At 41.6% G+C, this 42856-nt stretch carries 58 protein-coding genes, 1 tRNA gene and 1 riboswitch; of the genes, 43 read left to right on the top strand and 16 right to left on the bottom strand.

The genetic code is table 11. The features are described 5' to 3' along the window. Positions 1–160 precede the first annotated feature (160 nt). Both GGR02_RS14345 and GGR02_RS14350 read right to left on the bottom strand, forming a co-directional pair. Positions 161–763, bottom strand: coding sequence for a lytic transglycosylase domain-containing protein (locus tag GGR02_RS14345; RefSeq protein WP_229706234.1), 603 nt, complete (start codon positions 761–763; stop codon positions 161–163). Next, positions 760–1350: a CYTH domain-containing protein gene (locus GGR02_RS14350; RefSeq protein WP_183185668.1), complete on the bottom strand. Its 591-nt coding sequence runs from the start codon at positions 1348–1350 to the stop codon at positions 760–762. The genes GGR02_RS14345 and GGR02_RS14350 overlap by 4 nt, the downstream gene beginning before the upstream one ends. Positions 1351–1473: 123 nt before the next feature. On the opposite strand from GGR02_RS14350, the gene GGR02_RS14355 reads away from it, so the two are divergent. Genes GGR02_RS14355 through GGR02_RS14370 form a run of 4 tightly spaced genes read left to right on the top strand, consistent with a single transcriptional unit; the run spans position 1474 to position 4240 of the window. Then, positions 1474–1848 carry a UPF0738 family protein gene (locus GGR02_RS14355; protein WP_183185669.1) on the top strand — a complete coding sequence of 125 codons (375 nt, stop codon included), beginning with the start codon at positions 1474–1476 and terminating at the stop codon, positions 1846–1848. A gap of 17 nt (positions 1849–1865) precedes the next feature. Beyond that, the gene (locus GGR02_RS14360) at positions 1866–2504 is read left to right on the top strand and encodes a GTP pyrophosphokinase (protein ID WP_183185670.1); all 639 of its coding nucleotides are present in this window, start codon (positions 1866–1868) and stop codon (positions 2502–2504) included. After that, positions 2501–3316 (top strand): NAD kinase, encoded by an 816-nt coding sequence (locus tag GGR02_RS14365; RefSeq protein ID WP_066323298.1) that lies wholly within the window; start codon positions 2501–2503, stop codon positions 3314–3316. Before GGR02_RS14360 ends, GGR02_RS14365 begins: the two co-directional genes overlap by 4 nt. 18 nt (positions 3317–3334) lie before the next feature. Next, positions 3335–4240 carry an RluA family pseudouridine synthase gene (locus tag GGR02_RS14370; RefSeq protein ID WP_373286637.1) on the top strand — a complete coding sequence of 302 codons (906 nt, stop codon included), beginning with the start codon at positions 3335–3337 and terminating at the stop codon, positions 4238–4240. On the opposite strand, the gene prpE is transcribed toward GGR02_RS14370, so the two are convergent. Together prpE and GGR02_RS14380 are read right to left on the bottom strand one after the other, a co-directional pair. Then, the gene (prpE, locus tag GGR02_RS14375) at positions 4231–4986 is read right to left on the bottom strand and encodes a bis(5'-nucleosyl)-tetraphosphatase PrpE (RefSeq protein ID WP_183185671.1); all 756 of its coding nucleotides are present in this window, start codon (positions 4984–4986) and stop codon (positions 4231–4233) included. The genes GGR02_RS14370 and prpE overlap by 10 nt on opposite strands. 46 nt (positions 4987–5032) lie before the next feature. Further along, on the bottom strand, positions 5033–6208 hold the full coding sequence (locus tag GGR02_RS14380) for an FtsW/RodA/SpoVE family cell cycle protein (protein WP_183185672.1): 1176 nt from the start codon (positions 6206–6208) through the stop codon (positions 5033–5035). A gap of 208 nt (positions 6209–6416) precedes the next feature. On the opposite strand from GGR02_RS14380, the gene fabI reads away from it, so the two are divergent. From fabI to GGR02_RS14400, 4 genes are all read left to right on the top strand, one after another. Then, the gene (fabI, locus tag GGR02_RS14385) at positions 6417–7193 is read left to right on the top strand and encodes an enoyl-ACP reductase FabI (protein ID WP_183185673.1); all 777 of its coding nucleotides are present in this window, start codon (positions 6417–6419) and stop codon (positions 7191–7193) included. 253 nt (positions 7194–7446) lie between these two features. Beyond that, positions 7447–7797: a CotO family spore coat protein gene (locus GGR02_RS14390; RefSeq protein ID WP_183185674.1), complete on the top strand. Its 351-nt coding sequence runs from the start codon at positions 7447–7449 to the stop codon at positions 7795–7797. 307 nt (positions 7798–8104) lie between these two features. Beyond that, positions 8105–9199 carry a CotS family spore coat protein gene (locus GGR02_RS14395; protein ID WP_183185675.1) on the top strand — a complete coding sequence of 365 codons (1095 nt, stop codon included), beginning with the start codon at positions 8105–8107 and terminating at the stop codon, positions 9197–9199. A gap of 2 nt (positions 9200–9201) precedes the next feature. Then, positions 9202–10671 (top strand): glycosyltransferase family 4 protein, encoded by a 1470-nt coding sequence (locus GGR02_RS14400; RefSeq protein ID WP_183185676.1) that lies wholly within the window; start codon positions 9202–9204, stop codon positions 10669–10671. 9 nt (positions 10672–10680) lie between these two features. Here the strand turns inward: GGR02_RS14400 and GGR02_RS14405 are convergent, their stop codons facing one another. Genes GGR02_RS14405 through GGR02_RS14420 form a run of 4 tightly spaced genes read right to left on the bottom strand, consistent with a single transcriptional unit; the run spans position 10681 to position 14431 of the window. Then, positions 10681–11832: a glycosyltransferase family 4 protein gene (locus GGR02_RS14405; protein ID WP_183185677.1), complete on the bottom strand. Its 1152-nt coding sequence runs from the start codon at positions 11830–11832 to the stop codon at positions 10681–10683. Beyond that, complete coding sequence (locus tag GGR02_RS14410) at positions 11829–12785, bottom strand: NAD-dependent epimerase/dehydratase family protein (protein WP_183185678.1); 957 nt, start codon at positions 12783–12785, stop codon at positions 11829–11831. The genes GGR02_RS14405 and GGR02_RS14410 overlap by 4 nt, the downstream gene beginning before the upstream one ends. Beyond that, positions 12782–14065: a UDP-glucose dehydrogenase family protein gene (locus GGR02_RS14415; protein ID WP_183185679.1), complete on the bottom strand. Its 1284-nt coding sequence runs from the start codon at positions 14063–14065 to the stop codon at positions 12782–12784. The genes GGR02_RS14410 and GGR02_RS14415 overlap by 4 nt, the downstream gene beginning before the upstream one ends. Before the next feature lie 54 nt (positions 14066–14119). Next, positions 14120–14431, bottom strand: coding sequence for a hypothetical protein (locus GGR02_RS14420; protein ID WP_183185680.1), 312 nt, complete (start codon positions 14429–14431; stop codon positions 14120–14122). Between the two features lie 132 nt (positions 14432–14563). Between GGR02_RS14420 and GGR02_RS14425 the strand changes: the two genes are divergently transcribed. Then, positions 14564–14911, top strand: a complete 348-nt coding sequence (locus tag GGR02_RS14425; RefSeq protein ID WP_183185681.1) for a DUF1360 domain-containing protein — start codon at positions 14564–14566, stop codon at positions 14909–14911. Between the two features lie 32 nt (positions 14912–14943). On the opposite strand, the gene GGR02_RS14430 is transcribed toward GGR02_RS14425, so the two are convergent. Both GGR02_RS14430 and GGR02_RS14435 read right to left on the bottom strand, forming a co-directional pair. Continuing rightward, the gene (locus tag GGR02_RS14430; RefSeq protein WP_183185682.1) at positions 14944–15687 is read right to left on the bottom strand and encodes a hypothetical protein; all 744 of its coding nucleotides are present in this window, start codon (positions 15685–15687) and stop codon (positions 14944–14946) included. A gap of 101 nt (positions 15688–15788) precedes the next feature. Continuing rightward, positions 15789–16505 (bottom strand): BMQ_0737 family morphogenetic spore coat protein, encoded by a 717-nt coding sequence (locus GGR02_RS14435; protein ID WP_183185683.1) that lies wholly within the window; start codon positions 16503–16505, stop codon positions 15789–15791. 178 nt (positions 16506–16683) lie between these two features. Here GGR02_RS14435 and GGR02_RS14440 point away from each other — a divergent pair, with 178 nt between their 5' ends. The 11 genes from GGR02_RS14440 to GGR02_RS14490 all read left to right on the top strand — a co-directional run bounded on the left by GGR02_RS14440 (position 16684) and on the right by GGR02_RS14490 (position 21866). Further along, positions 16684–17127, top strand: coding sequence for a hypothetical protein (locus GGR02_RS14440; protein ID WP_183185684.1), 444 nt, complete (start codon positions 16684–16686; stop codon positions 17125–17127). 332 nt (positions 17128–17459) lie between these two features. Continuing rightward, positions 17460–17660: a hypothetical protein gene (locus tag GGR02_RS14445; protein ID WP_183185685.1), complete on the top strand. Its 201-nt coding sequence runs from the start codon at positions 17460–17462 to the stop codon at positions 17658–17660. A gap of 13 nt (positions 17661–17673) precedes the next feature. After that, the gene (locus GGR02_RS14450; protein ID WP_066323313.1) at positions 17674–17877 is read left to right on the top strand and encodes a holin; all 204 of its coding nucleotides are present in this window, start codon (positions 17674–17676) and stop codon (positions 17875–17877) included. A gap of 113 nt (positions 17878–17990) precedes the next feature. Next, positions 17991–18194: a DUF1657 domain-containing protein gene (locus GGR02_RS14455; protein WP_183185686.1), complete on the top strand. Its 204-nt coding sequence runs from the start codon at positions 17991–17993 to the stop codon at positions 18192–18194. Between the two features lie 67 nt (positions 18195–18261). Continuing rightward, positions 18262–18729: a YhcN/YlaJ family sporulation lipoprotein gene (locus tag GGR02_RS14460; RefSeq protein ID WP_221210879.1), complete on the top strand. Its 468-nt coding sequence runs from the start codon at positions 18262–18264 to the stop codon at positions 18727–18729. Positions 18730–18741: 12 nt separating this feature from the next. Beyond that, positions 18742–19224 (top strand): stage V sporulation protein AC, encoded by a 483-nt coding sequence (gene spoVAC, locus GGR02_RS14465; protein ID WP_183185687.1) that lies wholly within the window; start codon positions 18742–18744, stop codon positions 19222–19224. Then, positions 19221–20237, top strand: coding sequence for a stage V sporulation protein AD (gene spoVAD, locus GGR02_RS14470; protein ID WP_183185688.1), 1017 nt, complete (start codon positions 19221–19223; stop codon positions 20235–20237). The genes spoVAC and spoVAD overlap by 4 nt, the downstream gene beginning before the upstream one ends. After that, positions 20234–20590, top strand: a complete 357-nt coding sequence (gene spoVAE, locus GGR02_RS14475) for a stage V sporulation protein AE (protein ID WP_183185689.1) — start codon at positions 20234–20236, stop codon at positions 20588–20590. Before spoVAD ends, spoVAE begins: the two co-directional genes overlap by 4 nt. An 11-nt stretch (positions 20591–20601) precedes the next feature. After that, positions 20602–20808 carry a DUF1657 domain-containing protein gene (locus tag GGR02_RS14480; RefSeq protein WP_183185690.1) on the top strand — a complete coding sequence of 69 codons (207 nt, stop codon included), beginning with the start codon at positions 20602–20604 and terminating at the stop codon, positions 20806–20808. Positions 20809–20820: 12 nt separating this feature from the next. Continuing rightward, complete coding sequence (locus tag GGR02_RS14485; protein ID WP_183185691.1) at positions 20821–21681, top strand: DUF421 domain-containing protein; 861 nt, start codon at positions 20821–20823, stop codon at positions 21679–21681. A 14-nt stretch (positions 21682–21695) separates the two neighbouring features. After that, positions 21696–21866 carry a hypothetical protein gene (locus tag GGR02_RS14490; protein WP_183185692.1) on the top strand — a complete coding sequence of 57 codons (171 nt, stop codon included), beginning with the start codon at positions 21696–21698 and terminating at the stop codon, positions 21864–21866. Between the two features lie 35 nt (positions 21867–21901). Here the strand turns inward: GGR02_RS14490 and GGR02_RS14495 are convergent, their stop codons facing one another. Continuing rightward, positions 21902–22219, bottom strand: a complete 318-nt coding sequence (locus tag GGR02_RS14495; protein ID WP_183185693.1) for a thioredoxin family protein — start codon at positions 22217–22219, stop codon at positions 21902–21904. Positions 22220–22328: 109 nt separating this feature from the next. Between GGR02_RS14495 and GGR02_RS14500 the strand changes: the two genes are divergently transcribed. From GGR02_RS14500 to GGR02_RS14510, 3 genes are all read left to right on the top strand, one after another. Further along, a complete protein-coding gene (locus GGR02_RS14500) occupies positions 22329–22565 on the top strand; it encodes a hypothetical protein (RefSeq protein WP_183185694.1) in 237 nt (78 codons plus the stop codon). Positions 22566–22635: 70 nt separating this feature from the next. Further along, a complete protein-coding gene (locus GGR02_RS14505; protein WP_084256213.1) occupies positions 22636–22761 on the top strand; it encodes a YjcZ family sporulation protein in 126 nt (41 codons plus the stop codon). 110 nt (positions 22762–22871) lie between these two features. Further along, positions 22872–23126, top strand: a complete 255-nt coding sequence (locus tag GGR02_RS14510) for a stage VI sporulation protein F (protein ID WP_066323323.1) — start codon at positions 22872–22874, stop codon at positions 23124–23126. A 10-nt stretch (positions 23127–23136) separates the two neighbouring features. Here GGR02_RS14510 and GGR02_RS14515 read toward each other — a convergent pair whose 3' ends face one another. The 4 genes from GGR02_RS14515 to GGR02_RS14530 all read right to left on the bottom strand — a co-directional run bounded on the left by GGR02_RS14515 (position 23137) and on the right by GGR02_RS14530 (position 27296). Beyond that, complete coding sequence (locus tag GGR02_RS14515) at positions 23137–25329, bottom strand: ATP-dependent helicase (protein ID WP_183185695.1); 2193 nt, start codon at positions 25327–25329, stop codon at positions 23137–23139. 217 nt (positions 25330–25546) lie between these two features. Beyond that, on the bottom strand, positions 25547–25975 hold the full coding sequence (locus GGR02_RS14520) for a GNAT family N-acetyltransferase (RefSeq protein ID WP_183185696.1): 429 nt from the start codon (positions 25973–25975) through the stop codon (positions 25547–25549). After that, positions 25975–26496 (bottom strand): YjcG family protein, encoded by a 522-nt coding sequence (locus GGR02_RS14525; protein WP_183185697.1) that lies wholly within the window; start codon positions 26494–26496, stop codon positions 25975–25977. Before GGR02_RS14525 ends, GGR02_RS14520 begins: the two co-directional genes overlap by 1 nt. Before the next feature lie 71 nt (positions 26497–26567). Next, positions 26568–27296, bottom strand: a complete 729-nt coding sequence (locus tag GGR02_RS14530; RefSeq protein WP_183185698.1) for an alpha/beta hydrolase — start codon at positions 27294–27296, stop codon at positions 26568–26570. A 151-nt stretch (positions 27297–27447) separates the two neighbouring features. Continuing rightward, a riboswitch (SAM riboswitch) is annotated at positions 27448–27554 on the top strand. A 72-nt stretch (positions 27555–27626) separates the two neighbouring features. Here GGR02_RS14530 and GGR02_RS14535 point away from each other — a divergent pair. Next, positions 27627–28730, top strand: coding sequence for a methionine biosynthesis PLP-dependent protein (locus GGR02_RS14535; protein WP_183185699.1), 1104 nt, complete (start codon positions 27627–27629; stop codon positions 28728–28730). Positions 28731–28734: 4 nt separating this feature from the next. Continuing rightward, a complete protein-coding gene (metC, locus tag GGR02_RS14540; protein ID WP_183185700.1) occupies positions 28735–29907 on the top strand; it encodes a cystathionine beta-lyase in 1173 nt (390 codons plus the stop codon). A 23-nt stretch (positions 29908–29930) separates the two neighbouring features. Here the strand turns inward: metC and GGR02_RS14545 are convergent, their stop codons facing one another. Further along, positions 29931–30467: an HD domain-containing protein gene (locus GGR02_RS14545; RefSeq protein ID WP_183185701.1), complete on the bottom strand. Its 537-nt coding sequence runs from the start codon at positions 30465–30467 to the stop codon at positions 29931–29933. Between the two features lie 299 nt (positions 30468–30766). Between GGR02_RS14545 and GGR02_RS14550 the strand changes: the two genes are divergently transcribed. The 18 genes from GGR02_RS14550 (at position 30767) to GGR02_RS14635 (ending at position 42792) form a co-directional block, all read left to right on the top strand. Next, positions 30767–30839 (top strand) — tRNA-Val (locus tag GGR02_RS14550). Positions 30840–30957: 118 nt separating this feature from the next. Then, on the top strand, positions 30958–31875 hold the full coding sequence (locus tag GGR02_RS14555) for a tyrosine-type recombinase/integrase (RefSeq protein WP_221210880.1): 918 nt from the start codon (positions 30958–30960) through the stop codon (positions 31873–31875). A 15-nt stretch (positions 31876–31890) separates the two neighbouring features. Beyond that, positions 31891–32052, top strand: a complete 162-nt coding sequence (locus tag GGR02_RS14560; RefSeq protein WP_183185703.1) for a hypothetical protein — start codon at positions 31891–31893, stop codon at positions 32050–32052. A 158-nt stretch (positions 32053–32210) separates the two neighbouring features. Then, positions 32211–32996 carry a hypothetical protein gene (locus GGR02_RS14565; protein ID WP_183185704.1) on the top strand — a complete coding sequence of 262 codons (786 nt, stop codon included), beginning with the start codon at positions 32211–32213 and terminating at the stop codon, positions 32994–32996. A gap of 878 nt (positions 32997–33874) precedes the next feature. After that, complete coding sequence (locus GGR02_RS14570; protein WP_183185705.1) at positions 33875–34096, top strand: BhlA/UviB family holin-like peptide; 222 nt, start codon at positions 33875–33877, stop codon at positions 34094–34096. Continuing rightward, complete coding sequence (locus GGR02_RS14575) at positions 34089–34490, top strand: hypothetical protein (protein ID WP_183185706.1); 402 nt, start codon at positions 34089–34091, stop codon at positions 34488–34490. The genes GGR02_RS14570 and GGR02_RS14575 overlap by 8 nt, the downstream gene beginning before the upstream one ends. 12 nt (positions 34491–34502) lie before the next feature. Continuing rightward, positions 34503–34910, top strand: a complete 408-nt coding sequence (locus GGR02_RS14580; protein WP_183185707.1) for a hypothetical protein — start codon at positions 34503–34505, stop codon at positions 34908–34910. After that, positions 34910–35188 carry a hypothetical protein gene (locus GGR02_RS14585; RefSeq protein WP_183185708.1) on the top strand — a complete coding sequence of 93 codons (279 nt, stop codon included), beginning with the start codon at positions 34910–34912 and terminating at the stop codon, positions 35186–35188. The genes GGR02_RS14580 and GGR02_RS14585 overlap by 1 nt, the downstream gene beginning before the upstream one ends. Before the next feature lie 20 nt (positions 35189–35208). Next, a complete protein-coding gene (locus GGR02_RS14590) occupies positions 35209–35652 on the top strand; it encodes a hypothetical protein (RefSeq protein ID WP_183185709.1) in 444 nt (147 codons plus the stop codon). Positions 35653–35676: 24 nt separating this feature from the next. Continuing rightward, the gene (locus GGR02_RS14595; RefSeq protein ID WP_183185710.1) at positions 35677–36540 is read left to right on the top strand and encodes a DUF5309 domain-containing protein; all 864 of its coding nucleotides are present in this window, start codon (positions 35677–35679) and stop codon (positions 36538–36540) included. Positions 36541–36636: 96 nt separating this feature from the next. Next, positions 36637–36816 carry a helix-turn-helix domain-containing protein gene (locus GGR02_RS14600; RefSeq protein WP_183185711.1) on the top strand — a complete coding sequence of 60 codons (180 nt, stop codon included), beginning with the start codon at positions 36637–36639 and terminating at the stop codon, positions 36814–36816. Positions 36817–37072: 256 nt separating this feature from the next. Then, entirely contained in the window at positions 37073–37879 is an 807-nt protein-coding gene (locus GGR02_RS14605) for a hypothetical protein (RefSeq protein ID WP_183185712.1), read from the top strand. A 15-nt stretch (positions 37880–37894) separates the two neighbouring features. Then, positions 37895–38077 carry a hypothetical protein gene (locus GGR02_RS14610; protein ID WP_183185713.1) on the top strand — a complete coding sequence of 61 codons (183 nt, stop codon included), beginning with the start codon at positions 37895–37897 and terminating at the stop codon, positions 38075–38077. A 245-nt stretch (positions 38078–38322) separates the two neighbouring features. Then, positions 38323–39678 carry a hypothetical protein gene (locus tag GGR02_RS14615; RefSeq protein WP_183185714.1) on the top strand — a complete coding sequence of 452 codons (1356 nt, stop codon included), beginning with the start codon at positions 38323–38325 and terminating at the stop codon, positions 39676–39678. 57 nt (positions 39679–39735) lie between these two features. Beyond that, the gene (locus GGR02_RS14620) at positions 39736–39873 is read left to right on the top strand and encodes a hypothetical protein (protein WP_183185715.1); all 138 of its coding nucleotides are present in this window, start codon (positions 39736–39738) and stop codon (positions 39871–39873) included. 1 nt (position 39874) lies between these two features. After that, complete coding sequence (locus GGR02_RS14625) at positions 39875–40294, top strand: hypothetical protein (RefSeq protein ID WP_183185716.1); 420 nt, start codon at positions 39875–39877, stop codon at positions 40292–40294. A 74-nt stretch (positions 40295–40368) separates the two neighbouring features. After that, positions 40369–41967: a terminase large subunit domain-containing protein gene (locus GGR02_RS14630; RefSeq protein WP_183185717.1), complete on the top strand. Its 1599-nt coding sequence runs from the start codon at positions 40369–40371 to the stop codon at positions 41965–41967. A gap of 54 nt (positions 41968–42021) precedes the next feature. Further along, the gene (locus GGR02_RS14635; RefSeq protein ID WP_229706235.1) at positions 42022–42792 is read left to right on the top strand and encodes a phage portal protein; all 771 of its coding nucleotides are present in this window, start codon (positions 42022–42024) and stop codon (positions 42790–42792) included. The last annotated feature ends 64 nt before the right edge of the window (positions 42793–42856 follow it).

Raw genomic sequence — 42856 nt, forward strand, 5'->3', positions numbered from 1 at the left:
TTTTGCTCATCCCCCTTCTGTTCAAGGAATCCTCCCCTTGAAACATATGGAAGAGGATTTAGCTTCCTCCCACAAACATTTTACTCATACGAATTAATAAGAAAAGCGGAGGCGACTGGTTAGCTGCGAAAATACAACACCTCCCTTGTCATGGGAGGTGTTAGGAATAATAGGTGTTTAATATTTTCTCGACATACGCTTTTGTTTCGCGAAACGGTGGAATTCCTCCGTAACGGTCGACATTTCCTGGTCCGGCGTTGTAGGCAGCGAGCGCAAGTTCAAGATCGCCATCGTATCGATCGAGCAACTGGCGTAAATATTTCGTTCCGCCTTCAATATTTTGCGCTGGGTCAAATACATTCGTGACACCAAGCATTTTCGCCGTACTTGGCATGAGTTGCATTAAGCCCGCAGCACCTACACGGCTCACGGCATTTGTACGGAAATTCGACTCATGGCGAATAACGGCTTTAATAAGCTGTGGATCGATATTATATTTTTCCGCTGTTTTTTCAATGATGTCATCGAGCGATTTTGTGGCTAGCGGCGCTACTTTTAGTTCGTTTGAGCTATAGGTTGCTTCAAACGGCATTGGCGAAATGCTCGGTTGTTCTTGTTTGTCTATGGAAGGGAGTGAAAATTTTGTTAACAGCTCTTGGAAAGACGTTCCCTCCTCGAACAATTGGCTTGGCGGTGACGGCTGATTAGAAAAAGACCGCAGCGCCTGAAGTTCCATCCACATTTTTACTTGTTGAATGTTCACCGTTGTTCCTCCGCTTCATATTTTTTCGCATAAAATCGCTTTATTTTGTTTTTCGTTGGACGAATAGGAATATTCATTGTAGTAAGTAACTGCTCAAATATCGCTTTTCCGCGCACACGATCAGTCGCCTCGTATTCGATTTCATAGTCTTCCGTTTGCAAATAAAGGCTGTGGTCAAGCACAAGCAGACCGCCTTCATACGGCAATTCGGCGCGATAAGTAGCTAATGTGCCAAAATAGCGAATGGTATTAGAAACGACACCAAGCGACTGCAATAGTGCTGCCATTTCGCTTGGAAAAGCGCTTGCTCCTTTCAATAGCATTTCCGCTTCTTCTGTCGTCAATGGCTCATGTGTTTCTAGTAGCCCTTCCTCTATTGTTTGTTTTAATGTTAACGTGTAGGTGTGTTGTTTCATGCGAATGCGCAGCGCCGCTCCTTTTTCTTTGAGCGAAAACGTTGGTGTGTCAAAATAATGGTTTTCTTGATACGAAAAAGCGTCGTCATCGATGTGAAACGCTTGCTTCATACGTAAAAACTCATCTTTCGTCAACATATTTTTAAATTCAATCTCTACTTCTTGCCTCATCACTCTAACCCCTTCCTTACATTTATTATGAAATGTTTCCGTTGGAATAGCAATGGTTTATTATGCATAGGTTGAGTATGGTAAAATAGAAGCTGGATTGTTTGATGGGAAGGAGATTATGCGATGCGAAAAACGATACGAATTACTAGAGCAGAAAAACGAGGCAATGAGCTTTGGTTAGTGAGTGATACGCCATCATTTTCGATAGAAGGAGCTGTCCCGAAATGCTACATGCTTGTCAATTCGGATGAACAAGCGTTTGTTTATATCATAGAGAAGGACGATGAATTTGTGTACGTGTCCATTCCACAACCGTGCTGGAAAGAAATAAAAGAAGTGCTTACAGAGCCGTTGACGGTCTGGCTACAAGATGGAACGAACCAGCTTGAACTCATTGGATTTTCCGAAGAGCTTGCGTATTTAATTGAAAATATTGCAGGAAATGCGAACTACGGTGAAGAAATGGAGAAAGCGGTAAAAGAGACGTTTCTTACATAATCGGTGGTGGTGGAAATATGGTGAAGCATTGGGATTTATTTTTAGCTCCGTATAAACAAGCAGTGGAAGAGTTAAAAGTAAAATTAAAGGGGATGCGGACTCAATTTGAAATGCAAGGTCTTCATTCCCCAATTGAATTTGTGACGGGAAGAGTCAAGCCAATTGCAAGCATTCTTGATAAAGCGCAAAAGAAAAATATTCCGCTTGATCAGCTAGAAGAAAAAATGCAAGATATCGCCGGCATTCGTATGATGTGCCAATTTGTTGATGATATAAAAACGGTTGTCGAACTATTGCGCCGGCGCAAAGACTTCGAAATCGTGGAAGAGCGGGATTATATTACGCAAAAAAAAGAGAGCGGCTATCGCTCGTACCATGTCGTCATTCGTTATCCGGTGCAAACGATTGATGGAGAGAAAAACATTTTAGCGGAAATTCAAATTCGTACGCTAGCGATGAATTTTTGGGCAACAATTGAACATTCTTTAAATTATAAATATAGCGGCCGCTTTCCAGAAGATATTAAAGCTCGTCTGCAACGAGCAGCGGAGGCAGCGTATTTGTTAGATGAAGAAATGTCGAAAATCCGTTTCGAAATTCAAGAGGCGCAAGCAGTTTTTTCACGAAAACAAGAAGCAAAAGGGGACGAACGATGAGGGAGAAACAACAACCATTAAAATTTGCCGTTACTTCCAAAGGGGACGCCACGTCCAATTCACTCATGCAAAAAATAAAAAACTACTTAATCGATTTTGGACTTATTTACGATGAAGACGGACCGGACATTGTCATTTCTGTTGGCGGAGATGGAACGCTATTGTATGCGTTCCACCGCTATTGCCGCCGGTTGGACAAGACGGCGTTTGTCGGGGTGCATACTGGGCACTTAGGATTTTACGCCGATTGGGTGCCAGAAGAAATTGAAAAGTTAGTCATTGCGATTGCCAAAACCCCATATCAAATCGTCGAATACCCGTTGCTTGAAGTGATTATTCGTTACGTAAGCGGCGGAAAAGAAGCGCGCTATCTAGCGCTGAACGAATGTACGGTTAAGAGTGTGAGCGGCACATTAGTGATGGACGTAGAAATTAAAGGGGAATTGTTTGAAACGTTTCGTGGCGATGGTCTTTGTGTATCCACTCCTTCCGGGAGCACCGCTTATAATAAAGCATTGGGAGGAGCGATTTTACATCCGTCGCTAGAGGCGATTCAAGTAGCGGAGATGGCGTCCATCAATAATCGCGTGTTCCGGACGATTGGTTCCCCGCTCATTCTTCCGGCGCACCATACGTGCATGTTAAAGCCGGTAAATCAAGTCGATTTTCACGTTTCTGTTGACCATTTATCGCTGCTTCATAAAGACGTGAAATCGATTCAATTTCGCGTCGCAGACGAAAAAATCCGCTTCGCCCGCTTCCGCCCGTTCCCGTTTTGGAAACGAGTGCGCGATTCGTTTATTGCGGACTAATAAAGAAGGATGGCAGACATGTTGAAGCGGTTTACATTGCAATGGACGATAGGGGAAAAAGAAGGCGGAAAGCTCGTTCGTGATTTTTTAAAAGAGCAACAAATTTCTCGGACGGCATTGACCGATATTAAGTTTCGTGGTGGGGCGCTAGAAGTAGATGGGAAAGAAGTTACCGTCCGCCATCTTTTGCGGCGTGGCGAGACGTTGACTGTGTTTTTTCCGCCGGAAGAACGAAGCGAAGATATGAAGCCAGAGCCGCTCCCGTTAGAAATCATATATGAAGATGAGTACGTATTAGTGGTGAATAAACCTCCTCATATGGCGACGATTCCGTCGCGTGAACATCGAAATGGGACGTTAGCTAACGCATTGTTACATCATTTTGATGCCCAGCAACTACCATCCACTGTTCATATTGTCACACGGCTTGACCGCGACACGTCAGGTCTTGTGCTTGTTGCGAAACATCGTCATGTGCATCATTTATTGACCGAATGGCAAAAGCGCGGACACGTGAAACGGCAGTACGAAGCGATTTGTCACGGCATCATTCATGAAGAAAATGGAACAATCGACGCGCCAATCGGGAGAAAAGAGGATAGCATTATGGAACGGGAAGTTCGCGCAGATGGACAACGGGCGGTGACGCATTTTCGCGTAGTAGCTCGCTTCGAGGCGTATACGCATGTCGCGCTGGAATTAGAAACTGGGCGAACGCATCAAATTCGCGTCCATCTTGCGCATTTAGGTCACCCATTACTTGGGGACGATTTGTATGGAGGAAGCCGCGCGCTAATTGCTCGACAAGCGCTCCATAGTAAAGTGCTCACCTTTTACCATCCGTTCCATCACCAAACATATCGCTTCGAAAGCTCGCTTCCTGAAGATATGCAATTATTAATAAACGGGCCACGTCATTCGTGAGCCCGTTTTTCAGCAAACGATCGAAATTTTTCTGGTACGTATGGCATCGAGGAAGGGATTGAAACCGTCTCCATTTCCGGATAGCGAAGCGCAGTTAGCGCGCCACCGAAGACACAACCTGTATCGATATTAACGGTTCGGTTCACAAACCGCGGCGCTTGGACAGGGGTATGACCGTATACGATCCATGCCACCCCATGGTAATGTTTCGCCCAGTCGCGACGGACTGGCGTACCGTCCGGATTCGTTTCCCCAGTAATATCTCCGTACAAGACGAACGTCTGCACTTTTTTGTCACGCCTGCCGATATACTCTTGACGAATGCCGGCATGAGCGATAATGACCTTTCCGTCGTCTAGGCGGGCATATAATGGTGCCTGCTCATAAAGCGTCATAAATTTCTTTTTGATGGTCTCCTGCTCTGTTAGTGATAGTGCTTTATATTCCGCGACGGTTGTTTCAAGCCCGTGCGTAATTTGCACGTTGCGCCCAAGAAAAAAACGGTACAACTTATTACAATGATTTCCTGGTACGTAGTAAGCTAACTCGTTTTCGACAAGCGAATAAACGGTCTCGATCGTTTGCAACGACTGTGGGCCGCGGTCGGTTAAGTCGCCGACAAATCCGAGTTTCCGACCTTTTGGGTGAATCGGAATGCCGCTTTCCCATTTGTAGCCTAGCGTTTTCGTTAATGCGACAAACTCGGCATAACAGCCGTGAATATCACCGATGATGTCGATGTTCATTTTCTCACCTGCTTCTACTTTTTACGATGTCACCATAACACGCGGTTTATTCGTCTGAAGAAAACATAAATTTTTTCGTGCGGGAACGGACGTTTAAGACGAGACCAATCGCCAACATATACGTCGCCAATGAACTTCCTCCGTAGCTGACAAACGGAAGTGGTAAACCAGTTATTGGAAGTAACCCGATCGTCATTCCAACGTTTTGGAACACTTGAAACGTAATCATGCCGATAACGCCGGCGCATAAGTAGCTGCCATATACGTCGTGGCTTTCGAGCGCAATATGAATCATTCGGTAGACAAGCAAGAAAAAGAGTGAAACGACGATGCTAGCACCAACAAACCCAAACTGTTCGGCGATAATGCCAAAAATAAAGTCGGTATGCGCTTCTGGCAAATAGACATCTAAGTTTTTATATCCTTTGCCATACATCTCTCCTGATCCGATCGCTAAAAGGGAGCGAATAAGCTGAAACCCTTGCTCGTTCGAATATTCGTACGGCGCTAGCCAACCGTAAAATCGGTCAAGTTGATACTCTTTCAAAATATATTTATGAAAAAAGTCAGGGAATTGAAAGAAAACAAATACGAGCACAGAAACCGCAAATACTCCACTGAATAAAATTCCTAAAATAATGCGCCAACGAATGCCCGATACAAGTACGAGCGAAGCGGCAATCGCCATATACACCATCGACATTCCCATGTCCGGCTGACGAATTAAGAGAAATAGCGGTGGAGCTAGCGCAAGTGCAATTTTCCCTAATAGTTTAAAATCGTCTTCAACCGTCGGCTCCGGATATGTTTCCCGATGGTTGACGATCATTCGGCTAATGACAATAATCATAAAAATTTTCATTAATTCGGATGGCTGGAAATTTCCCGCTCCTGGGATGGAATACCAGCTCGTTGCCCCTTTAATCGTCACCGTTCCAGGAACGTTTAGCTCAAGCCCGAGCAGTAGCACCATGCCAAAGCCGTATAAATACCACGCCACGTGGAAAAGCCGGTCGTAATCCACTAACATGGTAATGGCGATAACGAAGGCGCCAATAACATACCATTGTAGTTGCTTAGCCGCAAAGTTAATGTGTTGCAATTTTTCCGGTAAAGACGGTTGAGCGCTATGAATCGCAATCGCGCTGACGATCGCGATTAAAAATAATAGAAATAGCAAATGGTAGTCTAGCTTTTGTTGCGGCAATTTATCTTGTTCCATTGTTCAATTCACTCCATTATAAAAAACTCGTCATATCCATATTAGCCAATTCCATCATTTTTGCAAAGGAAACGGCGAAAATCAAGCGGAAAAATTTTGGCGGCAGTCGAGAAATGTTATTTTGCCATTTGCATTTTTTTGTTATAATAAAATTAATACTTGGTACTAATAACAAATAATAAATGCGGACGATATAGGAGGAAGGCGAATGACATTATCATTAAAAGGACGAACGTATGTCGTCATGGGAGTAGCAAATAAACGAAGCATTGCATGGGGGATTGCTCGCTCGCTTCATGCGGCTGGGGCACGGCTTATTTTTACATATGCGGGAGAGCGATTTGCAGATGAAGTACGAAAATTAGTGGAAACGCTTGAAGATGATACGGCGCTCGTTTTGCCGTGCGATGTGACGAGCGATGAAGAAATCGTTCGTTGTTTTGCGGAAATCAAAGAAAGAGTTGGCGTCATTCACGGGATTGCACACTGCATCGCGTTTGCCAACAAAGATGATTTAAGCGGCGAGTACATGAACGTCAGCCGTGATGGCTTTTTATTAGCACACAATATTAGCTCGTATTCGCTAACGGCGGTAGCGCGGGCGGCGAAAGAGTTAATGACAGAAGGTGGAAGCATCGTCACGTTAACATACCTTGGCGGCGAGCGGGTCGTACAAAACTATAACGTCATGGGAGTTGCAAAAGCATCTTTAGATGCGAGCGTGAAATATTTAGCGAACGATCTAGGGAAATATGGTATTCGTGTCAACGCAATTTCTGCTGGACCAATCCGGACGTTATCTGCGAAAGGGGTTAGCGACTTTAATTCTATATTAAAAGAAATTGAAGAGCGCGCCCCACTTCGTCGGACAACGACACAAGAAGAGGTCGGGGATGCAGCGTTGTTCTTGTTCAGTGACTTATCACGCGGCATCACTGGCGAAATTATTCACGTCGATTCTGGGTACCACATTTTAGCACGTTAAGAAAAGCGCAAAGTGCCCGCCTATCGGCGAAGATCGCACAAGCCCCACCGAGGAGGGAACGCCTCGAGCCGATGGCGCTTGGAGCTAGATAGCGCTCTACCTAATCGTAAAATTTTATACTTTCTTACCTTTTAATAAAAATCACCTAACGGCAAGTCCGTTAGGTGATTTTTTTGCCAAATGACGTAAACGAGTCGCTTTTGCCCAGTCAACGCATACATTATGGTATAGACTACCGCAAGGAGGAGTAAAGATGAAACAAAGCGTTCCGAACGAACCGCTTCTTTATATTGTCCAGCCGAAATTAGAGCCGAAAACGTCATATATGCAACAGCTATTTCAAACGAAAAAAACAGCAAGCCGCACAAGAGGGATGAAACAATTTCAAGAAATGACGCTAGAAGAACAGGTGCAATTTTTAGTGAAACTTCCGCAGCAGCTCGCTACAAAATGCAAAGTTGTTACGAAAAAAGGAGTGTATGAAGGCTTTATCGCCGAATACCGAAACGGACATATCCAATTTCAAATCGAAAAAGGGGAGAAAATTACGATTCCGTTTAAACAAGTAGAATCGGTCTCACTGATTGGACTAAAAGGGAATTAACCAGTCCCTACTCGTTGCTTCTGCCAGTGGTTAAGCTGGCAGAGTTTTTTTATACATATTATTCAAGGCGAGAGTAATAGAAAAAATGCCTTTCTTAGGATAGGCGTCTATGCATCATAAAAAACCAATCATATGTTATTAGTAGTATTTCAGCACACGAGTGTTGATTATCCATTGTTTTACGAAAAAACACAAAATCATACGGCAGAAACGCTAGGAATCGAACGGTAGCAACTGAATGGTTAACCAACACGCCTAATTTCAGCAAATGGAAAACGCACGTGCTATTTCATAAGGAGGGGATTGTGTGGAACGAACGACCATCGAACCATGGATTGTCGATGAAACGACCGATGATTTTTTTGTACCTGATTATATTGAAGAAATTGCCGAGGACGTGTTAACACACTACAATTTATCGGTAAAAAATCGGCAAGTGGTTACTACGAAGCCAGACAAAGGCGGAGCTATTTGGAAAATGGAAACAAACGAAGGACCGAAAAGCTTAAAACTATTGCATCGCCGGCCAACAAGGAGCTTATTTAGCTTAGGAGCGCAAGCGTATTTAGTCGAAGAGAAAGAAGCAAGAGTGCCGCCAATTATTAAAACAAAAGCGGGAGAGAACTATGTAGAAGCAGGGGGGAAATTATGGTTCGTTGCCGAATGGATTGAGCCATTGACGCCGGTCACGAAAGATTTAGAAGGAGCAAAACAGCTTTGTTACGCACTTGGCGAATTTCATCGCTTAAGCAAAGGCTACACGCCACCAAAGCAGGCGGAAGTTGCTTCTAGGGTGCGAAAGTGGCCAAAAAGCTACCAAAAAATGATGACGAAAATGGCATGGTTTCGCAATATTGCTAATGCGTATCGCGAACTGCCAGCAAGCCCTTCTTTATTGGAAGTCGTCGATGAATTTGCCGAACAAGCAAAACGAGGGCTTGAACGGCTACATCAATCAAGCTACGACGAATTAAGTAAACTCGGCAATGCATATTGGGGACTTGTGCACCAAGACTACGGATGGTCAAACGGACAGATGGGGAAAGATGGGATGTGGATTATTGATTTAGATGGGGTTGCATTTGATTTGCCGATTCGTGACTTACGTAAGCTCATTAGTGGAACGATGGCTGACTTATACCGCTGGGACGCTACATGGGTGCGAGAAATGATTCAGGCATATGATGAAGCGAATCCCCTTACGAAAGAGCTATATGAAATTTTGCTCATTGATTTAGCGATGCCGAACGAATTTTACAAAAATATAAAAGAAATCGTCTATGAGCCGGAAGCATTTCTTGGAGAAGAAACGAAGCTGCTCATTCAAACGATTGTTGACACCGATCAGTCGAAATGGCCGGTATTAGAAGACATTCAAAATGACTGGAAAGGGAGGGGATAGCGGTGAAAATTTTAATGGTTTGTACAGAAAAACTCCCGGTTCCTCCGATATTGGGCGGGGCGATTCAAACATATATTGCTAGCATTCTTCCCCATTTGCGGCCATTTCACGACATAACGGTATTAGGAGTGAACGACCCGGCGTTGCCAGACGAAGAAACGGTCGATGGCATTCATTACGTGCGCATCCCTAGAAAAGTATTTGAAATTTATCGGGATAATGTCGTCCGTTACATTGAATCCCATCCATTTGATTTCATCCATATTTTTAATCGTCCACGCCTTGTGTTGCCAATTCGCCAAGTGGCTCCCCATGCTAAACTAATAATAAGCATGCATAACGATATGTTCGATGCAGAAAAAATTGAACCGGAAGAAGCAAATGCGGTCATCGCTACTGTATCAGGCATTGTTACGATAAGCAACTATGTCGGAAATGTCATTCGCGAACTATATCCGCAAGCAGCCCCTAAACTTCGTACGATTTACTCTGGGGTAGATGCCGAACGGTTTTTGCCTGGGACGCACCAAAAGATGCAAAAAATTCGCAACGAACTTCGCAAAGCGCACGGGCTAGAGAATAAAACGGTTATTTTATTTGCTGGCAGGCTTTCGCGCAATAAAGGAGTCGATAAACTGCTAGAAGCGTTGCCAGCGCTTGCGAAAAAACATAAAGAGTTAGCGCTAGTCATCATCGGCAGTAAATGGTTTAGCGAAAATAAAGTCAATGATTACGTTGCCTACGTCCGCGCCCTAGCAGGAACCCTTTCGATTCCTGTCGTGACAACGGGGTTTGTAGCACCTGATGAAATTCAAAATTGGTTTGCAGCGGCTGATCTATTCGTATGCACGTCACAATGGCAAGAGCCGTTAGCCCGCGTACATTACGAAGCAATGGCAGCAGGGCTTCCGATTGTTACGACGGCAAGGGGAGGCAATCCAGAAGTAATTTTTGCGAACGAGAACGGATTAGTTGTGGAAAATCCAGAAGACCCGAACGGTTTTGTTGCTGCGATTTCTCAGCTATTATCGGATAAGGCGAAGATGAAGAAAATGGGGGAAAAAGGAAGGGAATTAGCGCTTTCGCTGTATACGTGGGAGCGGGTTGCTTCCGAGCTATTAGAAGTGTGGGAACAGGCAGACGAACTAACAGACACGGAAATGACGATCGCTGCCGTTGAACTAACGGAGGCTACACAAACAGAAGCGATAACAGAGCAAGAGGAAAAACAAGTAGACGAGAAACAAGCGAAGAAAGAAAAGAAAAAGGAAAAGAAAGAAGAGAAAAAAGCAAAAAAAGCGGCCAAAGAAAAAGACAAGGAATCGACGCAACCAAACGAAGAAAAAACAACAAAACAGAAGCGGCAACCGTTTATTTTATCTTCTTCTTATACAGACACTTCCGATTCGAAAAAGAAAAAGAAGGGCGGTTCGAGTGATAGAAAGACGGGAAGCGGATTTATCATCAGCTAAAAAAGACGCCTAATAAAGGCATCTTTTTTTTGCCGCTTCTTCGTAGACAGCCATGAGTCGTTCAGCGACGTGGGAAAAGAAAAATTTTTCTTCTACTTCTGTGCGCGCGCGGCGAGCCATCGCTTGCGCTTCGCTCTCATGAACGAGCATGTAATGAATCGCCTCGGCAAAGGCAGCAGGATTGGCATAGTCATCGATGACGAATCCAGTTTTTTTATGTTGAATGATTTCAGCATTGCCGCCGCGGTTGGTCGTAATCATTGGAATGCCGGCAGCCATCGCTTCATAATGAACGCGCGCGAGCGGTTCATGCCATTGCGAGCTGCAAACGAAGACGTCAGCGCTAAGCAATAGATGTGGGATTTGCTGGGCAGGGACGTAGTTCGTAAAAAGAACTCGATTTCCAAATGGCATAGCGAGACGATGCAGTTCGCGAACATAATCGTCCCAACTATTTTCGCTAAACCAGCGACCGCCAGCGATAACAAGCACCGCGTTTCGATAGCGGGAAAGAACAGTACGCATCGCGCGAAGGAGGACGTGTGGCCCTTTCGTTTTACTTAACCTCCCGATAAATAAAATGACTTTTTCGTCTTTTATTCCGAGTATTTTCCGTATTTCGTTTCTTTTTTGCTGTCCTTCTTCTGTCCAAACCGGAACGAATATTTTTTCATCGACTCCTGAATAAATGACGCGTATTTTTTCTTCTGGCACGTCGTACCGTTTTCGTACCGTTTGTTTAATATAGTTACTGACAGTAGTAAGCATTGTGCTATCTTTCAGCGCTTGTTCAGCTTTTTCTTTTGTTATCTTCAACGGGGAAAACATATCGTTGTGCAAGCTTAATACAATGGCGCTTTGCGGCGCTGCTTCTTTATATTGGCTGACGCGAGCGGGGCGGTTAAACACATGGATGACATCAAACGTCCGCTTCGTTAACGCATTGGCAACGTCTTGTTCGTACGTTTCTTTCGGAAAGCGTATATATTCAATTCCGTTCGTCACCTCGTTCATCGGCAATGATGGATCGGTAATCGAAAAAATCGTTAAATGATGTGCTTTTGCAATAAAAGGAGCGATCCCGTCAATCATTAGCTGGATCGCTCCGCCTTTCACGGCGGGGGAAGGCAACTTTTCTGTGCAAATATACGCAATATTCACTCGTATTCCTCCCGATAAAGGTTGCGAATATATTCGATTTCCCTTAGTAGTCCTTCTTTTAATGTCACTTTTGGACAGTATTGTAAATAGTGCTCGGCGCGGGAAAGATCGGCCCATGTGTGTTTCGGTTCTCCGATCGCAGACGCTACATATTTTCGAATCGCTTTTTTTCCCGTCAACTCTTCTAGCAATGCGATGACGTCATTGACGGAAGCTCTTTCTTTGCCGCCGATGTTCATCGTTTGGCCGATCGTTGCTTCATTGCCTAATACTGAAGCGGTGCCATCGACGCAATCGGAAATATATGTGAAGTCGCGGGATTGCGTGCCATCGCCAAAAATCGTGAGCGGTTCATTGTTTAATAGCTGTTTAATAAAGCGATGAAACGACATATCCGTCCGCTGCCGCGGACCATATACGGTAAAATAGCGAAGAACGACTGTTGGGATGCCGAACGTCGTATAATATACGCGACATAAATGTTCCCCTGTTAGTTTCGTAATGCCGTATGGCGAGAGGGGAGCTGGCTCCATCGTTTCAGATAATTTTCCGTCTTTTTCGCCATACACGGAAGAAGTGGAGGCGTAAATAAATTGCTGAATCTGTGTATGTTTGCACGCTTCTAACAATTGTTGGGTGACGGAAATGTTATGAAGTGCGTACGCGGCGAACTCGCTTCCCCAACTTGTGCGCACGCCTGGCATTCCTGCTAAATGGTAGACGACATCGGCATCTTTTAGCAGTTCATGTAACGGTGCGGTTAGTAAATTTTCTGAAATAAACGTAAAGCGAGGATGGGCAAGTAATGATTGAAGGTTGAATGCTTTTAGGTGGGCAGGTGTCGGACCAACCCACCCATCAATGCCAACGACGGTATGTTGTTCGTCTTCGAGCAATTTTTCACATAAATGTGAACCGATAAAGCCTGCTGCTCCAGTAACGATAATTTTCACCCGACACCAACTCCTATATAATGTAATCCCACTTCCTCAAGTTTTGTGCGGTTCAAACAATTGCGCGCATCTAGCACGACGATCCCGTTCATTCGTTGTTTCACTTTTTCCCAGTCTAATTGCTGAAACTCCGGCCAATCGGTCGCGATGACGAGTACATCCGCTTCGTGTAACGCTTCCATAATAGTGGATGTTTGCACGACGTTTGGCATGTCGCTACTTAATGTTGCTTTTGGATCATAGGCACGGATGGCGCAGCCAACCTCGCTAAGTTTACGGATAAATCGTTCCGCTGGCGATTCACGTGTATCGTCGGTATTTGGTTTAAAGGCGATGCCAAGCACAGCAATCGTTTGTCGCGGCAAATCATGGACGGTTTCATGTAGCTTGCGGAGATATACGTCGATTTGTGATTCGTTGACACGCTGAGTGGCTTGCAATAGGAGCGGTTCAATGTTTTTCCTCCGGGCTGTTTGCTCAAGGGAGCGAACGTCTTTCGGAAAACACGACCCTCCGTAGCCGAGCCCTGCTTGTAAAAAATGCGGACCGATGCGCGGGTCACAACCGATTCCTTTCGCGACATCGTTGACGTTAACGGAGAACGCATCGCAAATGCGGGCGATTTCGTTAATAAAAGAAATTTTCATCGCTAAAAATGCATTCGATGCATATTTAATCATTTCCGCTCCTGTAAGGCTTGTGACGATATACGGTGCCGAAATGCCTGTATACATCGTTTTCATTACTTCGAGCGATTGGTCGTCGTCATTGCGAAGACCGACGACAATTTTGTCAGCGTTCAACATATCGGAAATGGCTGAGCCTTCCCGCAAAAATTCTGGATTAGAAACAATATGGAATAAATGTGGAGGAACTCCTTTTTCGATAAGCGTTTCATAGACCCATTCGTTTGTCCCCGGCGGCACGGTGCTTTTTATAATAATCGTTTTATGCGAATGAATGTGTGGGGCTAATTGGTCGAGAGCCGATTGAAGGAAGCGTAAATCGGTGCTCCCATCCGGCAAGGACGGCGTTCCGACACAAATGATAATAACAGGAAATGTCGCCCCTTCTGCCAAGGACGTCGTAAAGAAAAGCGATGATTGATTTTTTTCGATTAGTTCATGCAATCCTGGTTCATAAATGGGCACATGCCCACTAGTTAGTTGCTTGATTTTATGCGCATCTCGATCGACGCAGCAAACCGTGTGGCCAAGTTCTGCTAAAACGGCTGCGGTCGTCAGTCCGACGTATCCTGCTCCGATAATAGTGATTTTCATGGAAACACTCCTTTCATTAGACGGAAAAAACCAGGCGTATACCTGGTTCTTCCGTTATTCCTCTTCTTCATCTGATTGAGCGGAAGATGGTGTATCAAGCGAGGTAATTGTTCCGACGGGAACGGTAATCCGTTTTTCTCCATCTGGATAAAACGAGTCGGTTACTAAAGTAACCAACCATTTTTTAGGATGAAACGATTGGAAAATAGCGTTATAATACGTCTGTTTTTTTGTATGGACGTTGATTTCTGTCCCAGGCTGCAGCGTTTGTAGCTGGGCAATAATCGCTTCGTCTGCTGCGGTTAATGTTTTCTTCAGCGGTTTCGTATGCACAAATACGCTATACATGACAGTCACTCCTTTCATCGTGCAACACCTACTGTATCATATGAAACGTTGGGAAAATGGCTTAGACAGACGCCTAACGTGGTGTAGAAAACGGGAAACTAGTCGTTGTTGCTGACATATAATGGGGAAAAAAGCGGTGGAGGAGAAGACATGGGGAATCCGTTTTTCTTTTTCGTGTTTTCACTAGCAAGTTTCCGTTTAACGAGATTGATTGTGTACGATACGATTACATCGTTTCTTCGTAAGCCGTTTCATGAAATAGTGGAGGAAACGATGCCGGACGGAACGACAGAAACGTTTCTTGTTGTAAAGGGAGAAGGGGGGAGAAAGTGGATTGGGGAGTTGCTAAGTTGCTATTGGTGCACAGGAATATGGTGTGCGGGGGGATTGTACGTCGGCTATACGATATGGCCGGACGTATTTGAACCGTTGATTATTGTGTTAGCGATAGCTGGATGCGCTTCGTTTTTCGAAACAATTGTCCAAAAGCTTTCATAACAAAAATCTCTCCTCATATCGATGAGGAGAGGTTATTTGTTAAGAACGATGCGGTTTAGCGAAGCGACGCCGTTAGGAAGCTCATTTCCATAAACAAACCCGTCAATAACGGTCGAAGGGGCGTTTTTTATCCGAATTTGCAGATTAGTAAGCCGGAGTTGCTCGTTTGGGAGCAGTGGTTTTTGCTGAAATGGCTTAATCCAGTATTCCCCATCGTTTTTAATTCGTTCGCGCCAATTTTCATACGCAAAAATCCACTCGGCATCGTCCACTTCTTTCGTTGAATATGTAGCGATTTTTCCGCTTAACTCGGCTGCTGTATTTGGGCGGATGTGAAGGCAGACGATGATGTTTTGCAGCGGTTCTGTTCCGATGTTTTGCACGAAAAAATCGCTAATAACGAGCGTTTCTTCTTCAGAAGTTTCAGGAAGAACAACGGAATAGGCAAAAAATGCTTGCACGTTCATTACCGTTTGCTTTTTCTCTTCGGGCACTTTCCATTTTTTTAATTGCTGAATTTGCCGCTCTGCTTCTTCTAAAGCAACTTCATACGATAGTAGCTGCTGTTCAAGCTGGGCGATTTGTTTTTCGTACGTTTCTACATGCATAGACTGTGTCTCATACAGTTTATCAAGTAACAACTCGTTGCGCAGTTTTTCTTTTTGCAATTCTGTCTCTAACGTCTTTATTTGTTGCTCGTATTTAGCGATTTCCGCGCGGTAATAAATTAATTTTTGCTGCAGCTGAATATGCTCGTTTGGGGGTTTTTTTCCCATCTGCACCCCTCCTTTACAGCTATATATATGTGCTTATCATTCATCCGATGAGAAAAAACAAAAAAGGCTGTTGAATGTGGCAACAGCCTAACTCGTAAAGTTTAGCGGCTCGGGAATACTTCAGGGCATTGCGGTGGGAATTTGTCTGTTGGGCAAAGCGTTGCTTCTAAAATTTCTTCGCGCGGTTTGCAGAAGCGAGCTTCGACTTCGATTTTTACTTCTGCTTCCATTTGCACTTCTAAGCAAAGGGTAATCGAAACGTCTAGTTGCGAGAAGTTGTTTGTGCAAATAAGGCTCGCGTCGCATTCGAAGAAGGAGATGTGGCAGTCGAGCGTTGTTCCTTCTGGTGCGCATAAAATAAATGTTTGTGCGGTAGCGAATGGAATAGCATTTGATTCGCAAACGACTTGCCCGTTAGCGTTTAAAATTTGCACGACGACATGCCCTTTGACAAGCACTTTTACTTTTTGCAACGTGACTTCATCGCCTGACGGAAGTGTAACGGTAACTGGTTGGCGACCGTTTGGTTGGATAATTTCTTGGCAAATGAGCGCATCGTTGTCGACGACTGGATCAATTCGATTGCCGTCTTCATCAGATAAGAAGCAGCGGATTGTAAAATCGTGTGGGTTCATTCCGTTCGATGTGAAGAAGTCACAAATGCTTTCGTGGTTTCGCGGACATTTGTCGCTTGGGAAGATTGTTTCTAGTTCATTGTTCGAAAAGCTTCTGAGCGGCACATCGACTTGGCGTGTAACCCAGTCGTACACTTTACGAGTCTTAATACATACTTTTTCTTTATGATGAGAGTGACCCATAACTTTTTCCTCCTGTTTAAAATTTTTCCCACAGAAATATGTGGGTGTTAGGACTACTGTATAGTATGAAAAAGTTAGGTAAATGTGCCGTGACAAAAGCGGAAATTTCATTTTTTTGGTCTAAACAGCTGGGCAGGTGAATTTGTTGTAAGTAGAACGATGGAAAGGGGGACTGTGTGTGAAAGCGAAGCAGGCAGACGATATTGTTCTTTTAAAACAACGGATTATTTATTTACAATCTGAGCTAGCACGCTACAAGGCGAAAGCATACGAGGAAGGAGATATTGTCTTAGAGAATGAGCGATTAAAAGAAGCGCTCGAAAAGGCGGAGGCAAAAATAAAAGAGCTAACGAAACAAGTCGAAGCTGTGATAGCGGAAAACGTTGTGTTGAAGGAGCTTGCTTTATTAAGCGAACAGCGTTATGAACAATTAGAAAAGGTAAAGCGAGAAAAAGCAGAGTTGGAGCAGCAGTTGGGGCAATCTCGATCGAACAGAAGTGCAGAAGAAAGCGAAAGCTGGTTTTTGCATACGCTGAGACAGCAAAACGCAATCGCCAAGCATGAAAAAAGGGAACCATCATCGCTTTCAAGCCCGTTTTCGTTTAGCGGAGAAGAGGATTAGCCATCCCATGCAGCAAAATGGGAACTTGACCGTTACCAATCGCTTTTTTCCTTCATACAATAACGATAACTTTACACATGGAGGGGAAAAAATGAGCGGGAAAAAGCCGATTGTGATTAGCGGGACGAAGGCGTATCCTTTATATTCATCGTCTATGGAGAAAGGGAAAAAAGGCGGCTGTGGGTGTGGGAAGCCAATTAAGAAAAAGTAACGAATCGTGAGGATTATCGGAAAGGATAATCCTTTTTTTATGGAAAATGCCTATACCATATTCGTGACAAGTGCATAGTCTAATGGTGCAAACCTTTCTATAGATGAAGGAGGAAGTGAACATGTCAGAACATAAAAAAGCGCGTGTCATTCATGTCGATAAATTAATCGTGCATGCGGACGAGGTCGTGATTATCCCGAAAAGACGCTTGCACGACCCATGGTTTTCTCCACGGCGCGATCGTGACGAAGACGTCGAGGAAATACAAGAAAACGTAGCCGACGATAATGACGGAGAGCGACGTCCGTTTTCTTGGATTTAAGTGAGGTGAGAGCATGGAGCGATTTAAAAATTACGGCCTTTGGTTAGCGATCGGTTCGTTTGGTTTGCTTGCGTTGCAAACGTTTGGTGTCGATATTGACTTAGGAAAGTATGAACGGCTGTACGATGCGTTTTTAAGCATTTTAGTCATGGCGGGCATTTTAAATAATCCGTCGCTCGGTCGCGGCTATTTAGATAAAGTGGAGAAGAAAGAATAAATCGCTGCCTCGAATAAGAGGCAGTTTTTTTTTAGTTAAAAATGGAATTCATATTTTGGAGGCAAACGATTCATGCTAACGATTGTAATCCACTTTATTAGGAGGTTTTGACAATGACCGTTGCAGCACAAGTAAAACAAACGTTAGCGGGATTAAAATCAGCACAAGCAAGTTTTGAAACGTTCGCTTTGCAGACAGAAAACAAAGCAGCAAAGCAAATCTATCAACAAGCAGCGCAACAAACGCAAGCAATCGTTGATTTAATTAACTCCCGCGTGCAAGAAATTGAAAACGAAGAACCACAATATAAACAATAAGCTCAAGGTTGGTTTATGACCAACCTTTCCGCCTTTACAGAAACTACATAAGAATGGGTTGATAGCAATGAAACGATGGATTGGAATCATACTAATCGGATGTTTAATGGTCGGTTGTGCGCGTGAACCTGGGGTGAAAAAACAATCATTGCAAGGGAAAAATATGATTCAGCTAAGCACGGACGGAACGGCGAAAACAGCTGAAATACGTCAGTCTGTCGCGGAACAAGCGGTCGCGCAAATAAAGCAGCGTGACGATATTCGCGATGCTGTTGCAGTCAGTACAGATAAGAAGCTGTTGCTCGCTTATCAAGTGAAACAAATGGCGCGGTTTCGCATGAAGCAAATCGCGAAAGATATTCAGCAGCAACTCGAACGTTTATTTCCAGACCACGAGGTGACGACTTCGGGCGATTTAAAACTATTTTGGAAGACGGATGAATTGCGCGGAAAAATCGAAAAAGACCGGTTGAGCGAACGGCAAATGAATCGGGAAATTGATGAATTGAAGCGGCTAAGTGAAGAGCGCACGTAAAGAGGTGACAATATGGCAAATGAGAAGCGAAAAAATGTAACCCCTGTCCAACAAGAATACCATTTATTTGAAAAAGAACGGGAAACGAAACGTCCAGTGGTAAAAAACTGTTTTCGTGCTTTTTTCGTTGGTGGAATCATTTGTGTGATTGGACAAGCGATTTCGTATTTTTATATGTATTTTTTTGATTTTACGGAACAGACAGCGGGAAATCCAACGGTGGCGACGATGGTCTTTTTATCGATGATTTTTACAGGTATTGGCGTGTATGACCGAATCGCACAATTTGCTGGGGCAGGGACAGCGGTGCCGGTTACAGGGTTTGGTAATGCGGTTATTTCCGCAGCGATTGAACATCGGACGGAAGGGTTTGTTTTAGGGGTTGGCGCGAATATGTTTAAACTTGCTGGCTCGGTGATTTTGTTCGGAACGTTTGCTGCCTTTATTGTCGCATTAGTGAAAACGATTGCCGTGAAATGGGGGGGACTCGGATGAGAAAAGGGCATCGAACGTGGGTGTTTGAAAACCGACCGGTAATCGTAGCGACAGCGACGGTCGGCGGACCGTTTGAAGCGAATGGCCGTATTGCCGATGATTTTGATTTGTTGCATGAAGATCTTTGGCTTGGGGAAGAATCGTACGAAAAGGCACATAAAGTGTTGCTTGAAGAGGCATTTTTTAAAGCGATCGAAAAGGGGGGAATTGCGAAAGAGGACGTTCAATTTATGATTGCTGGCGACTTAATTAACCAGATGACGCCATCAAATTTTGCAGCGCGAACGATCGGAGCACCGTATCTTGGGGTATTTGGCGCTTGTTCAACATCGATGGAAGGGTTAGCGCTTAGCGCGTTTATCGTGAATCACGGTGGGGCAAACTACATTTTAACGGGGGCGGCAAGCCATAATACAGCGGTGGAAAAGCAGTTTCGTTACCCGACGGAATATGGGGGACAGAAGCCACCGACAGCACAATGGACTGTCACTGGTGCAGGAGCGGCGCTTGTCAGCAGCGAAGGAAAAGGACCGCGTGTTGTGGCGGCAACGATCGGGCGCGTCGTCGATATGGGGCTAAGCGATCCGTTTAATATGGGAGGAGCAATGGCACCTGCTGCGGTTGATACGATTGAAGCCCATTTGCGCGACATGCAAGTGGATATTTCTTATTACGATTTAATTGTAACGGGCGATTTAGGAAAAATCGGACGCCAAGTGTCGTTTGATTTGTTGCGGGAACATGGATTGCCAATCGAAGACGAGCGCTACCAAGATTGCGGGCTGCTTATTTATCGAGAAGACCAACCAGTATTATCAGGAGCGAGCGGCGCTGGTTGTTCCGCAACGGTTGTGTACGGACATTTATTGAACCGGATGAAACGAGGCGAATGGAAGCGAATGCTCGTCGTGGCAACAGGAGCTTTATTGTCACCGCTGACGTTTCAGCAAAACGAAACGATTCCGTGCATTGCACACGCTGTGGCGATTGAGTTCGGAGGTGAAGAGAGATGATCGGGCTGTTTTTTTGGGCGTTTGTTGTTGGTGGGCTTATTTGCGTCATTGGGCAAATAATGATCGATGTGTTCAAGTTGACACCAGCGCATACGCTTTCCATTTTAGTTGTGGTAGGTGCGATTTTGGACGGATTTGGTTTATATGAGCCGCTGATTGATTTCGCTGGTGCGGGCGCGACGATTCCGATTACAAGCTTCGGCAATTCGCTCGTTCACGGAGCGCTGCAAGAAGCGGATAAACACGGGATTATTGGTGTGTTAACAGGAATGTTTGAAGTAACGAGTGCTGGTATTTCCGCTGCGATTGTGTTCGGATTTATTGGCGCGTTGTTATTTCGACCGAAAGGATAGGAGGGAAAGCAATGACCGTTGCTTCGCAAGTGAAACAAAGTTTAGCGAGTTTAAAAAGCATGCATGCAAGCTTCCAACAATTTGCCCTTACGTCAACGGATGAAAAGGCGCAGCGAGCGTTTCATGAAGCGATGCTGCTGACGGAAGAAGTGATTGCCGATGTAAAAGAGCGCGTCAGCCAACTGGAACGAGAAGAACCGCAATATCATGGAAAGTAAGGTGTATACGCGATGCCGATCTGGTTAGAAGCAGCGATTCGATCCGTTTCGATTTTAATCGGGCTGTTTGTCATTACAAGGATTTTAGGAAAAAAGCAACTATCGAAGTTGTCGTTTTTTGAATATATTGTCGGCATTACCGTTGGCGATATTGCCGGAACGATGTCGACCGATTTGGATATTAACTTGCAAGAAGGAATCACAAGTATTTTAATTTGGTCGTTATTCCCTGTTCTTATTTCGTATATTTCGTTGCATAATAAAAAATTTCGCGATTTCGTCGAGGGCAATTCTACTGTATTTATTAAAAACGGAAAAGTGCTAGAGGAAAATTTAAAGCGGGAAAAATATACGATCGATGAGCTAATGGAGCAGCTAAGGAAAAAAGATGTTTTTCGTGTCGCTGATGTTGAGTTTGCGGTATTAGAGCCAAACGGCGATTTGAATGTGTTATTAAAACGAGAAAAACAGCCGTTAGCGGTCGGGGATGTCTTCCCAAATCCTCCATCCGAAAAAGAGCCGCAAACGGTTGTTATGGACGGAAAAATTTTAGACGAGCCACTCGCGACGATGGGCTTAAATCGCGGCTGGCTGAAAACGGAGCTTGATAAGCAGGGGATTGCGATTGAAAACGTCTTTTTAGCGCAAGTGGATAGCTATGGACAGCTTACGGTTGATTTATACGACGACAAACTAAACGTGCAACAGCCGCAAGACAAACAGCTTTTGTTGGCAGCGATGAAAAAAGTGCAAGCTGATTTCGAGTTGTTTGCGTTAGAAACGCAATCGGAAGAAGCAAAACAAATGTATGAAAAAAATGCGAAAAAGTTGAACGACTTATTACAAAAAATCACCCCACTATTGAAAAATTAAAGGAGGAACGCTGGGTGGAAAATCGACGAGTAAAAACAACCGATGAGGAAATGAAGCTATCATTGAAGAAAAATGACGGGGAGAAGCCTACTTACACGACGGACGAAGAAATAACGATTGAGTGGATCAACAAAGACGACCATCTCACCCATCAACCGAAAGATTTTGAAGACATTGACTATTAACAGCCGATGCAACCATCGGCTGTTTTTTCGTGGTACTAATAAATCGACTGTAAAAACGTTCGCACTTCTTCTGGCGTTTTGGCATTGGCGCTATGAAGGTGTGCGATTTTTTGTCCGTTTTGAAAGACAAGTAGGCTCGGAATGCCCATCACTTGATACGTTTCCGCAATGTCCGGCACATTGTCGCGATTGATTTGAAACCAATCGTATTGCGAATATTCACGGACGATGTCGTCAATAAACATGTCCATTCGTACACAATCCGGGCACCATGTCGTATAAAATTTCACGATCACCGGTTTGTCTCCCGAGATCGTTTCATGAAACTGTTCTGCCGTTTGTAATTCCTTCAATTTCTACTTCCTCCTTGTTTACTGTATACGTTTTTACTGTATCATATTTCATCCGCCTTGGCACGTTGTCTGCTTTCGGCATACACCATAGTAGAAAGGCGGTGAAAAGATGAGCAAACAATTCGAAAAATCGTTAGAAGCAGTCGCAAAGTCAAAGCAAGAAGGGCATGACCAATTTTTAAAGCGAATCGAAAAATGGGGGACGGAATTTGATAAGAAAATGAAAGAAATTGAAAAAGTGAACAGCCAATTTTTAAAAGAAGTGAATGGTGACTTGACGAACATTGATGGCTGGTTTCGAAAAAAAGAGAAGCAGCTCACACAACTTTTCCGCTATTTTTCTTAAGAGCCGCCCATACCGTTCGCTTTGCTTTCGCATACGATAACATTACCAACGCGTAAGGAGGTGCAAAGCAATGTTTGGATATTGCGGATACGGATATGGTGGGTATGGATATGGCGGTTACTACGGCTCTACATTCGTATTAATCGTCGTATTGTTTATTTTGTTAATTATTGTCGGTGCTGCGTTCGTCGGTTAAAGAAGAAATGGTACGGGCTGTTTCGTCGAAAACAGCTCGTATTTTTTCTTGCTTCCATGCACAGAGGGCTATTTTTTTCATACGTTAGTAAAACAAGGGAGGTTGACATGATGGATAACCAATTTTTTAAGAACGTGGAAAAGAAAACAGGCGTCAATATGAAAGACATTTTAGAGCTCGCCAATTCGCTGCAGCACGCCAATTTCAAAGACGAGCAAACGGTTCGCGGCGTCATTAAGCGCGTTGCGCAAATTGCTAACCGTAAAGTGCCGAAAGAACTTGAGGACAAAATTGTTCAAACGATCATTCAAAACGGCAAACAGCTCGATTTCAATACAATTGCCAATATGATTAATAAAAAATAAGCGAGGGGAGTTATTTCCGAACTCCCTCGCTCATCTTTACGATAAATTCTTTTAGAAAGCGAGACGGGGACGCAACTTTTAACCGGCGCTGTGATGGAATAGAAAGAAAAACGCCATGTTGCGCCCTTGTAATGGCGACGTATAATAAGCGACGCTCTTCTTCTAATGGCAATATATCTCCATTTCGGTACGCTTCGAGCGCATAGTCATGTGGGATGCTTCCTTCGACCGCTCCTAAAACATAGACGTATTTGTATTCTAATCCTTTGGCGCGATGAATGGTCGAAAGTTGAATCGCGTGGTCGTGCTCGTTTACGTGTTTTGCTGTTTCCGTCATGTCATCGACGTGGCGAAGAAAGGCGGGCACGGTTTTAAATTTTTTCGCGGCTACTTTAACGTCACGAATGTCATCGGCGCCTCGTTCGATGGCGTTTCCGTCGTTGCCGCGTTTTTTCAGAAATTCGGAAAAGCCCATTTCTGTTTCCACTAATTCGATTGCCTCTAACGGTTTTAATTTCGCCAGCTGTTTAAAAAGCGGCACGATTGCCTTTAATTTTTTGCGCTGAAACGGCTGAATATTGGTTAGCTTGGTGAGCGCCTTAACAAGCGAACAATCTTCGAGAATGCTAAGTGCCCTTAGTTCTTGTAAAATCGTTTGTTTTAAAAATAGCGACACAAGTAAATCGTTCATTGCCTTTTCGTCGTTTGGATTTACGCTTAAGCGCAAATACGCAAGTAAATAGCGGACGAAGCGGCGCTCGTAAAACGATTCGCTGTCGCTTGCGAGCACAAACGGAAGGTTCGACTGGACAAGCCGCTCAAAAATTGCTCGCGAGGCGGCATTCGTGCGGTATAAAATCGCAAAATCAGCCGGATTTGCACCGTTTTTGAGTCGTTCTTTTATATCTTCAACGACCATTGTTGCTTCCTCTTCTTCGTCGTATGGAAAGAAGAAAAGCGGAAGCTCGTCGGACGAAAACTGGGCGTTCATTTGCTTTTTCCGCCGCGAGCGGTTGCGAGTGATGACTGCGTTTGCAAGCGAAACGATGCTATGGGATGAACGGTAGTTTTCCGTCAATGTAATGATTTTTGCTTCTGGATAGTGTTTGTCAAATTCAAGAATAAACGACGGGTCGGAGCCGCGAAACGAATAAATCGATTGGTCGTCATCCCCGACGACGCAAAGATTGCGCGTGTGTGCACATAAGAGATTAATAATGTCATATTGCACTTGGTTAATATCTTGAAATTCATCGATTAAAAAATAGCGAAATCGTTCTTGATAGCGCGCAAGCAGTGTCGGGCGCTCTAAAAGCATATCATAACAGCCGATGAGCATATCATCAAAATCAAACAGCTGACGGGCTTGTTTCATTTCTTCATACCGTTTGTATAAATAGACGGTTTGCGCTTCCCATTGTTCCGCTGGGTGGAGGTCATCGACGTTTGTGCGTGTATTTTTCCAGTACGAAATTCGCTGGAGCGCTTGGTCGTAGGCAAACTGCCGCTCATCTAATCCGATTTCGCGCCCTGCCTCTTTAATCATTTGTTCTTTTTGCCAATCCCATTTTAACAGGCGGCTTGTATGCCAGCGCTCGCGGTCTGTATGAGAAACCATGCGATAAAAGATGCTATGGAACGTACCGGATACAAGCGGTGAGACTACCGACGGCTGCATCCACGGATAAGAGAGGAGGCGAGCTTTCATTTCTTGTGCTGCTTTTGTTGTAAAGGTGACGAGCATAATGGCTGATGGCGAAATGCCTTTTTCGGCAATCATATACGCCGTTCGTGCCGTTAAGACGCGCGTTTTGCCACTTCCGGCGCCAGCAAGTACAAGCAGCGGTCCTTCTGTCGTCGTTACGGCCTGCAATTGTGCAGCGTCAAGAGAAACGCCTGACCGAGAAAGAAAATCATTTGTTTCTGCATGTGCTCTTCGGCTATGTTGCCGAAACGAAACAAGCGGCTCATAGGCGATAGGCATCTTCCATGACTGCTTGTTGGAACGAGAAGCGGAGCAGTTGACCCGTTCGTCGTGATAAAAGTGCGGCGGTTGTTGGATGCCTAAATATAGGTTGACTGGCTCTTTGCAGTGCACACAAACAATTTTCCCACGTAGCGCTGATTCGTAGACAGCTTCATATTTTTCGCGCGCAAGCACGGAAAGGTCAATCAGTTTTCCTTTGTATAATGCCCGTTCCATTGCAAAACTCCTTTTTCCGTTTCAATCAATCTCCATCATAACAAAACATACAATAAGAAAAAAGAATTTGTTCATGCGGAAGCAAATGTGACGAAAAGGAGGGGAAAATGAAACGAGTAGCGAGCTGTTTTCCGGTTGTCGCTGTTTGTTGCGAAAAGAGCGCAACGAAAGAAAAAAAGCGAGAAGCAGGCAAAAGATAAGGACCGTATGCACGGTCCTAAAGCGTTTTTACCATCGTGACGTGTGGAATGCCTGCATCCAAAAAAATATCGGAAATTGTTTCATAGCCGAGCTTTTTGTAAAACGGCTCGGCATGGGTTTGCGCATTTAGCTTTGCTTTTGTCGCACCATGTTGTTTTGCTACTTGTTCAATGTGCTCCATTAAAAGGCGACCGGCTCCTGTTTTTCTTGCGGTAGGCAAGACACAAATTCGCTCGATTTTCGCCGTTGTTTCATCTAACAAGCGAAACCTGCCTGCACCGATTGGCTTCGTTTCGTCATAAAGCACAAAATGAAGCGCTTCGTCTTCGAACTGGTCGATTTCTTCTTCAAGAGGAACGCGCTGCTCGTTTACGAATACGAGGTGGCGCACATAAAGCGCATCTTCATAAAGCGCCTCCCCTTTTTTTCCAAACATAACGTTCATTACGATTTTTCCTTTCCAAGCCGAAATGTTTCGTACACGGTCCAAGCGCCATCTTCGAGTTGATAAAGCAAATGGAAGCGGTCAGCTGTTTCGGAAAAGTGGACGGTCTGCATTTTTAGTTGTCCATAGACGTCAAAATATTCACCGTCGGATAAATCGCGTCCGATGGTAATATGTGGAACAAAAGCGAATTCTGGTTGGTCGGTGAAGATGCCGCTATATAATTTTTGATGTAAAGCCGTCAACGTTTCGTTCGGCTCGACTTTTAAATAAATGACTGTATTTGCTGGGTAAAACGAGCTAAATTTCGTAATCGTTAACGGGATAACATCCGTTTCTGCTGCGATTCGCTGCAGCTCTTGGACGATTTGGTCGATTTGTTGTTCATCTGCTTCAAACGCGCTTTTTAGTGTAATATGCGGCGGGATGAGCGCGTAATGGCTGTCGTAACGTTTGCGGTACGAATTGGCGAAATCTTGTACTCGTTTCGATGGAAAAATAGCAATACCATACTTCGTCATCGGAACCCCTCCTTATTCGGTATTATTTAATTATAACAAAATTTTGAAAAGGATGACAGCGTTATCTTTCGTTAGAGCGCAAGAATCGAAGCGAGCGCCTTCGGGAGATTTGGTTGCCAATATGTCCACGTATGGTCGCCGGCAAATTCTTCATACGTATAGTCAAATCCTTTTTGTAGAAAACGATCACGCGCGTGTCGGTTTGGAGTGACAAAATCGCGAACGCGACCGTCCGTTGTTTTGACAGCGGTTTCTTCGATGCCGATAGAATGGTACAGTTTAAGTAAATGCGGTTCGGTAAACTGCTCGATTTTTTCTAATATCGTGTCATTGATGTATGGCGATTGCATCGCGATTTTGCCAAACGTATGCGGATATGTAAGCGCTGTGATGAGCGATACAGTCCCACCGAGCGAATCGCCGATGAAGGCGCGTCCCATCCCCATTTGGTATGTCGGAAATTCTCGATCGATGAATGGCGCGAGTTCATTCGCCAAAAATTTGACGTAAGCGGCATGCTTTTTTCCGTTTGGATGGTATTTTTCATACCGGTCATCAACATTCGCATACGGAATGCCAACGACAATCGTGCGGTCAATCGCCCGTTCTTCCATGAGCTGTTCTACGACACGGCCTATTTTGCCAAACATAAAGTAATCTTTCCCGTCTTGCGCAATCAATACGGAATATTTATATAGTGGCGAAAATGTACTTGGCAAATAAATCAATAACGACACGTCTTCTCCTAATTCATGGCTATAAATCGTTTGCTCCGTCACGGTTCCTTTTTGAATAATCATCGTCTGCCCTCCAGATGTGAAATTCGTCTATTATTGTAGCATGCCCAGAGCACCTTGCACTAGCTTAGAGGTAAGAATAAAAAATTGCTTGCAAATTCCAAAAAAATCGTGTAAATTGATAGAAAATCAGAAAATTCTATATTGTTATTTGTTCTTATCAAGAGAAGCGGAGGGACTGGCCCTGTGAAGCTTCAGCAACCAGCCGGTATCGGCCAGGTGCTAAATCCAGCGAATTGGGTTCAATTCGGAAGATAAGAAGAAGCGTGTTTGTTTCGAGCAAAAAGCCTTCTTCTTAGAAGGCTTTTATTTTTTGGAAAGGAAGAGGAAATGATGAAAAATTTAGAGACATTGCTTGCGCAAATTGGCAATCGAAGCGAAACGGCGACAGGAACGGTTAATCCGCCGGTCTATTTTTCAACGGCATACCGTCATGAAGGAATTGGGCAGTCTACAGGGTTTGATTACATTCGCACAGGCAATCCGACACGCAAAATTGTTGAAGAAGCAATCGCAAAGCTAGAGGGCGGCGATCAAGGCTATGCTTTCAGCTCAGGAATGGCAGCGATTCAGACGGTGATGGCGCTGTTTGAAAGCGGCGATGAGTTTTTAGTATCCGCTGATCTTTACGGTGGGACGTATCGCCTGTTTGAAAAAGGGTGGCGGAAATATGGCTTGGTATTTCATTACGTCGATTTTCGCGACATATCTTTAGTGGAGAGTGCTATTACGGAAAAAACGAAAGCGATTTTTTTAGAAACGCCGACAAATCCGCTCATGCAAGAAACAGACATTAGCGAAGTAGCGAAGGTAGCGAAGCGGCACGGCTTGTTGCTCATTGTTGACAATACGTTTTATACGCCGGTCATCCAGCGTCCGATTGAAGAAGGGGCAGACATTGTCATTCATAGTGCGACGAAATATTTAGGCGGCCATAACGACGTATTGGCAGGGCTTGTTGTCGCGAAAGGTGAAGCGCTTTGTCAGCGGCTTGCCGAATATCATAACGCCATCGGAGCGGTGCTGTCGCCGTTTGACTCGTGGCTGCTTATTCGCGGGATGAAGACGCTCGCGTTACGGATGCGAAAGCATGAAGAAAATGCAAAAGCAATTAGTGAATTTTTAGCAGCGCATGAAGACGTGACGGACGTATTGTATCCAGGACGAGGCGGCATGTTATCGTTTCGTGTGCGCGACGAACGATGGGTGAATCGCTTTTTACAAAATTTACAGCTCATCACGTTTGCGGAAAGTTTAGGAGGCGTGGAAAGTTTTATTACGTATCCGGCGACGCAGACACATGCGGACATTCCAGAAGAAATTCGCGTAGCTAACGGCGTTTGTAATCGGCTGTTGCGCTTTTCAGTCGGCATTGAACACGCCGAAGATTTAATCGCGGATTTGTCGCAAGCTTTGAAAAAAATGAGGGAGGCGTAGCGAAATGGGCGAATCGTTTTCGTTTCAAACGAAGTTGTTGCATAACCGCTGGAAAATTGATGAGTATACCGGTGCCGTGAGCGTTCCGATTCAACATGCTTCGACGTTTCATCAAGCCGATTTTGATACGTTTGGAAAATATGACTATAGCCGTTCTGGAAATCCGACGCGCGAGGCGCTAGAAGCAACGATTGCGGAATTGGAAGGGGGAGTGCGCGGCTTTGCTTTTTCTTCCGGAATGGCGGCGATTTCTACCGCGTTTTTGCTGTTGTCTAAAGGGGATCATGTGTTAGTGACAGAGGACGTATATGGTGGTACGTACCGCATGATTACGGAAGTGTTAAGCCGCTTTGGCATTGAGTATACGTTTGTTGATATGACGGATTTGCATGAAGTTGCTTCCCATATTCGCCCGAATACGAAAGTCATTTACATCGAAACGCCATCGAACCCGTTATTGAAAATTACGGATATTCGTGGCATTGTCAAGCTTGCAAAAGCAAACGGCTGTTTGACGTTTTTAGATAATACGTTTATGACGCCGGCGTTGCAGCGCCCGCTTGATTTGGGTGTCGATGTCGTGCTGCATAGTGCGACGAAATTTTTAGCTGGGCATAGTGATGTGTTGGCAGGGCTTGCTGTTGTCAAAGACGAGGAGCTTGCGAAGCGGTTGTATAAGCTGCAAAATGCGTTCGGGGCGGTATTAGGTGTGCAAGATGCGTGGCTTGTGTTGCGAGGGTTAAAGACGTTGCACGTGCGCTTAAAGCAATCGTCGCAAACAGCGCTAGAGATAGCGCAATTTTTCGCAAAGCATCCAAAAGTAGAAGAAGTGTACTATCCAGGGCTTTCACACCATGCAGGTCATTCCATCCATCGGTACCAAGCGTCTGGATTTGGTGCGGTATTGTCGTTTCGCTTAGCGGATGAGGAAGCGGTTCGCACGCTTGTAAAGCATGTGAAAATTCCGGTCTTTGCGGTCAGTTTAGGAGCGGTCGAATCGATTTTGTCGTATCCAGCGAAAATGTCGCATGCGGCAATGCCAAAAGAAGAAAGAGAAAAGCGGGGGATTACGGACGGCTTGTTGCGGTTAAGTGTCGGGTTAGAAGCAGCGGAAGATTTAATGGCAGATTTTTCGGAGGCGCTCGCCTATGTGAAGGCGTCAGAAGCAGTTTCATAGGCTAGGGGATGCGTCCGCCTAGCCTATATAATGTCATCGAGCCGTTCGTGATGCATTTTTCGGTCGACGAGTTCGTCGAGCTGTTTTATTTTTTTCCAAGCAAGTGTTTCGTCGATTTTCCGGTAATGGTGTTTGCCGCCTGGTTCTTCGTCGGCTTCGTCTGCGAGCTTGATAATTGTTTGCAGCGGTTTTCGCTTAAATTCTCCTTCTGGGAGATAAGAGTCTGTATGCAAAAGAATGGCGAGGGCAATTTCTTTGGCGTTTTTCGGATGCTCGCCTAAACGGATTAATAGCTTGTGTGCTCGCTCGGCGCCTTTAATGGCGTGGATATCGTTTTGCTTATATTGCTCGTAGTCCCAAGTTCCGTTTGCATACCACTCATAATGGCCGATATCATGCAATAAGGCAGCTTTTGTCGCAAGATCGACATTGACGCCATATTGCAAGGCGAGACGATACGCATGATAAGCCGTGGCGATCGCATGGGCGATCCCAGACCGCTTTAAATATTTCTGTGCCACCGGATGGGCAAACACGTCTGCTAATGTGACGTATCTCATCAACATCCCCTCCGTTTCAAGTGTTTCTTTTCATCATAGCATAAAAAAGAAACATAGGACAATAGGCGATTGTCTGGCAGATTGTATATTCGTGATAATGATACAAGCTCGAGCCAAACCAACGTTCTTTGGTTAGCTTTAAACGCTGTTAATCGAAATTCCATTCCTCTTTTCTCTCCGAACAACAAGTTGCTTTCTAAGTTAAAAAAGTGGGAAGAAAATTTTTTTAAAAAAAGTATTTGACAAATCGTATTTGCGTCTATATAATTAGAAATGTGTTCGATAGAGCATATGAATACGATTCCGTAGCTCAGCTGGGAGAGCGCTACCTTGACAGGGTAGAGGTCGCTGGTTCGAGCCCAGTCGGAATCATCAGAATAGTTGTATCAATGGTTCGCTCAATATTCACAACATTGAAAAATGTTGTGGTCGTAGCGAAACTTGCTACAATACGGGTAAACCACTTCACAGAAATGTGAGGTGGTTTTTTTTGTTGCTTAAATTTGCAATTCAAGATTTTTTAGATGACAGAAAATTTAAAAATGTAACTCCTAAAACGATTGAAACGTATCAAAACATCTTAAAGCATTTTTTAGATTTTTGTATTGAAAATGGAATAGTGAATGTTCAAGATGTGACTTCAAGTATAATCAAAAAATATTTACTCTACTGTAAAGAAATAGGAAATGTATCTACTACTACAAACACAAAACTTCAACGAATTAAAGCATTTTTCAATTATATGATCGAAATTGAAGTGATAAACAAGAATCCAGCCGAAAAATTTCAGCGTGCTAAAGAAGATGTGAAAATTGACGTTTTTTCCGATTATCACATTAAGCAAATGTTAAATTATTACAGACGAATCAAACAAAGAGAAAAGGCGTTCTATGCTTATCGTGATTATTCGATCATCGTAACGTTATTAGGCACGGGTTTACGATTGAGCGAACTCTGTTCGCTGAAATGGGCAGATGTTGATTTTGTCAATCATACTATGACCGTTTTCGGCAAAAGTCGGAAACGTGAAACTATTCCGATGACCGAAAAATTCTCTAAAGAGTTAGCATCTTACAAATTGTATTGTGAACAATATTTCGGTGCTGAAAATTTGAGTGAGTATGTTTTTACAAACAGATACAATAAGAAACTTACCCCGAACGCAGTACAAAATATTTTCAAACGCTTAGCAAAGATCATGAATTTCAAGGATGTACGTCTATCAGCACATACATTCAGACACACATTTTGTCATCGGTTAGCCATGTCGGGAATGTCGGCATTTGCCATTCAGAAACTCATGCGACACCAAAATATCAACGTCACAATGCGTTACGTTGCTATGTGGGGGAACGATTTAAGAGAACAAAATGATAAATATAATCCTTTAAACAATCTAGACATTTAAGCGGGAGGGGTAAAAATGAAAACAATTCAAGTGACTGAAACCGAACTAGCGACATTGAAAGCGGTGCTATACGCACAAATTCAGCAGATGAAGCGTGAAAAAGCAAACGGGGCTAATGTAGATGATCTTCTAGAACAGTACCAACAAGCATTTGAAGCATTGAATTTTGCAAAATGAAAAAAGTGGGAGTGATGACGCAAACATCACTCCCATAGGATAGATATAACTAAACATACGACTAATTAAATCCTACAATTTTTTAAAATAAAAATCAAGTAGGTTTATTTAGTTATATCTATCCTATCGAACATACGTTTGATAGGAGGAATGAAAAAATGAAAGCAGGAAGCATTGAGCAATTTAAACATTTATCACAGTTTCGGGATATTCGTGACTTCAATAATCAGATCGAGCAATGGATGATTGACCTTAAATCAAAATTTACAAAGAGTGAACTTATCGCTTTAAAGCGTATAATTCGTTTCAGTGCCAAAATTGCCGGCGTTTGTAACGCAAAAATTCAAACGCTTGTTTCCGCATGTCATGAAGCAGGTCATGAAATTTCACGTTCTACTTTCGAGCGTATGTTGCGAAAAGCCAAAAAATTCGGTCTTTTGATTGTCTACAATACAAAAAAAGAAAACGGTAAACAAGCACACAATGTCTATGTATTTCAGCGATACACTTCTATTTCATCTACAAATGACGTAGCAGAAAATGCGAAAATTGACGGAGCAGAAAACTATCATTCTTCTTTTGAAACTAACAATAATATAAATAAACGTACAGAGAACGTTGAAACAGAAGATACTCTCGACGCTTCATATACTTCTTCAAGAGTACCAGTCCAATTTCGCGACTTTGTACGTTGTTTTTGGAATGATTTTACAATTATAGAGGAATTATGGAAGGTTATTCAAATTCAAACATACTACTATACGTATATGACGCTAGAAGAAAAGACACAACTCGGCATTTCGGCACTCAAACAAATGATTCGGAATTTGAAACGTGGACGTAAAATCATAAACATTTTCGGCTATTTCTATGCGATTGTGTCGGCTCTACTCGATCGTGAAGCGCAAGAAGCGTGGCGTGAAATGATGTGGGAAGTGGCATAAAAAAACACTTGACAAAGAAAACGCTTATTTCTCAATACTTTTTCTACACTTTTGCGAAATTTGTCGAAAAGTTTTTTCGTAAATTGTGACAAATTTGTGAACAAATATGTAAATAAATGGTAAATTTAAGTGGTGTTTCGAAAAAAATCGCGAAAAATTTTCGTTTAAAAAGCAATATTATAGGAAGGTATGCAATAAAAATATAATTTAAGGAAAAATCCTAAAAAATTTTCATTTAAAAACCTATATTATGAAAGGTATGTAAAAATTGTAGATAATATTGTGTCGAAAAAATGGGAGAAATTAAGGATTTTTCACAGAATATATAATTATGAGGTGATAATTACAGGAAAAATCGTAAAAATTTTTCATTTTAAAAGCTATATTATGAGGAGTATAAAATTTCGGCGAAAAATCCTAAAAAATTTTCCTAAAAAAAGCAATAATATGAAAGATATGTACTAAAAATATAATTTAAGGAAAAACCCTAAAAATTTTCTGTTTAAAAAGCAATATTATGAAAGGTGTGTATTAAAAATATAATTTGGGCAAAAATCCTAAAAATTTTTCATTTAAAAACCTATATTATGAGGAGTATAAAATAAAAATATAATTTGGGCAAAAATCCCGAAAATTTTTCGTTTTAAAACCTATATTATGAAAGGTATGTATATTTTTCATTGATTGCCGATTTAATCGACAATGAATGAAGGGTATATCTCCCTTCCTCAACAATACGAGATTCTTTCATGTATCAATGCAAAGTTTTACTAATTCACTTTTTCGCCTCCATTTTCTTGGAGTGGGCTTTTGCCTACTCTTTTTTTTTATCTCTTTTTTTCTCATATTTATTACTTTTTGGAAAGGGGGCGTTGACATTGGATATTTCATCTATTCCATTAGAGCAATTCGCAACAAATGGTGTATTCGCTTTATTATTCGTTTGGTTGCTCGCGGATACACGAAAAGAGGCAAAACAACGAGAAGAAAAACTTCTCGCACAAATCGAAAAACAGAATGAAGCACAAGAGCGTATCGTCCAAGCAATCGAACGAATTGAGAAAAAAATCGAAAAAATGGAGGTGTCAATGAATGGCTGAAATTACGTCAAGCGGATATATTTCTATTCGTGAGCATATCGTAGGAAATTGGAAGAAAGTTGTATTGCTCACATCTGACAATATTCAAGTTTTCTCAACAAACATCGGCGGCACAAAAGCAAGTTGGACGCATACAAAAAGCACAGAAGAAAAAGTAGTCGGATATAACGATTTTGGAGAACCTATCACTGAACAAGTCGCCGTTGAATCGAATCCAAACATGGAAATAACTGTAACTGTAACTGGTGCAGATGTGATGGGTACAGTATCAAAAGTGAGAGTACTTGACACGCAAAATCGTATCATGACAGAAGAAACATTCTCACCGTTCACATTTGAAAATAGTGCAGATGAGTTGACATTGAAAGTTAAAATCCAAGTGCCGCAACAATAGGCGGTGATTAATATGTATATTGAAGTCATTTCAGTCGTTAAAAAAATAATTTCAGATACAAATAGAAGCGAACAAGTGAAAAAAGAGAGCCGACATGTCACGTCATATATATATCCTATCCAGACGCAAATACAGCGTCATAGACGCGAATTTGTCGAGGTGAATAGTTTTATATTTCCTGTCACTTCAGAAGCCCGTATAAGCGAAAATCAAACGCTTTCAAAACATGAGAATAGAAATATCGCGTCATATGTACGTCATATGTCGTCATATGCGACAGCGCAGACAACACAAAAAAAAGAAAATATACATATATATGCTCATGCGACAGTATATGAAAATATATCCACGACACATGTCGCTGAACATCGTTCATATGCTCACAGTATTGAAAATCCTTCTTTTACGGAGGTGACATGATGGCACTTGCAGGCGATACTGTACGGTTGAGATGTCATTTTCGCAGTTTCGATGGGCAAAATATTGATCCTGCTGATGTGAAGTTGCGAATATATGACACCCAAAAACAATTGATTGAAGAATTTATTTTAGATGATTCCCAAAAAGAGAATGTGGGGATTTTTTATTTTGATTATATACTCCCCGATGACAAACAAGAAATTATTTTCGAGTTTCGAGGGTTATATGATGGGAAACCTATCCTCACACGAGGACAGGTAAAAATCAAATATATTTAATGAAAATGGAGGTATGAAGTATGAGTGAAAAAGTAGTACAAGAACAAACTCAAGAGCAACAAGAACAAGAGCAAACACAACAACAAGAGCAACAAGAGCAACAAGTAGATATGAAAACATATCTCGAACTAGTCGAAAAAATTTCAAAAATGGAACAAACACTTGCGAATGAAGCAGAAAAAGCGCAAAAAATTGCTGAAAAAGAGCAAGAACTATTTCAAAAGCAAGTGCAATTGACATTGAAAGAAAATGGACTAGATAAATTTGCAGATATTGTCAAAGTATCTAATGAAAATGAATTGGCTGATGTAGTGAAGAAACTTCAAAATATCGTTAACGAAATTCGTATCGAAAGTGGTTATGTACCTGCCGATCATGTCAAAACTGATGAATATAGCGTATATGAAAAAAAGAAAGACGTGGCAGGTATGATTGCCACTAAAATTTCTAAATTATTCCAATAATAATAATAATAGGAGGATGATAATATGTTTAAATCTGCAAACTTTACGAATGCTGAACTTGTGAATTTGTCTAAAGAAATCGCGGTGATCGGAGTGCAAGCAACACCATTCACTTCACTTCTTCTTGCAAAAGGTTTTGAAAAAGCGACTTCTACTATCTATACATGGCGTGAAAAAACTCTTTCTCATGATGAAGATATTTCAGCAGTTGAAGGTAGCGAAACAACTGTATTCACAGAAAGTGGACGCAGAGAATTGAACAATGTACTAGAAATTTTCAAGAAAGGTGTGAGCGTTTCAGGTACGGCTCAAGCGATGCAAACAGCACAATTTGCAAATGAAGTTTCTGACCGTTTGCTTGAACTCAAAATTAACATTGAGAAAAAATTCATCACTGGCGTGAAAGATGATGGCTCAAGCACTGGAAAGCGTCAAATGGGTGGACTCATTTCATTTGCAGATCCTGCTAACGCTGTCAACGTGACCGATACAGTTACAGAAGATACCGTAAAAGAAGTGATGAAGAAATTATGGCTACAAGACCTTGCTGAAGGGAACTACTATGCACTTGTCAATGCTGAAATCAAGGAACAGATTGATAGTATTTACAAAGATCGTTATTCATATCAACATGTCACTAACGATTTTGGGCTTGTAGTCGATTCAATTCAAACTAATTACGGAACGTTGAATATGATTTTAAGTAAACATGTTCCAGCCGACAAAATGGTTGTGTTCAATGATGCATATGTACGTGCTGTATTCTTGCGTGAGCCGATTTTCGAGCCACTCGCAAAAACAGGTGACAGCGTCAAAGGACATGTCATCGCAGAAGCAACATTGAAGATCGCTTCTCCAAAAGCCGTTGCCGTCGTAACGGTTGCTTAATTAAGTACATAGTCAAAAAGGGGATACTTGCATTTTGCTTGTATCCTCTTTTTTTATAAAAAATTTACTCATATTTTTGACAGGAGGTGAAATGAAATGAATATCAAATTGCGTGATGAGTATCTTTTGAAGCGCAGGAAAAAACACATTTCGCAAAAAGAACTAGCAGAATATCTCCAATGCTCTCAGTCGTTACTTTCGAGATATGAACGCGGAGAATGCGGCATGAATCGAGAAAAAGAGAAAATGTATAGAGAGTATATTGATAAAAAATAGAAAAATAAAACACATATTTTATTAAAAAGAAACTGGAGGTGAAAAAGTGAAGAAAGACGTACGAAACACGTCATGACCACTCCTTTTATTCCGAAAAATATAAAATTTTCTTTGGAATAAAAGGAGAAAATCTAATACTGAATAAAGAGTATTAGATGGTTATGATGTTTTAAAAAATTCAATATATATTTAGAAAAAATAAGTAATAAATTGGATATAGGAGTGGGAGTGTTTCTCTTTCTTTCACTTGTGAAAGATGAAAAAAGAAATTAGAGAACTATTCCCAAAATGGATTGACGAAACAAACATAAAATATGACCTAATTCTCGGTGATGATGTCGATAGTAGTATTGGATGTAACTTATTAAAAGTTATTACTAACAACAAATGGGATATAAACTATTTTTATGATTTTCAAAACTTCTATCGTCACGAAAAAACAGAAAATAAAACGATTGGCGTTGATATGGCGTTTTTGAAAAAAGTACGATGTTTTGATAATCATTTAAGTAAACGAACGAAAAATGATATATATAATGAACTTTGTGCGAATTTGAATCTTGTATATAATGTTTCATGTGAAAACTATACAAAAAAATATTCAATGTCAACGTTGATGTTAATTATGAGTTTATACGATATTCCGTTGCCAAAAACGACAGAAGGTAAAGAAATTTTGCTTGCAATAGATACTGCGTTCAAGGGGTTTTATTCTGAAACTTTTAGACCGATTCATACCAACTGGTTAGAAACGCTCGGATATACTGAATTGATTGACGTTCTTAAACAAAGAGATGCAAAATATTTTTATGAGATTATTCAGCAATATGGACTACATAAAAAAATATACATAGACGAAAACGGCTGTTTGCAATCGGAAATTCGATTCGGTGCAATTCAGCCGTTTTTTGATTTTGAAATAGGGTTGCCGGAACAACAATTTAAACTGATTAAACAGTGCAAAAGAGCAAATCATGATGTATCGAAACAGATGCCCGAAAGAGAACGGATTATTTCTCTCGCATACACAAAAAGAGATTTTGTATCTTATACATATTATTAACGGAGGTAATCAGATATGAAAAAGGAATATTTCTTTTGCTATGACCAACGGCTTGCCGATTTTTTGAGGTATGAAAAGAATATTGAATACATTACAAAAGCACGAAGCGTTAAAAACAACTTCATTTTCTATCTTTTTGAAAAATCTGATCTACTACAAACCGCTATTGACGAGTGGTTAAAAAAAGGGGTACAATAAAGACCGAAATTTAACTAGTTAATTTTTGGGTCGAATTGTGACCATTTTTTAACTAGGGTAGTTAAATTTTGGTCATTTTCGTGACCATTTTTTAACTAGTGGTAGTTAAATTTTGGATCTAAAATTGACCAAAAGTTAACTGTATAACAGATATACTATAATAAACAGATAAACTTACTTACTAACAGATAGGGTAAGTGAGTAAGTTTTAAAGTTAATCTAATTAATATAAGGAGGAATCTAATATGTATATTAAAATCTATAATGTATTCACTCAATTCAACCATGAACAAAAAATTAACGCAAATGAATTGTATTTGTATAGTTATCTGTATACACTTCAAACATACGAAAACAAAGTATATACAAATATTGATTTATTGACACAACTAATCCCATTTAATTCAAAAAAATCACAAAACATTAAAAAGATCAAAGAGATTCTCGATTCACTTAAATGCAAACATATCATTCAATTTAATGACGTTTCAAGTAATAATGAAATTCTTATCATTCAATTTCAAAATATTGATGGTGGCTATGAACCGATTACATATGAGAAATTTCGTTCGTTTTCTGATGTATATGATTATTACATTTACGTTTGTGTGGCAAGAACAAAAGAAAAAATGGTTGAATATTCAATTTCACAATGGGAAACACTACTTGAACTTTCCAGACCGCAGACGGTTGCAAAATTGAGAATGGTAATTGACAAAGGAATTATTTGTAAACGCGAAGGAAAATATACAGATGAAGAAGCGCGGAATGGACAGAAAAAACAAGAAAAAAATGTGTACTATATTCCTGTCAAAGAAAAAGATGTTGCCAAACAAGTGACAACATCACAAAAAGAAATCGTTCAAACTGTCCAAGAAAATAATAACACAAAAGTCAAAGAAAATCAATGTCAAACTGAAACACGTCAACATAATTGGTATGAACATGGTTCTACACTCGATGAATATGACTTCTATGTATATATGACGACGAATGATGAGAAGTTGAAAAAGGCGGCAGAAAAACGTATTCGAGCATTAGAAAAAAGCGAAAAAGGAAAATATATCGTTGAACAGTTGAAAAAATCGGCTGAGCACCGTGTGAAAGATGAAAAGCAGAAAGCAGAAAAAGAAAATATGAAACATATGAAAAATGCTGTACGAATGAAAAATAGTGATATTGTTGAGGTTGATGAGAAAAATATAGATCGAATTGATGTGAATGATGTAGAGAGTATTTTCTATTCAACAAACGAATATCTCGATGATGAAATGAAAATGTCATCGTTCCAACCAGTTGTAAACGAAAATGGAAAACATGTACATGAAAATCGTTCAGATATGATATGCAGAGGATGGGAAATGTATGTCGAACATGTGAAAACTGGTGCGATGATGACATATGAAAAAGGAATAGAAATCAAAAATCAAGTGTTTGACGAATTTTTTCCGCCTCAAATAGATGATCGAGAAGAAGAAACAGAGTGGCAAAGAAAAGCACGCGATGAAAATCGAAAGAAGGTACTCGAGAGTTTTAGTTTTGCAAAACTAAAACAGAAAGATGACGAAGATGACTGGAGTTGGCTAGATGAATTAAGTTAATGGGCTAGCAAAACACTAGTCCATTTTTTTTATTAATCAAATAAAGGGGGAACTCATATGAATCGTTTAGATCTATTATTTCTTCAAGTATCAAATATAAAGTTAAATCTTTTAGAACAACAAATGATAACTAGAGATGTAAAAAACGAATTGAAACGGCTAGAAAGATATATTCAAACAAAGGAGGAAAAATAATATGCGTAACATCGGCATTCATAAAGCACTTGAAAGCGTGGACTGGCGGAAACGAGCATACTTCCAACGAAAATTTCAAATCAAAACACCGAAAAATGAACATATTTTGCGTATGACTGATGAAGAATTTTTGCGATGGGCAGAACGAAAAACGATGACGGTGTTTGAGAATTGGGAGCAGACGGATGAGTATTTTTCGCTCTATCTCGAATACATGAAAGGAAAAATGCAACGTGACCTTGAAACAGTGTATGACATTGTGACGGAAAAAGCAAAGCAGGGTGATGAAAAGGCGGTGAAACTTTTTCTCCAACTTCATTCAGAAGTACAGAAACTTCAACGTGAAATGAATCGGAAACCGAAAGTGAAGAAAGATGAGTCGGTGCAAGAAATTGATGAAGATGATGAGTTAGAAATTTAAATCAGACAATATGTCTGTTTTAAGCAGGGTATCAGAATTGATACATTGCTTTTTTGTTTACAGGAGGTGAAATGATGGCTAAAAAATTGACGAAAGAGGAAAAATTGCAGATTATTCAAAATGATTTTAAACTGTTTGCAAAAAATTTCATAAAAATCATCGACAACAATGGTGATACAGTACCATTCGTATTGAATCCCGAACAAGAAAAATATATTAATGAGATGGGAAAATACAACATCATTCTCAAAGGGCGACAAATCGGCTTCACGACACTATCTCTTGCTTATATGTTGTATAGTGCATGCACAAAACCCGATACAAACTATATTATTATGACTCATCATGCGTCTGTATCGAAATCTCTTTTCGTAAAACTCAAGAAAATGTATAAAAATCTTCCTCATGGGAAATATAATTTATTTCCCAAAGCGTTATTAAACAATCGTGATGAATTATACTTGGAAAATGGAAGTCGTATCATCATCGCAACGGCGCAGGGTGAAGATGCAATTTCGGGAAACACGTTCCAATTCATACACCTTTCTGAAATGGCAAAATATCCAAACGATGTGCAAGAGGAAATCATCGCAACATGTATTCCAGCGCTCGCAAAGAATGAATCGTCAATGATATGGATCGAATCGACAGCGTTCGGTTTTAACACGTTCCAAGAAATGTTTATGAAGGCGTACAGAGATAGAGAGAGTGTGTGGAAGGCATTTTTCTTCAGTTGGCTTGCTGAAGCATATACGAAACAGTTTAAACATACATTTGACGAGGCGGAAGCATGGTGGAAAGCGAAGAACAACGGTAGACGAATGACATATGATGATCTTGAGCATGATGAAAAGATTTTACGTGACAAATACGGGGCTACATATCGACAACTCATGTTTCGACGATATTATGTTGAAACGAATAGTTTAGAGAAGTTTAGACGTGAATTTCCGACGACACCAGATGAAGCATTCCAAGAGAGTACGAAAAGTGTATTTGATATTGCGAAAGTGATTGAAAAAATACAATATGCTATTCCGCCGATAGAAACGAAAGATGTATATGATGAATTGCCGGACGTACTTAAACAATATGTAAACAAAAATCTATTCATTTATCATCTTCCAAAACCGAAAACAAAATACTATGTAGGTGTGGACGTGGCAAGCGGACAGGGTGGCGACTATTCGACTATGTCTATTTTTGATGAAGAAGGGCAACAAGTAGCAAGTTTTTATGCGAATGATATTGCAGTATACAAGTTTGCAGAGATTGTTGATGCTTTAGGAAAGTTTTATAATTATGCTTTTATTTGTGTGGAACGTAACTCGTACGGTTTGCCGTTGCTGGAGAGATTAAGAAAAGATTACGGTTATTTAAATCTTCTCAAACAAAAAGTATTTGACCAAAAAGGAAAACGTAAAATGCAGTTAGGTTTTCAAACGACGAATACAACAAAACCGATCATTATCAACGACATGAAAGAAATGTTTGAGTTGGGTATGATTAATATTGAATGTGTTAGAACGCTTGAGGAGATGAAAATCTATCAAGAAGATGCGAAAGGGCGTACTAATGCGAAAAAAGGCGTAAAAAATCATGATGACCTTGTGATTGCCGTTGCGATGGCAGTACAAGCAATGAAACAGGGAAAATATTATGTTGAAATCTAGTCGTCACATGAGTGATGACTTTTTATTTTTATATTGAAAGGGGTCGATATATATATGAATCTTCAACAATATATCAAAGAATATCACGATGGGCGCGGTGATTGGTTTGTTGAGGAAGTACAATCAGTACAAGCACAACAAAGAGTAATGAATGTAATGAATTTAAAAGAATATCTTGACGGAAAACATCGCATATTGATGAAACCGAATGAGAGGTTCGGCGGGAAAGAATACGAACCGAGAAAGATTGTCCTGAATCATGCACTAATGCTGTTAAATTTTCAAACGTCGTTTTTGCTTCAGAATCCTATTACAATTACGGGACACGAACGAATCGTAAACGAATATCAAAAAGTAAACAAACGAGGTAAATATGATCGGTTGAATTATAAGATTTTAGACAAAATGCTCAAATATGGGCAAGTGTATGAGTATGTGTATTTTGACCGAAATACGATTAAATCAAAGTTGATTGATGCAAGTGAAGGTTATCCTATTTTTAATGATGAAAATGAAATGATTGCATTTGTACAGGCGTACACGGTGAATGGTGTAGATTATTATATTTTATACACAGATGATACGGTTGAAACTTATGATAACAAAGGTGGAGAATTACGCCTAACTGGAAGATATGCGAATTTATCGGGATTGCCTTGCGTCTATAAAACGACAAATGAAGTGAATGAGAATGAGGGAAAAAGTGAATTAGAGAATTGGATGAGTATTTTAGATTCACTTGAGGATCTATTAAGTAAAGCAACCGATGCATACTACAAATTTATTACGGGTATTCCTGTAAATTATCATTTTATCCCCGAATAAAACGCCTTCTTTTTTGCAAATTCCTTCGGAATGTCCCCCTCCCCTTTTCTGAAACAGTATGCTA

Origin of the sequence: Anoxybacteroides voinovskiense (genome assembly GCF_014196205.1) — a bacterium.
Taxonomy (GTDB): domain Bacteria; phylum Bacillota; class Bacilli; order Bacillales; family Anoxybacillaceae; genus Anoxybacteroides; species Anoxybacteroides voinovskiense.

Excerpts from the sequence above, each read along its gene's own strand:
- GGR02_RS14350 (WP_183185668.1), bottom strand. The coding sequence starts at position 1,350 with ATGAGGCAAGAAGTAGAGATTGAATTTAAAAATATGTTGACGAAAGAT.
- GGR02_RS14355 (WP_183185669.1), top strand. The coding sequence starts at position 1,474 with ATGCGAAAAACGATACGAATTACTAGAGCAGAAAAACGAGGCAATGAG.
- GGR02_RS14360 (WP_183185670.1), top strand. The coding sequence starts at position 1,866 with ATGGTGAAGCATTGGGATTTATTTTTAGCTCCGTATAAACAAGCAGTG.
- GGR02_RS14365 (WP_066323298.1), top strand. The coding sequence starts at position 2,501 with ATGAGGGAGAAACAACAACCATTAAAATTTGCCGTTACTTCCAAAGGG.
- GGR02_RS14370 (WP_373286637.1), top strand. The coding sequence starts at position 3,335 with ATGTTGAAGCGGTTTACATTGCAATGGACGATAGGGGAAAAAGAAGGC.
- prpE (WP_183185671.1), bottom strand. The coding sequence starts at position 4,986 with ATGAACATCGACATCATCGGTGATATTCACGGCTGTTATGCCGAGTTT.
- GGR02_RS14380 (WP_183185672.1), bottom strand. The coding sequence starts at position 6,208 with ATGGAACAAGATAAATTGCCGCAACAAAAGCTAGACTACCATTTGCTA.
- fabI (WP_183185673.1), top strand. The coding sequence starts at position 6,417 with ATGACATTATCATTAAAAGGACGAACGTATGTCGTCATGGGAGTAGCA.
- GGR02_RS14390 (WP_183185674.1), top strand. The coding sequence starts at position 7,447 with ATGAAACAAAGCGTTCCGAACGAACCGCTTCTTTATATTGTCCAGCCG.
- GGR02_RS14415 (WP_183185679.1), bottom strand. The coding sequence starts at position 14,065 with ATGAAAATCACTATTATCGGAGCAGGATACGTCGGACTGACGACCGCA.
- GGR02_RS14420 (WP_183185680.1), bottom strand. The coding sequence starts at position 14,431 with ATGAAAGGAGTGACTGTCATGTATAGCGTATTTGTGCATACGAAACCG.
- GGR02_RS14425 (WP_183185681.1), top strand. The coding sequence starts at position 14,564 with ATGGGGAATCCGTTTTTCTTTTTCGTGTTTTCACTAGCAAGTTTCCGT.
- GGR02_RS14430 (WP_183185682.1), bottom strand. The coding sequence starts at position 15,687 with ATGGGAAAAAAACCCCCAAACGAGCATATTCAGCTGCAGCAAAAATTA.
- GGR02_RS14435 (WP_183185683.1), bottom strand. The coding sequence starts at position 16,505 with ATGGGTCACTCTCATCATAAAGAAAAAGTATGTATTAAGACTCGTAAA.
- GGR02_RS14445 (WP_183185685.1), top strand. The coding sequence starts at position 17,460 with ATGTCAGAACATAAAAAAGCGCGTGTCATTCATGTCGATAAATTAATC.
- GGR02_RS14450 (WP_066323313.1), top strand. The coding sequence starts at position 17,674 with ATGGAGCGATTTAAAAATTACGGCCTTTGGTTAGCGATCGGTTCGTTT.
- GGR02_RS14455 (WP_183185686.1), top strand. The coding sequence starts at position 17,991 with ATGACCGTTGCAGCACAAGTAAAACAAACGTTAGCGGGATTAAAATCA.
- GGR02_RS14460 (WP_221210879.1), top strand. The coding sequence starts at position 18,262 with ATGAAACGATGGATTGGAATCATACTAATCGGATGTTTAATGGTCGGT.
- spoVAC (WP_183185687.1), top strand. The coding sequence starts at position 18,742 with ATGGCAAATGAGAAGCGAAAAAATGTAACCCCTGTCCAACAAGAATAC.
- spoVAD (WP_183185688.1), top strand. The coding sequence starts at position 19,221 with ATGAGAAAAGGGCATCGAACGTGGGTGTTTGAAAACCGACCGGTAATC.
- spoVAE (WP_183185689.1), top strand. The coding sequence starts at position 20,234 with ATGATCGGGCTGTTTTTTTGGGCGTTTGTTGTTGGTGGGCTTATTTGC.
- GGR02_RS14480 (WP_183185690.1), top strand. The coding sequence starts at position 20,602 with ATGACCGTTGCTTCGCAAGTGAAACAAAGTTTAGCGAGTTTAAAAAGC.
- GGR02_RS14485 (WP_183185691.1), top strand. The coding sequence starts at position 20,821 with ATGCCGATCTGGTTAGAAGCAGCGATTCGATCCGTTTCGATTTTAATC.
- GGR02_RS14500 (WP_183185694.1), top strand. The coding sequence starts at position 22,329 with ATGAGCAAACAATTCGAAAAATCGTTAGAAGCAGTCGCAAAGTCAAAG.
- GGR02_RS14505 (WP_084256213.1), top strand. The coding sequence starts at position 22,636 with ATGTTTGGATATTGCGGATACGGATATGGTGGGTATGGATATGGCGGT.
- GGR02_RS14510 (WP_066323323.1), top strand. The coding sequence starts at position 22,872 with ATGGATAACCAATTTTTTAAGAACGTGGAAAAGAAAACAGGCGTCAAT.
- GGR02_RS14515 (WP_183185695.1), bottom strand. The coding sequence starts at position 25,329 with ATGGAACGGGCATTATACAAAGGAAAACTGATTGACCTTTCCGTGCTT.
- GGR02_RS14520 (WP_183185696.1), bottom strand. The coding sequence starts at position 25,975 with ATGAACGTTATGTTTGGAAAAAAAGGGGAGGCGCTTTATGAAGATGCG.
- GGR02_RS14525 (WP_183185697.1), bottom strand. The coding sequence starts at position 26,496 with ATGACGAAGTATGGTATTGCTATTTTTCCATCGAAACGAGTACAAGAT.
- GGR02_RS14530 (WP_183185698.1), bottom strand. The coding sequence starts at position 27,296 with ATGATTATTCAAAAAGGAACCGTGACGGAGCAAACGATTTATAGCCAT.
- GGR02_RS14535 (WP_183185699.1), top strand. The coding sequence starts at position 27,627 with ATGAAAAATTTAGAGACATTGCTTGCGCAAATTGGCAATCGAAGCGAA.
- metC (WP_183185700.1), top strand. The coding sequence starts at position 28,735 with ATGGGCGAATCGTTTTCGTTTCAAACGAAGTTGTTGCATAACCGCTGG.
- GGR02_RS14545 (WP_183185701.1), bottom strand. The coding sequence starts at position 30,467 with ATGAGATACGTCACATTAGCAGACGTGTTTGCCCATCCGGTGGCACAG.
- GGR02_RS14560 (WP_183185703.1), top strand. The coding sequence starts at position 31,891 with ATGAAAACAATTCAAGTGACTGAAACCGAACTAGCGACATTGAAAGCG.
- GGR02_RS14565 (WP_183185704.1), top strand. The coding sequence starts at position 32,211 with ATGAAAGCAGGAAGCATTGAGCAATTTAAACATTTATCACAGTTTCGG.
- GGR02_RS14575 (WP_183185706.1), top strand. The coding sequence starts at position 34,089 with ATGGCTGAAATTACGTCAAGCGGATATATTTCTATTCGTGAGCATATC.
- GGR02_RS14580 (WP_183185707.1), top strand. The coding sequence starts at position 34,503 with ATGTATATTGAAGTCATTTCAGTCGTTAAAAAAATAATTTCAGATACA.
- GGR02_RS14585 (WP_183185708.1), top strand. The coding sequence starts at position 34,910 with ATGGCACTTGCAGGCGATACTGTACGGTTGAGATGTCATTTTCGCAGT.
- GGR02_RS14590 (WP_183185709.1), top strand. The coding sequence starts at position 35,209 with ATGAGTGAAAAAGTAGTACAAGAACAAACTCAAGAGCAACAAGAACAA.
- GGR02_RS14595 (WP_183185710.1), top strand. The coding sequence starts at position 35,677 with ATGTTTAAATCTGCAAACTTTACGAATGCTGAACTTGTGAATTTGTCT.
- GGR02_RS14600 (WP_183185711.1), top strand. The coding sequence starts at position 36,637 with ATGAATATCAAATTGCGTGATGAGTATCTTTTGAAGCGCAGGAAAAAA.
- GGR02_RS14605 (WP_183185712.1), top strand. The coding sequence starts at position 37,073 with ATGAAAAAAGAAATTAGAGAACTATTCCCAAAATGGATTGACGAAACA.
- GGR02_RS14610 (WP_183185713.1), top strand. The coding sequence starts at position 37,895 with ATGAAAAAGGAATATTTCTTTTGCTATGACCAACGGCTTGCCGATTTT.
- GGR02_RS14615 (WP_183185714.1), top strand. The coding sequence starts at position 38,323 with ATGTATATTAAAATCTATAATGTATTCACTCAATTCAACCATGAACAA.
- GGR02_RS14620 (WP_183185715.1), top strand. The coding sequence starts at position 39,736 with ATGAATCGTTTAGATCTATTATTTCTTCAAGTATCAAATATAAAGTTA.
- GGR02_RS14625 (WP_183185716.1), top strand. The coding sequence starts at position 39,875 with ATGCGTAACATCGGCATTCATAAAGCACTTGAAAGCGTGGACTGGCGG.
- GGR02_RS14630 (WP_183185717.1), top strand. The coding sequence starts at position 40,369 with ATGGCTAAAAAATTGACGAAAGAGGAAAAATTGCAGATTATTCAAAAT.
- GGR02_RS14635 (WP_229706235.1), top strand. The coding sequence starts at position 42,022 with ATGAATCTTCAACAATATATCAAAGAATATCACGATGGGCGCGGTGAT.